Origin of the sequence: Bradyrhizobium sp. (assembly GCF_035935975.1) — a bacterium.
Classification (GTDB): Bacteria; Pseudomonadota; Alphaproteobacteria; order Rhizobiales; family Xanthobacteraceae; genus Bradyrhizobium.
The window spans coordinates 1-56,475 of sequence record NZ_DASYWN010000055.1 but is presented as its reverse complement, the minus strand read 5'-3'; the positions used below and the strand labels follow the sequence as shown (position 1 = coordinate 56,475).

50 protein-coding genes and 1 pseudogene are annotated in these 56,475 nt (G+C 65.1%); 24 read left to right on the top strand and 27 right to left on the bottom strand.

Annotation, left to right across the window (positions count from 1 at the left end):
* Positions 1 to 498 precede the first annotated feature (498 nt).
* The 3 genes from VGR99_RS33945 to VGR99_RS33935 form a co-directional block, all read right to left on the bottom strand.
* Positions 499 to 1,692: a hypothetical protein gene (locus VGR99_RS33945; RefSeq protein WP_326904308.1), complete on the bottom strand. Its 1,194-nt coding sequence runs from the start codon at positions 1,690 to 1,692 to the stop codon at positions 499 to 501.
* A 98-nt stretch (positions 1,693 to 1,790) separates the two neighbouring features.
* A complete protein-coding gene (gene fsrB, locus VGR99_RS33940) occupies positions 1,791 to 3,080 on the bottom strand; it encodes a siderophore utilization protein FsrB (RefSeq protein ID WP_326904307.1) in 1,290 nt (429 codons plus the stop codon).
* Between the two features lie 58 nt (positions 3,081 to 3,138).
* Positions 3,139 to 5,130 (bottom strand): TonB-dependent siderophore receptor, encoded by a 1,992-nt coding sequence (locus VGR99_RS33935; protein ID WP_326904581.1) that lies wholly within the window; start codon positions 5,128 to 5,130, stop codon positions 3,139 to 3,141.
* A gap of 711 nt (positions 5,131 to 5,841) precedes the next feature.
* Here VGR99_RS33935 and VGR99_RS33930 point away from each other — a divergent pair.
* Positions 5,842 to 6,405 (top strand): helix-turn-helix transcriptional regulator, encoded by a 564-nt coding sequence (locus tag VGR99_RS33930; RefSeq protein WP_326904306.1) that lies wholly within the window; start codon positions 5,842 to 5,844, stop codon positions 6,403 to 6,405.
* Between the two features lie 2 nt (positions 6,406 to 6,407).
* Here VGR99_RS33930 and VGR99_RS33925 read toward each other — a convergent pair whose 3' ends face one another.
* Entirely contained in the window at positions 6,408 to 7,367 is a 960-nt protein-coding gene (locus VGR99_RS33925) for a helix-turn-helix domain-containing protein (protein WP_326904305.1), read from the bottom strand.
* Between the two features lie 173 nt (positions 7,368 to 7,540).
* Here VGR99_RS33925 and VGR99_RS33920 point away from each other — a divergent pair, with 173 nt between their 5' ends.
* The 6 genes from VGR99_RS33920 (at position 7,541) to VGR99_RS33895 (ending at position 14,035) form a co-directional block, all read left to right on the top strand.
* Positions 7,541 to 8,761, top strand: a complete 1,221-nt coding sequence (locus VGR99_RS33920) for an amino acid ABC transporter substrate-binding protein (protein ID WP_326904304.1) — start codon at positions 7,541 to 7,543, stop codon at positions 8,759 to 8,761.
* 60 nt (positions 8,762 to 8,821) lie between these two features.
* On the top strand, positions 8,822 to 9,697 hold the full coding sequence (locus VGR99_RS33915) for a branched-chain amino acid ABC transporter permease (protein ID WP_326904303.1): 876 nt from the start codon (positions 8,822 to 8,824) through the stop codon (positions 9,695 to 9,697).
* Positions 9,694 to 11,364, top strand: coding sequence for a branched-chain amino acid ABC transporter ATP-binding protein/permease (locus tag VGR99_RS33910; protein ID WP_326904302.1), 1,671 nt, complete (start codon positions 9,694 to 9,696; stop codon positions 11,362 to 11,364). Before VGR99_RS33915 ends, VGR99_RS33910 begins: the two co-directional genes overlap by 4 nt.
* Positions 11,357 to 12,100: an ABC transporter ATP-binding protein gene (locus VGR99_RS33905; protein WP_326904301.1), complete on the top strand. Its 744-nt coding sequence runs from the start codon at positions 11,357 to 11,359 to the stop codon at positions 12,098 to 12,100. The genes VGR99_RS33910 and VGR99_RS33905 overlap by 8 nt, the downstream gene beginning before the upstream one ends.
* 26 nt (positions 12,101 to 12,126) lie before the next feature.
* On the top strand, positions 12,127 to 13,578 hold the full coding sequence (locus tag VGR99_RS33900; protein ID WP_326904300.1) for an aldehyde dehydrogenase: 1,452 nt from the start codon (positions 12,127 to 12,129) through the stop codon (positions 13,576 to 13,578).
* A 64-nt stretch (positions 13,579 to 13,642) separates the two neighbouring features.
* The gene (locus VGR99_RS33895; protein WP_326904299.1) at positions 13,643 to 14,035 is read left to right on the top strand and encodes a cupin domain-containing protein; all 393 of its coding nucleotides are present in this window, start codon (positions 13,643 to 13,645) and stop codon (positions 14,033 to 14,035) included.
* Here the strand turns inward: VGR99_RS33895 and VGR99_RS33890 are convergent.
* Both VGR99_RS33890 and VGR99_RS33885 read right to left on the bottom strand, forming a co-directional pair.
* Positions 14,032 to 16,023, bottom strand: coding sequence for a primary-amine oxidase (locus VGR99_RS33890; protein WP_326904298.1), 1,992 nt, complete (start codon positions 16,021 to 16,023; stop codon positions 14,032 to 14,034). The genes VGR99_RS33895 and VGR99_RS33890 overlap by 4 nt on opposite strands.
* 15 nt (positions 16,024 to 16,038) lie before the next feature.
* Positions 16,039 to 17,235, bottom strand: a complete 1,197-nt coding sequence (locus tag VGR99_RS33885) for a serine hydrolase (protein WP_326904297.1) — start codon at positions 17,233 to 17,235, stop codon at positions 16,039 to 16,041.
* Between the two features lie 181 nt (positions 17,236 to 17,416).
* On the opposite strand from VGR99_RS33885, the gene VGR99_RS33880 reads away from it, so the two are divergent.
* Both VGR99_RS33880 and VGR99_RS33875 read left to right on the top strand, forming a co-directional pair.
* Positions 17,417 to 18,394, top strand: a complete 978-nt coding sequence (locus tag VGR99_RS33880; RefSeq protein ID WP_326904296.1) for a helix-turn-helix domain-containing protein — start codon at positions 17,417 to 17,419, stop codon at positions 18,392 to 18,394.
* Positions 18,395 to 18,506: 112 nt separating this feature from the next.
* A complete protein-coding gene (locus VGR99_RS33875; protein WP_326904295.1) occupies positions 18,507 to 19,058 on the top strand; it encodes a hypothetical protein in 552 nt (183 codons plus the stop codon).
* 3 nt (positions 19,059 to 19,061) lie between these two features.
* On the opposite strand, the pseudogene VGR99_RS33870 reads toward VGR99_RS33875, so the two are convergent.
* The 5 genes and pseudogenes from VGR99_RS33870 to VGR99_RS33850 all read right to left on the bottom strand — a co-directional run bounded on the left by VGR99_RS33870 (position 19,062) and on the right by VGR99_RS33850 (position 24,294).
* A pseudogene (locus VGR99_RS33870) lies at positions 19,062 to 19,834 on the bottom strand (MetQ/NlpA family ABC transporter substrate-binding protein).
* Between the two features lie 28 nt (positions 19,835 to 19,862).
* Positions 19,863 to 20,528: a methionine ABC transporter permease gene (locus VGR99_RS33865; protein WP_326904294.1), complete on the bottom strand. Its 666-nt coding sequence runs from the start codon at positions 20,526 to 20,528 to the stop codon at positions 19,863 to 19,865.
* Positions 20,518 to 21,657, bottom strand: coding sequence for a methionine ABC transporter ATP-binding protein (locus VGR99_RS33860; RefSeq protein ID WP_326904293.1), 1,140 nt, complete (start codon positions 21,655 to 21,657; stop codon positions 20,518 to 20,520). Before VGR99_RS33860 ends, VGR99_RS33865 begins: the two co-directional genes overlap by 11 nt.
* Before the next feature lie 243 nt (positions 21,658 to 21,900).
* Complete coding sequence (locus VGR99_RS33855) at positions 21,901 to 23,373, bottom strand: DASS family sodium-coupled anion symporter (RefSeq protein ID WP_326904292.1); 1,473 nt, start codon at positions 23,371 to 23,373, stop codon at positions 21,901 to 21,903.
* A gap of 114 nt (positions 23,374 to 23,487) precedes the next feature.
* Positions 23,488 to 24,294: an enoyl-CoA hydratase/isomerase family protein gene (locus VGR99_RS33850; protein WP_326904291.1), complete on the bottom strand. Its 807-nt coding sequence runs from the start codon at positions 24,292 to 24,294 to the stop codon at positions 23,488 to 23,490.
* 208 nt (positions 24,295 to 24,502) lie between these two features.
* Between VGR99_RS33850 and nthA the strand changes: the two genes are divergently transcribed.
* Genes nthA through VGR99_RS33835 form a run of 3 tightly spaced genes read left to right on the top strand, consistent with a single transcriptional unit; the run spans position 24,503 to position 26,162 of the window.
* Positions 24,503 to 25,129, top strand: a complete 627-nt coding sequence (gene nthA, locus VGR99_RS33845; protein ID WP_326904290.1) for a nitrile hydratase subunit alpha — start codon at positions 24,503 to 24,505, stop codon at positions 25,127 to 25,129.
* The gene (nthB, locus tag VGR99_RS33840; RefSeq protein ID WP_326904289.1) at positions 25,126 to 25,785 is read left to right on the top strand and encodes a nitrile hydratase subunit beta; all 660 of its coding nucleotides are present in this window, start codon (positions 25,126 to 25,128) and stop codon (positions 25,783 to 25,785) included. Before nthA ends, nthB begins: the two co-directional genes overlap by 4 nt.
* Positions 25,785 to 26,162 carry a nitrile hydratase accessory protein gene (locus VGR99_RS33835; protein WP_326904288.1) on the top strand — a complete coding sequence of 126 codons (378 nt, stop codon included), beginning with the start codon at positions 25,785 to 25,787 and terminating at the stop codon, positions 26,160 to 26,162. Before nthB ends, VGR99_RS33835 begins: the two co-directional genes overlap by 1 nt.
* Positions 26,163 to 26,267: 105 nt before the next feature.
* On the opposite strand, the gene queC is transcribed toward VGR99_RS33835, so the two are convergent.
* The gene (gene queC, locus VGR99_RS33830) at positions 26,268 to 26,981 is read right to left on the bottom strand and encodes a 7-cyano-7-deazaguanine synthase QueC (RefSeq protein ID WP_326904287.1); all 714 of its coding nucleotides are present in this window, start codon (positions 26,979 to 26,981) and stop codon (positions 26,268 to 26,270) included.
* 126 nt (positions 26,982 to 27,107) lie between these two features.
* Here queC and mazG point away from each other — a divergent pair, with 126 nt between their 5' ends.
* From mazG to VGR99_RS33815, 3 genes are all read left to right on the top strand, one after another.
* On the top strand, positions 27,108 to 27,962 hold the full coding sequence (gene mazG / locus VGR99_RS33825) for a nucleoside triphosphate pyrophosphohydrolase (protein ID WP_326904286.1): 855 nt from the start codon (positions 27,108 to 27,110) through the stop codon (positions 27,960 to 27,962).
* 182 nt (positions 27,963 to 28,144) lie between these two features.
* Entirely contained in the window at positions 28,145 to 29,173 is a 1,029-nt protein-coding gene (locus VGR99_RS33820; RefSeq protein WP_326904285.1) for a DUF2278 family protein, read from the top strand.
* Positions 29,174 to 29,389: 216 nt separating this feature from the next.
* Positions 29,390 to 29,848: a GNAT family N-acetyltransferase gene (locus VGR99_RS33815; RefSeq protein ID WP_326904284.1), complete on the top strand. Its 459-nt coding sequence runs from the start codon at positions 29,390 to 29,392 to the stop codon at positions 29,846 to 29,848.
* Positions 29,849 to 29,956: 108 nt separating this feature from the next.
* On the opposite strand, the gene hflX is transcribed toward VGR99_RS33815, so the two are convergent.
* The 8 genes from hflX to VGR99_RS33775 all read right to left on the bottom strand — a co-directional run bounded on the left by hflX (position 29,957) and on the right by VGR99_RS33775 (position 40,013).
* The gene (hflX, locus tag VGR99_RS33810) at positions 29,957 to 31,354 is read right to left on the bottom strand and encodes a GTPase HflX (protein WP_326904283.1); all 1,398 of its coding nucleotides are present in this window, start codon (positions 31,352 to 31,354) and stop codon (positions 29,957 to 29,959) included.
* A gap of 11 nt (positions 31,355 to 31,365) precedes the next feature.
* Complete coding sequence (hfq, locus tag VGR99_RS33805; protein ID WP_007591126.1) at positions 31,366 to 31,614, bottom strand: RNA chaperone Hfq; 249 nt, start codon at positions 31,612 to 31,614, stop codon at positions 31,366 to 31,368.
* Between the two features lie 246 nt (positions 31,615 to 31,860).
* Positions 31,861 to 33,231, bottom strand: coding sequence for a sigma-54-dependent transcriptional regulator (locus VGR99_RS33800; protein ID WP_194475938.1), 1,371 nt, complete (start codon positions 33,229 to 33,231; stop codon positions 31,861 to 31,863).
* A 17-nt stretch (positions 33,232 to 33,248) separates the two neighbouring features.
* The gene (locus VGR99_RS33795; RefSeq protein ID WP_326904282.1) at positions 33,249 to 35,651 is read right to left on the bottom strand and encodes a PAS domain-containing sensor histidine kinase; all 2,403 of its coding nucleotides are present in this window, start codon (positions 35,649 to 35,651) and stop codon (positions 33,249 to 33,251) included.
* A 274-nt stretch (positions 35,652 to 35,925) separates the two neighbouring features.
* Positions 35,926 to 36,102 carry a hypothetical protein gene (locus VGR99_RS33790; RefSeq protein ID WP_326904281.1) on the bottom strand — a complete coding sequence of 59 codons (177 nt, stop codon included), beginning with the start codon at positions 36,100 to 36,102 and terminating at the stop codon, positions 35,926 to 35,928.
* A 152-nt stretch (positions 36,103 to 36,254) separates the two neighbouring features.
* On the bottom strand, positions 36,255 to 36,605 hold the full coding sequence (locus VGR99_RS33785) for a phasin (RefSeq protein WP_326904280.1): 351 nt from the start codon (positions 36,603 to 36,605) through the stop codon (positions 36,255 to 36,257).
* A 27-nt stretch (positions 36,606 to 36,632) separates the two neighbouring features.
* Positions 36,633 to 37,496 carry an alpha/beta hydrolase gene (locus VGR99_RS33780; protein ID WP_326904279.1) on the bottom strand — a complete coding sequence of 288 codons (864 nt, stop codon included), beginning with the start codon at positions 37,494 to 37,496 and terminating at the stop codon, positions 36,633 to 36,635.
* 9 nt (positions 37,497 to 37,505) lie between these two features.
* Positions 37,506 to 40,013: an alpha/beta hydrolase gene (locus VGR99_RS33775; protein WP_326904278.1), complete on the bottom strand. Its 2,508-nt coding sequence runs from the start codon at positions 40,011 to 40,013 to the stop codon at positions 37,506 to 37,508.
* Positions 40,014 to 40,143: 130 nt separating this feature from the next.
* On the opposite strand from VGR99_RS33775, the gene VGR99_RS33770 reads away from it, so the two are divergent.
* The 6 genes from VGR99_RS33770 (at position 40,144) to VGR99_RS33745 (ending at position 44,634) form a co-directional block, all read left to right on the top strand.
* Positions 40,144 to 41,070, top strand: coding sequence for an alpha/beta hydrolase (locus tag VGR99_RS33770; RefSeq protein ID WP_326904277.1), 927 nt, complete (start codon positions 40,144 to 40,146; stop codon positions 41,068 to 41,070).
* Positions 41,067 to 41,663 (top strand): hypothetical protein, encoded by a 597-nt coding sequence (locus VGR99_RS33765; RefSeq protein ID WP_326904276.1) that lies wholly within the window; start codon positions 41,067 to 41,069, stop codon positions 41,661 to 41,663. The genes VGR99_RS33770 and VGR99_RS33765 overlap by 4 nt, the downstream gene beginning before the upstream one ends.
* Before the next feature lie 91 nt (positions 41,664 to 41,754).
* Positions 41,755 to 42,402: a CoA transferase subunit A gene (locus tag VGR99_RS33760; RefSeq protein ID WP_326904275.1), complete on the top strand. Its 648-nt coding sequence runs from the start codon at positions 41,755 to 41,757 to the stop codon at positions 42,400 to 42,402.
* A 3-nt stretch (positions 42,403 to 42,405) separates the two neighbouring features.
* The gene (locus VGR99_RS33755) at positions 42,406 to 43,056 is read left to right on the top strand and encodes a 3-oxoacid CoA-transferase subunit B (protein ID WP_326904274.1); all 651 of its coding nucleotides are present in this window, start codon (positions 42,406 to 42,408) and stop codon (positions 43,054 to 43,056) included.
* A gap of 12 nt (positions 43,057 to 43,068) precedes the next feature.
* Positions 43,069 to 43,527 (top strand): MaoC family dehydratase, encoded by a 459-nt coding sequence (locus tag VGR99_RS33750; RefSeq protein ID WP_326904273.1) that lies wholly within the window; start codon positions 43,069 to 43,071, stop codon positions 43,525 to 43,527.
* 135 nt (positions 43,528 to 43,662) lie between these two features.
* On the top strand, positions 43,663 to 44,634 hold the full coding sequence (locus VGR99_RS33745) for a glutathione S-transferase family protein (RefSeq protein ID WP_326904272.1): 972 nt from the start codon (positions 43,663 to 43,665) through the stop codon (positions 44,632 to 44,634).
* A 137-nt stretch (positions 44,635 to 44,771) separates the two neighbouring features.
* On the opposite strand, the gene fabI is transcribed toward VGR99_RS33745, so the two are convergent.
* Genes fabI through VGR99_RS33725 form a run of 4 tightly spaced genes read right to left on the bottom strand, consistent with a single transcriptional unit; the run spans position 44,772 to position 49,991 of the window.
* On the bottom strand, positions 44,772 to 45,560 hold the full coding sequence (gene fabI / locus VGR99_RS33740; protein ID WP_326904271.1) for an enoyl-ACP reductase FabI: 789 nt from the start codon (positions 45,558 to 45,560) through the stop codon (positions 44,772 to 44,774).
* Entirely contained in the window at positions 45,557 to 46,771 is a 1,215-nt protein-coding gene (locus VGR99_RS33735) for an acetate/propionate family kinase (protein WP_326904270.1), read from the bottom strand. Before VGR99_RS33735 ends, fabI begins: the two co-directional genes overlap by 4 nt.
* Before the next feature lie 5 nt (positions 46,772 to 46,776).
* Positions 46,777 to 47,739: a phosphate acetyltransferase gene (locus VGR99_RS33730; protein WP_326904269.1), complete on the bottom strand. Its 963-nt coding sequence runs from the start codon at positions 47,737 to 47,739 to the stop codon at positions 46,777 to 46,779.
* A 29-nt stretch (positions 47,740 to 47,768) separates the two neighbouring features.
* On the bottom strand, positions 47,769 to 49,991 hold the full coding sequence (locus VGR99_RS33725) for a DUF3141 domain-containing protein (RefSeq protein ID WP_326904268.1): 2,223 nt from the start codon (positions 49,989 to 49,991) through the stop codon (positions 47,769 to 47,771).
* Positions 49,992 to 50,227: 236 nt separating this feature from the next.
* Between VGR99_RS33725 and VGR99_RS33720 the strand changes: the two genes are divergently transcribed.
* Positions 50,228 to 50,353: a hypothetical protein gene (locus VGR99_RS33720; protein WP_326904267.1), complete on the top strand. Its 126-nt coding sequence runs from the start codon at positions 50,228 to 50,230 to the stop codon at positions 50,351 to 50,353.
* Between the two features lie 168 nt (positions 50,354 to 50,521).
* On the opposite strand, the gene ntrC is transcribed toward VGR99_RS33720, so the two are convergent.
* From ntrC to dusB, 3 genes are read right to left on the bottom strand one after another with little or no spacing between them, the layout of a single operon-like run.
* A complete protein-coding gene (gene ntrC, locus VGR99_RS33715; protein WP_326904266.1) occupies positions 50,522 to 51,964 on the bottom strand; it encodes a nitrogen regulation protein NR(I) in 1,443 nt (480 codons plus the stop codon).
* 9 nt (positions 51,965 to 51,973) lie between these two features.
* The gene (locus tag VGR99_RS33710; RefSeq protein ID WP_326904265.1) at positions 51,974 to 53,149 is read right to left on the bottom strand and encodes a nitrogen regulation protein NR(II); all 1,176 of its coding nucleotides are present in this window, start codon (positions 53,147 to 53,149) and stop codon (positions 51,974 to 51,976) included.
* Positions 53,146 to 54,147: a tRNA dihydrouridine synthase DusB gene (gene dusB, locus VGR99_RS33705; protein WP_326904580.1), complete on the bottom strand. Its 1,002-nt coding sequence runs from the start codon at positions 54,145 to 54,147 to the stop codon at positions 53,146 to 53,148. The genes VGR99_RS33710 and dusB overlap by 4 nt, the downstream gene beginning before the upstream one ends.
* A 279-nt stretch (positions 54,148 to 54,426) precedes the next feature.
* Here dusB and VGR99_RS33700 point away from each other — a divergent pair, with 279 nt between their 5' ends.
* Entirely contained in the window at positions 54,427 to 55,623 is a 1,197-nt protein-coding gene (locus VGR99_RS33700) for a bifunctional 2-C-methyl-D-erythritol 4-phosphate cytidylyltransferase/2-C-methyl-D-erythritol 2,4-cyclodiphosphate synthase (RefSeq protein ID WP_326904264.1), read from the top strand.
* A gap of 3 nt (positions 55,624 to 55,626) precedes the next feature.
* The gene (locus tag VGR99_RS33695; RefSeq protein WP_326904263.1) at positions 55,627 to 56,235 is read left to right on the top strand and encodes a CinA family protein; all 609 of its coding nucleotides are present in this window, start codon (positions 55,627 to 55,629) and stop codon (positions 56,233 to 56,235) included.
* The last annotated feature ends 240 nt before the right edge of the window (positions 56,236 to 56,475 follow it).

The window sequence follows — 56,475 nt, the reverse complement described above, 5'->3', positions numbered from 1 at the left end:
GCCGTGCGAGAAGGTTCACCGCCCCCCTTTTCTGCCGCGCTTCGCGGGCGCCTTGCGCTTTTTTGGGAGCCTTCCTGACAGCCTTTTTGACCCCCTTGGCTTTCTTCGCTGCCTTCGCCTTTTTGGCGCGCCCTACCCGTTCCGGCTTGGCCTGAAGGACGGCGCGGGCTGCCATCTCGGGCAGCTCCGCTGTCTCCGCGACAATCTGATGCTCGGCGTCGGCCGCAGATACTGCCAATGCTCGTGCCGCAACCTCGGTGTCGAGATGCTGATAGATGAACTGGTCGTCGACAGTGAAGTGCGGGATGTCGTGCCCGCCGTGCGGGTCATTATACGTGTCGAACGCACCGGCTGCTGTCGATCCTTCGGTGGTGTGATGAATGATCCTGAACGGTCCGGCGGTGTACTGCCCCGCGCTCCAGGGCAAGGGCATCCATCGTGCAAACGGACATCTGGCCATATGCTCCCCCCTGAGATTTGCTGGATTGCTTGAGGCGATCAGGCGCGCTTCGAGCTCTTCTTGCCGCTCTTCCTGCCACTCTTCCTGGTGCCCTTCCGGGCTGATTTTCCGCTCCGCTTCTTCGGCGCCGCTTTCGTCTTGCGCGACTTTGTCTTGCGCGACTTGGCAGCCGGCTTCTTCTTCGCCGGACCCTTCCTCGCTGACGTTTTGCTTACCGATGTCTTTCTCGCCGATGTCTTGGCCGACCTCCGCTTGGCCGATGCCGCCGCCTTCTTGCGCGACCTGGCATTCTTCGTCGCTTTCGAGGCTCCGGCTTTCCGTGCCCTGGTCCGTCGCGCAGGCGTCGAGGTCCCTTCGTCCGACGCTGCGGCCATCCCCGCTATCGCGGGAGCGGCAAGCTCAACCGGTTCGGCGCGGACTCCGGCAAGGATGGTCCCGAGGGCGGCGTCCCAGGCCGCGAGCTCGAAATGTTGGGGGTCGTCGTGGTCGCCAACACCAAGGTCCAATACGCAGTGGAACACCGGGACCATCCACGCGCCGCGCCTGACACCGGCGATGACATATTGAAGCGCGAGCCTTGCATATTGGGCGGGCGTGAAACCGGGATCGGGCGAGTCGAAATCATGGTCGTCCGGACCCATGCGCGGCTGCACCAGCTCGTGATGCAGGAACAAGCCTTTGAAACGGACACTGGGCTTTTCGAACCTGGTCGCGCGCCAAGGCGTGCCGTAATCCCGGTCCGTCAGCGTCTCGCCAAGACGCGTGATGTAAATGTGCGTCCTGCCGTCAGCAAGACCTGAAAGCTTGTTGCCAGACCAGGCGGCCGTGTTGATGAATGCCGGATTGAAATCCTCTCCGGGGTCCAGTTTGAAGCTGGTGTCATGAATGACGAAATAGCGCGCGAGCGGTGCGGCCGGATTGTCGTCGTTCGCGTGGCAGATGCGATCCATCACCGGGCCGCCGACGGTGCTCTCGGCTATCCCCTGTGTCTGGAGGAACGATCTCACCTGCGCCTTGGTCACCCCCAGAGCGGCGGGATTGGCGAGCAGGCCGGACAGGACCGGCGGCAGATTGGCTTTGGCTTCGTCGACATTGCCGGCCCGCTTGACAGTGCGGAGCAGGCAGCGCGCTTGATCGATCGGCGATCCGACGAATGTCAATTGTGTGGAGTCAAACGGACAGGGTGTGGTCATTGTACTTTCCCCGAAAAGTACGTTCAGCCAAATGATCACCTGCGCAGTCGCGCCCGCCTCCACAACCTTACGGAAAGCCTCGACACGGCACAACTTTTATTTGAACGGGTTGGCGGCCGGGGAGCGGAGGGCCTGCCCTACTCCGCCGGCGTCAGTTGCCGGCTCAGGCGCAAGGCCGCGGTCTCGCGCACGCGGATACGGGCGCGGCGCTTGCGCCACCAGATCACGACGCCGGTGACCGACAGTGCGGCCACGACGAGGCCCATGATCGAGATCAGGATGCGGCCGAACAATCCGACGATGCGGCCCGAATGCAGCGGGAATTGCGCCTGCACGAAGATGTCGGCGGCGGTGCCGACCCAGGGCAGCCGTTCGCCGAGCGGACGGCCGTCCTCGCTGTCGTAATAGAGCTGCGCCGGGCCGACGCCGCCGGCGCCGTGGTCATCGCCCGGATGGAAGTAGGCTGCGGCATAGACGCCGTGGGCCGGACCGTAGCTGAGCGCGCCGACCGGAACGGCCCACCCCCGCGCCTTGCCGTCGATCGCCGCGCGCGCGGCGATCTCGGCAAAGGTCATCTTGGGTTCGATGGGATCGTCGAGATCGCGATAGGGCCGCTGCTCGTAGGGCGTCGGCGTGTAGTTCGACACCATCTTCATCAGCGGCGAGAACACCTCGAAATAGAGGTTCAGCGAGAACGCGGTGAAGGCGATGATGAACAGCACGCCCCAGGTCCACAGGCTGAAGGCGCGGTGGATGTCGAAATTGATCCGGTAGGCGCTGCCCGAGGTCTTTATGGTCCAGGCCGGGGCCCAGCGCGCCCAGAAGCCGCGTTCGAGCTGGCGCGTCACCTGCGGCACCCGAGCGGCCTTCTTGCTCCGGCGCGAGGGCAGCGTCAGATAGAAGCCAACGAAGCAGTCGATGGTCCAGATGATGGCGATGATGCCGAGCACGCGCATGCCCCAGCGGTCGCTGCCCCAGAACTCCGGGATGTGCATGGTGTAGTGCAGCTTGTAGAGGAACGAGACGAAGTTCTCGCGCGTGACCGGCCACACCGCGCCCCAATAGCGGCGGCCGAGCTCGACGCCGGTGTTGGGATCGAGGAAGATCTGGTTGTAGTCGAGCGGATAGCGCTTGCCCGTCGCCGGATCGATCCGCGGCATGACGAAGAACCACAACGAGTGCCCCTCCTCCGGCGTCATGAAGAGGTAGGTTACGCGCGCCCTGGGATCGCGCTGCTCGATCATACTGGCGAGCTCGATTGACGGAATCGCCGGGCCCTTGCTGGTGACGTCGAACAGCTGGCTGTTCAGGACGTCGTCGAGCTCATGGTCCCAGGAGATGATCGCGCCGGTGATGCCGGAGAAGAACAGGAATCCGGCCGTCAGCAGTCCCGCCCAGCGATGCAGCCTGCCGAATATCGCTCTCATCGTTGTCTCTCATCCAGCAGGTCCGGCTTCCCATCGCCGGACGGTCTTTGGTTTGAACTCACCAGTGGTACGTCAGCTTGCCGATCGCCTTGCGTCGCTCCGCATAGAAGCAGCCGGACGCGAGGCCATAGCAGGCCGCGACATAACGCAAATCGGTCAGGTTGGTCACGTTCAGCGAAAGCCGCCAATTGTCACGGCTATAGGCGAGCAGCGCGTCCAGCACGGTCGAGGAACCCACCTTGAACGTGTTGGCATCGTCGCCCCAGGTCGCGCCGACATAACGGATGCCGCCGCCGAATTGAAGGCCGGTGAGTTGACCGCTCTGCAGCGTGTAGTCGCTCCACAGCGAGGCGCGGTTGAGCGGCACCGTGGTTGGCGCCTTGCCGAGATTGACCGGATCGCGCGAGAGCTCCGCATCGACATAGGCGTAGGCGGCGCGCAGATTCCAGCCGTCGGCGAGCGACATGGTGCCTTCGAGCTCGACGCCGCGCGACTTGACCTGACCGATCTGCGAGGCCGCGTAGCTCGGCGGCGGATAGGTGACGACGTTGTCGCGCGTCAGGTCGAAGGCTGCGATCGTGAACAGCGCGTTCCAGCCGAGCGGCTGATATTTGACGCCGACCTCGTACTGCACGCCGGTTTCGGGATTGAGCAGCTCGCCGCTCGGCGTCGCCGCCAGCACCGGCAGGAACGATTCCGAATAGCTGAAGTAAGGCGCGATGCCGTTGTCGAAATTGTACATCACGGCGGCGCGGCCGGTGAAGGCCGAGGCGTCGGTCGAGGCCGAACTGTTGACGAGATCGGCGTTGACCTTGGTCGTCACGAAATCCTGGCGGCCACCGAGCTGGAACGAGAGCCGGCCGAGCTTGATCTGGTCCTGCAGATAGAGCCCGACCTGCGACTGCTTGACACCGGTGTTGTCGGTCATGCCGCCGATGGCCCAGTCATAGCTGTAGACCGGGTTGAACACATTGACCGTCGGCGACGAGGTCGAGACGCTGAAGGCGGTGTCGCGGAAGTCGCTGTTGCGATAATCGATACCGGCCAGCACGGTGTGGCGCAGGAAGCCGGTGGTGAACTTGCCCTGGAGCTGATTGTCCACCGCAAACGAGTTGATGTACGAGTTGCTGTAGCTGCCGACGCGGGCGTAGTCGCCTGCGGCCTCGTTGGTGTAGCCGGCGCCGTAGAACACCTTCTCCTCGTTGTGCTGATAGGCGTAGCGCAGGTTCTGCCGGAACGTCAGAGCGTCGTTGAAATCGTGCGAAAGCTGGTAGCCGGCGGTCGCGATCTCGGTGTTGAAGGCATCGAAGCTCGGCACGCCCGCGAAGAACGAGACCGGGATGGTGCGGCCGTTGTTCGGCCACAGCGTGCCCGAAGCCGGCAGGAACTGGAGGCCCCACCCTGCCCGGTCGCGCTGGTAGTTGGCGAGGAACGTGATGGTCGTGTCCTCGTTCGGCTTGAAGGTGACGGCGGGCGCGATGAAGACGCGGTTGTCCTTGGTGAAGTCGACCTGGGTCTCGCCGTCGCGGACGACGCCGGTCAGGCGCCACAGCACGGTGCCGTCCTTGTTGGCGGGGCCGCCCATGTCGAACTGGCCCTGATAGCGGTTGAAGCTGCCGCCGGAGACCGAGACCTCGCCGAACTGCTGCGCGGTCGGCAGCTTGGTCACGTAGTTCAGCAGGCCGCCGGTGCCGCTGCCGCCATACATCGCCGAGGACGGGCCCTTGAGCACCTCGAGGCGCTCGGCGCCGTAGGGATCGAGCCCGTTGAAATGCACGTAATTGCTCGACGGAATCCGCAAGCCGTCAATGTAGAGGCCCGGCATGGTCATGTCGAAGCCCCGGATCTGAAGGCCGCCGAAGCGAGTATCCGATCCGCCGTTGACGTCGCCGCTGACGCCGGCGGTGTAGCGCAGCGCCTCGCCGATCGAGACCGCGCCCTGGTTCCTGATCTGGTCGGTGGTGATGACGGAGACCGACTGCGGGGTTTCGATCAGCGGCGTATCGGTCTTGGTGGCGGTGCCGCTGCGCGTGGCGACGAAGCCGCGCACAGGTCCGCCGGCGCGTTCACCGGTGGCGCCGTTCGCGGCCGACTGTGTCGGTGCCGCCTGCTGTGCCGGAGCACGACGGTTGGTGCGAGAGGCGCGTGTCGATGTCGACCGTCGCGACGCGGCGACCGCCACCGGGCGGGATCGCTGGGCCGGCGCATCAACGGTGACAGAAGGAATTTGTGTCTGTGCCTGCACGGGACCCAAGGGAACGACGAGAGAGGGAATGGTGAGAGCGAATGTGCTGGCGGCTCCAAGGAAAAGCGCCTGAAGCTGTCGAATGCGCGTGTCGGAACGCGCAGCAAGTTGGAAGTTCGTCACGTCTGTCGAGGCCCCACGCACTGCCGGCTTCGCCGGTACCGTTTTTGATGCCTCGCCCTAACGCAGCCGATTTCGGAGTGCGATAGGAACAGCGTTAGAATGTCTCCAGACCGGTGCACGGCATGTGCGGCGAATGCGCTCACGCGCGCGCAGGCGTGCATGTTTCACCGGATCTGGAATCTTTCTAGATGCGCAGGGCGCGAGTGGCCGAACAGGCCAACAGCGGCGGCGTCGACGGCAGGCGCGGACAACGAATCCTTTACCATGCCCTCGCCGCTTGATTGAGCGTAGGGAACCCGAAAGGTAAAATCTGTTACGGGATATTTCAGTCAGTTGCGGCACGCACCGCAACGTTCTGTCCCAGCGCGTGCTGGGCATCCGGGGGCGACGTCCATGAGCGAATTGCGCGCTGCGACCAGGCAATCCACCGCGAGGACCGGGATCATCGAGTTTGAAGGCGCCAGGGGCACCGTCAGCATCCCCTGCACCATCGCGGACGTATCAGGCACCGGCGCACGGCTGAAGCTCGACTGGTCGCTGGCGTTCCCCAAAGAGGCCACGCTGATCTTTGCCGACGGCCTGCGCAAGGCCTGCCGCGTCGCCTGGCAGAAGCGGAGACTGCTCGGCGTTGCCTTCGCGGACGGCGTTGCGAGCCTCGACGAGCAGGCGCTGATGATGACCGAGGAAGAGCAGGCCCTGCACCGTCAGCACATCGGCGCGCAGGTCAAGGCCGCGCGCGAGGCGCGTGGTTACACCGAGAGCCAGATCGCGAACCTCATCAACGTCTCGCCCGAATTCGTCTCACGCGCCGAGAACGGAGAGCTGAGCATCCCGCTGCACCAGCTCACCCACATCGCCGATCTGTTGTTGGTCGATCTCGACAGCCTCGTTGCAGGTCCTGCGTCGATCGAAGCGCCACCCGTCGACACGCGCGGGAGCGACGTCGAGCTGGCGTAGACTCACGGCCAGTCGGCAAAATTCAGCGTCGGCCTCGATCGTCCCGTCCTGGCGCGCGCCGCCACGCGTCGCCGCCAGACGCCAGGCGCCTCGCCCGTGTGCTTGCGAAAGAAGCGGTTGAAATACGCCGTATCCTTGAAGCCGAGCGCGAACGCGATCTGCTTGACCGCGCCGGTGCCCGCCTCCAGGCGCGCTGCAGCTTCCTTGACGACGCGCTGCTGGATCAATTCGCTCGGCGAGCGCTGCAGTTCGCGGCTGCAGAGCGCGTGCAGGCGATCCGGTGTCATGCCGAGGAGCTTGGCGTAATCGCTGACGCGCAAATGCTGCTGATAGCGTTCCTCGAGCAGCCTGCGGAAGCGGCTCAGGATCTCGGCGCTGCTGCCCTCCTCGTCCCGCTCGCCGTCGCCGGCGAACAGGCGCCAGAAACGCAGCACGCACAGCGTCAGCTCGGCCGACATGATCGAAGCGGCGCCGCTGCGCGCGGGCGAAGCGATCTCGGCCGCGATCGCCGCAATTGAACGCGACATCGTGGTCGCGAGATCCGGTTCGACCGGAAGCGCCATGATGCCGCCCGCGCTCTCGAGGGCGAGATAGGCCGGCTCGGCCGACGGCGGCAGATAGCGATGCCACACGCCCGCGCGCAGTTGCAAAAGCTCGGCTGTTGCGCCTGCCGATATCTCCAGATGGTCGGCCGATCCCGCCGGCAGCCACACCATCGCAGGCCCCGCCAGGGCCATCGTCTTTCCGGCATGGCTGACCTCGGCTCCGGCTCCCCCATGAAGGCAGAGCAGATGAATGAACGGCCGGGAGGATTTCGACGTCAGCATCCAGCGCCGTGCAACGTAGTGCGGCGCGATCAGCTCGGCACCGACGGGCGCAGCCCCGCTCGCGCCGGCCATCGGTGCCGGCGGCGGATCCGCGACCCCTCGACGCAGTTGGCCGGCCTGACCAGAAACGTCCAACCTTTCCCCGGATCTGTCCATTGTGCGAACAAACCCCGAGGTGCTTGCTAGGTCAAGCCCTGGTCGCGGCCGGCTCTGACGGAGCGGCGCCGAAGAAATCAGGGCGATGAGGAAACGACCCGCTCACATCGCTTGCGAACAATCGCTTGAGTGAAACACAAGGGAGGCTCGACATGTATTCGGCGAACCGTCGAACGTTGCTGCGCGTCACCGGCCTTGCGGCTCTGACCGCCGCGCTGGGGACCTTCGCGCCCACGGCCGATGCGCAGGAGAAAATCCGGATCGGCTATGCCATTTCCAAGACCGGCCCCTATGCCGGCGGTGCCGGCATCACCACCCTGCCCAATTACGAGCTGTGGGTGAAGGACGTGAACGCAGCCGGCGGCATCAAGCTCGGCGACAAGAAGCTGCCGATCGAGATCGTCGAATACGACGACCGCAGCAGCTCGGAGGAAGCCGTCAAGGCGATCGAGCGCCTCGCCAACCAGGACAAGGTCGATTTCATTCTTCCGCCCTGGAGCACGGGCCTCAACCTTGCGGTCGGCCCGACGCTGAACCGTCTTGGCTACCCGCACCTTGCGGTCACCTCGGTGACAGACAAGGCGCCGGAGCTCGCCAAGCGCTGGTCGAACGCGACGTTCTGGCTCGGCACCTCCGCGCAGATCTCCGAGGGGCTGGCCGATCTGCTCGGCAAGCTCAAGAGCGAGGGCAAGATCGGCGCGAACGTCGCGATGGTCAGCGTCGCCGATCAGTTCGGCATCGAGCTGTCCGCCGCCGGCCGCGAGGCATTCAAGAAGCACGGCTTCACGCTGACCTATGACAAGACCTATCCGATGGGCGCGCAGGATCTTCAGCCGCTGCTGAAGGACGCGATCGCGTCCAACCCGGATACCTTCGTCGCCTTCAGCTATCCGCCGGATACGATCGCGCTGACCGAGCAGGCGCAGCTCCTGAAGTTCAACCCGAAGGTCTTCTATGTCGGCGTCGGTACCGCCTTCCCGCTCTACAAGGGCAAGTTCGGCGCGGGCAGCGACGGCGTGATGGGGATCGGTGGGTGGAACGCGGACTCGCCGCAGCTCAAGGACTATCTGGCCCGCCACAAGGCGGCCACCGGCAAGGAGCCGGATCGCTGGGCGAGCTCGATCACCTATGCGAGCCTGCAGGTGCTGCAGCAGGCGATCGAGAAGGTTGGCAAGGTGGACCGCGCCGCGGTCGCCGCCGAGATCCGCTCCGGCACGTTCGACACCATCATCGGCAAGATCAAGCTGAAGGACGGGTTGCTCCAGGAAGTCTGGAGCGTCGGCCAGTGGCAGAGCGGCGAGTTCTATGCGTTGGCGCCCGCCTCGCTTCCGGGCGCGCGTGCGCCGGTCGTGCCGAAGCCGCAGTGGCAGTAAGGCTGGCCGGCAGGCCTTGCGTCACGAGGCCTGCCCGCCGTCCGCTCTAGAGGACGTTTGATGCTGCTTGTCGACATCGTCCTGCCGGGCCTCGTGCTCGGCGGCATGTACGCGCTGATCGCGCTCGGGCTGACGCTGCAATATGGCGTGGCGCGGATCATGAACCTGTCCTACGGGGAGTCGCTGGTCGCGGCCGCCTTCGGCGCGTTCTCGCTCTACAGCGGGCTTGGGCTGAGCCCGCTCGTGGCACTCCTGCTGGCGGTCCCGGTCGCGATGGTGCTGAACTGGCTGCTCTATCGTTTCCTGCTGGAACGGCTGATGCGGCGCGGCAAGGACCGGGGCGCGCAGGAGATCGACAGCATCCTCGTCACGTTCGGCGTGCTGTTCGTGATCCAGGGCGCGATGCTGGTCGCCTTCGGCGGCCAGTATTACAGCTATAGCTACCTCTCCATTCCGCTGACGATCATGGGATCGACCCTAGCGGTCAATCGCCTCGTCGCCCTGCTGTTCGCGGCCCTGGTCGGGGGCGCGGTGTATCTTGCGCTCACCCGCACGCGGATCGGTACCGCCGTTCGCGCCATCGCTGTCGATGCCAATGCCGCGCGCCTAGTCGGGATCGATGTGGCCGCGCTGTCAGGATACGCGTTTGCCTTCGGCGGCGGCCTCGTCGCCGTCGGCGGCGTGCTGGTCAGCATGTTCCTCACCTTCAACGCCGCGATGGGCGTGGTCTTCACCATGAAGGCGCTGGTGGTCGTCATCATGGGCGGGGTCGGTAACGTCATGGGCGCGCTGGTCGCAGGCCTGTTGCTCGGTGTCGTCGAAACGGCGGTGGCGCGGCTGGTCGATCCCGGCCTGACACTGGCGGCGACCTATGCGCTGTTTCTCGGCGTGCTGCTGATCAGGCCGACGGGCCTGTTCGGGAGAACCGCGTCGTGACGGGGGCTCTCCGCATCCTGCTGTGGTGTGTCGCCCCCGTCCTGGCGGCGGCCGTCGTCGCCTATCCGCTTTATGTCAATGGCTACTATCTCGCTCTCGGCATCAGCGTTCTTTATTTCACGATCCTCGCGACGGCGTGGGCGATGTTCTCAGGCCCCACCCGCTACGTCTCGCTTGCCACGGTCGCGTTCTTCGGCCTCGGCGCCTACACCGCCGCGGTGCTCGGCGAGGCCATGCCTTGGCCGGTCGTGGTGCTGGCCGCAGCCGGCGTCGGCGCGCTCACGGCGGCCATTACAGGGCTCTCGACGCTCCGGCTGTCAGGCATCTATTTCGTCATCTTCTCCTTTGGCCTGGCCGAGCTGATCCGGCAGCTCGTGATCTGGTACGAGGTCAACATCCACAAATCGGTCGGCCGCTATCTCTTCAGCGCGGTGACGCAGGATGTTCTCTACTGGCAGCTCCTTGGCCTCACGGCGCTTGTCTTCCTGGTGGGCTGGTGGCTTGGACGCTCGCGCTATGGCCTCGCGCTGCGCGCCATCGGCGCTGACGAGACCGCGGCCAGCCATTCCGGCATCGACGCGACGCGGGTCAAGCTCGGCGTGTTCATTCTGAGCGCGACGTTCATGGCAATGACCGGCGCGGTGATGGCGCCGCGCTGGACCTATATCGATCCCGCCATCGCCTTCAATCCGACCATCTCGTTCCAGGTCGTGATCATGGCCCTGCTCGGCGGCGCGGGCTCGCTGCTCGGCCCCGTGCTGGGTGTGATCCCGCTGGTGCTGCTGTTCGAGGTCCTGACCGCGACGCTGCCCAATCATTTCAGCATCGTGCTCGGCGTCATCTTCGTCGTCATCGTCATGGTGCTGCCGAACGGCGTGATCGGGCTGTTCGGGGCCGGACGCTGGCGTGTCCCGGCCGGCGGTCCCGCTGCTACTTCCGCCCGGGCAATGGGTTCCCCGCTGCTCGCAGTCGACGGCGTCAGCAAGTCGTTCAGTGGGCTGCGTGCGGTCGACGGCGTCAGCTTCACGGTCGCGCCGGGCGAGATCATCGGGATCATCGGCCCCAACGGCTCAGGCAAGACGACGCTGCTGAACACGCTGTCCGGCGCGCTGCGACCCTCCTCCGGCACGATCCGCCTTGGCGGTACCGTGCTCAACGGCCTGCGCGCGCACCAGATCGCGCGCCTTGGCCTTGCACGCACTTTCCAGCTGGTACGGGTGATGCCGGACTTGACGGTCGCCGAGAACGTGGCCGCCGCGCGGCTGTTCTCAACGTCAGGCGGTTCGGCCGCATCCGGACGCGAGTTGCTCGATCTGGTCGGGCTTGGCGTCATGCACGAGGCGCCCGCGGGCGATCTGACCTATATCGACCAGAAGCGGCTGGAGCTGGCCCGCGCATTGGCGCTGCAGCCGCGCCTCGTGCTGCTCGACGAATGGCTGGCCGGTCTCAATCCGAGCGAGCTCGAAACCGGCATCGCCCTGATCGCCAAGCTGCGCGACCGCGGCCTCACCATCATCATGGTCGAGCACGTCATGGACGCGATCCGCGCGCTGTGCGGCCATTGCATCGTCATGAACGCCGGCAGCGTGATCGCGCGCGGCGCGCCGGACGAGGTCTTGTCCGATCCCAAGGTCGTCGCCGCCTATCTCGGAGATGACGATGCTTGAGGTCGCCGCCCTCTCCCACTTCTACGGCAAGCACCAGGCGCTGGCCGACGTCGCACTCGGCATCAAACAAGGCGAGATCGTCGCGATCCTCGGCGCCAACGGCGCCGGCAAATCGACCTTGCTCAAGTCCATCGCCGGTCTGGTCAGGCCCGCGCCTGGCGCGCGCATCGCGTTCGAGGGACAGAGTATCGCCGAGCTGCCGGCCCATCTGATCGTGGAGCGTGGCATCGCCCTGGTGCCGGAGGGACGCGGCGTCTTCGGTGATCTCACTGTTGCCGAGAATCTGCAGCTCGGCGCCTATCCCGCCCGGGCGCGCGCGGGCGAAGCGGACCGGCTCGCAAAGATCCTGCAACTGTTCCCGCGTCTCGCCGAGCGCATGACCCAGGCCGTCCGCACCATGAGCGGCGGCGAGCAGCAGATGGTCGCGATCGGCCGCGCGCTGATGTCGAACCCGTTGCTCCTGCTGCTCGACGAGCCCTCGCTCGGCCTGTCGCCCTTGCTCAGCCGCGAGGTCTTCCGCGCACTGACCCAGATCCGCGCCAGCGGCGTCGGTGTGCTTCTGGTCGAGCAGAACGCGCGCGCGAGCCTCGACATTGCCGACCGCGTCTACCTCATCGAGTCCGGCCGCAACGCCGGCAGCGGGCTTGCCGGCACGATGAAGAACGATCCGGAGATCCAGCGCGCCTATCTCGGCAAGGCGCGCGCTGCGTCGCCTGCACCAAACCCACCCTCGTAACCTCCCTGCAATCCCCGGAGAGCTCCATGAATGCAATCGACCTTCTCATCGGCGGCAAGGACCAGTCGGCGAGCAACCAGCGCACCTTCCAGCGCCACAACCCGATCTCCGGCGAGGTCGCAACCATCGTGGCGGCGGCCTCGATCGACGATGCGATGCGCGCCGCCGATGCCGCGGCCGCCGCCTTCCCCGCCTGGTCGCAGCTCGGCCCCTCCGAGCGCCGCAAGCGGCTCAGCGCGGCCGCCGACATCCTCGCGCGCCGGGCGCCGGAGTTCACCGCGCTGATGGTCGCCGAGACCGGCGCCACCGCGGGCTGGGCCGGTTTCAACGTGCATCTGGCCGAAGGCATGCTGCGCGAAGCCGCCGCCATGACCACGCAGATCTCCGGCGAGGTCATTCCGACCGACAAGCCCGACAATCTCGCCATGGCCTTCCGCCAGCCGGTCGGTGTCGTGCTCGGCATTGCGCCGTGGAACGCGCCCGTCATCCTCGGCGTACGCTCGGTCGCGATGCCGCTCGCCTGTGGTAACACGGTCGTGCTGAAGGCCTCGGAGATGAGCCCGGGCGTGCACCGCCTGATCGGCAGCTGCCTGGCGGAAGCCGGCCTTGGCGACGGCGTCGTCAACGTCGTGACCAATGCGCCCGAGGATGCGCAGGCGGTGGTCGAGGCCCTGATCGCCCACCCCGCCATCCGCCGCGTCAATTTCACCGGCTCGACCCGGGTCGGCCGCCTCATTGCACTGGCTTGCGCAAAACATCTGAAGCGCGCGCTGCTGGAGCTCGGCGGCAAGGCGCCGCTCGTCATCCTCGACGATGCCGATCTCGACGCCGCCGTGAATGCGGCCGCCTTCGGCGCCTTCATGAACCAGGGCCAGATCTGCATGTCGACGGAGCGGATCGTCGTCGACGACACGGTCGCCGATGCCTTCATCGAGAAGTTCGCGGCGAAAGCGAAAAGCCTGCCCCATGGCGATCCGCGCAAGGGCAATGTCGTGCTCGGCTCGCTCGTCAGCGCGGCTGCCTGCGACCGCGTTCGCGGCCTGATCGACGATGCCGTCGCCAAGGGCGCCGTGGTCGCCGCGGGCGGACACGGCAGCGGCACCATCATGCCCGCCACGATCGTCGATCACGTCACGCCGGCGATGCGCATCTATGGCGAGGAAAGCTTCGGTCCGGTCGTGACCGTGGTTCGCGTCAGCGGCGTCGACGAGGCCGTGCGCCTCGCCAACGACACCGAATACGGGCTGTCCTCCGCCGTGTTCGGCCGAGACATCGCGCGCGCCCTCGGCGTTGCCAAGCGGATCGAGGCCGGCATTTGCCACGTCAACGCGCCGACCGTGCATGACGAGCCGCAGATGCCGTTCGGCGGCACCAAGGCGTCAGGCTATGGGCGCTTCGGCGGCAAGGCTGCCATCGACGAGTTCACCGAACTGCGCTGGATCACCGTGCAGACCGGACCGCGGCACTATCCGTTCTGATCGGATGGGAAACGCCGGCGCTCTGCGATAGGCTCGATCCCGAGTCAGCTTGGGAGATGATGCCATGGCGGAGCCCGGCTTCGGTCGGTTCATGAAGGACCACAGGGAGTTTTTCAACGCGCTGGCCGAGGATGGTTGGCGGGCCGTCCCCGGCTATGACGGGGTCGAGGAAAAGATCCTGTCCGGCCGCTTCGATCACCCGGCACGAACCGGCGCGGTGACGCGCCTGTCACGCTGGGCCGCCGGCGCATCGGTGGAGCATCCGGTCTCGCACGAATGGTGCGAGGAGGTGTTTCTGGTTTCGGGGACGCTGTCGATCGGCACGCAGTCGCAGGAAACGCGATTGCTGGAGGCCGGCACCTATGCCGTGAGACCGGCCCATGTCGAGCATGGGCCGTTCTTCACCCGCGACGGCTGCCTGATGATCGAGTTTCTCTACTACCCGCCGGCTGCCTAGCTCTTACAGCACGAGCCTCCGCCCGCACCGGTCTGCTCACCCGAGAGCACGCTGCGGCTGTTGCGCTCCGGCGGGATGTCGCCGGCCGCGTTGGCCGAAAAGAAGCCGGTCGGTTTCAGCATGAAGCCGGCATATTCGACCGGCATGATCGGAAAGTCCTCGGGCTTGCAGATATGGGTGTGGCCGAACGAGTGCCACAGCACGATGTCGGCATTCTCGATGTTGCGGTTCTGCGCGGCATAGCGCGGCAGGCCGTCGCCGCCGGCATGGTTGTTCGGATAGTCGCCGCTGGCGTACTTTTCCGCCGCGTCGAATGCGGTCACCCAGACGTGTCTGGTCGCAAAGCCGCCGCGCTTGCGCACGTAGCTGCCTTCCTGTGCCAGCATCAGCGGGCTCGGATTGACCATGAGCTTGTAGGCCGGCGCATTACCGACCGAATTGGTCTCGTTGGGATTGCTGATCTTCCAGAACCGGCCGGTCTCGCCATTGGCGATCGCCGCCGCGTCGCGCTCGCGCGACAGCACGCGCGTCGTGGTGTCGAAGGCGTTGCCGTGCGGATTGTCGTGGCCCCAGGGCCGCGGCACGAACTCATGCTCGGTGACCGTGTTGCCGCCGCCATCGAGATCCATGTGCATGCGCACGTTGAAGAAGTGCTGGTGCGTCGGCCCGCCCAGATTGTCGTCGACCATGCCGCCCCATTTGTACTTTTCGCCTGACGGCACGGCGGCGGTCTGGATGATGCCAGTGAGCTTGGTCTCGAGCTGGATCGTGCCGTCCTGATACAGGTACCAGTAGAAGCCATAGTCGTAATTGCCGACGGTTGCGAAGAACGAGATCACAAGCCGCCGGGACCTGCGAACCTCGAATAGGCCGTTGCGGAATTCGTAGTGTTTCCAGGCAATTCCGTAGTCTTCTTCATGCATGCAGATAGCGTTGTGCATGACGAAGGGCTCGCCCTTGTTGTCGGCGGCCGGCACGTCGAAATAATGGATGTTGCCGAGGCAGTCGCAGCCGAGCTCGAGCGCATTGGCGAGCATGCCGAGCCCGTATTCGCCGGCATCGAAGGCCGACTTCCAGAAATGGTTCTCGGTCGGATCGGCGTAAGGCACCACCATCTCGGTGACGCTGGCGCGATGGATCAGCGAGCGCTTGCGCGTGCCGTCCTGGTAGCTGAGCTGATGCAGCACCAGACCCTCGCGCGGCGTGAAGCCGACGCGAAAGCTCCATTTCTGCCAGTCGACCTTCCAGCCGTCGACCTTGAAGCTCGGACCCTCCGGCTGCTCGATGTGCAGCGGCTTGATGTCGGTGCGCGGGTTTTGGACTTCATGCGCGCCGTAGTTCCGCTTCTTGCGCGGGATCGGCACGATCGGGTCCGCGTCGGTGAGGTCGATGATCTTGCCGTCGATGAGGTCGACGACCGCGACCACGCCTTCGATAGGATGGGCGTAGCCGTTGTCCTGGAGGTGCTCGCGGAAGAAGCTGACCGCACGCACGATGCGCGCGCCGCGCTCATACTCGAAATCGAAGAAGCCCGAGGAGAACGGATCGACCTGGACCAGCTCGATGTCCTTGTCGGTCAGCCCGCGCCGGTACATCGCCGCGCGCCACCTGGGGTCGGCCTTCACCACGGCCTCGCACTTGAAGAACTCCTCCAGCATCACCGGCGGCTGCCCGTAGGGCGCCTCGCGGTTCGGGATGATTTTTCGCCCGACGATCTCACTGCGGGCGAGATCGACGATGTGCTCGACCGCTTCGCCAGTCGTTATGTCCAGGGTCAGCGCGAAGGCGCGGCGCCCTGCTCCGCCCGCGGCCAGCTCCTGCTTGGTCGGCTCTTCCAGCCGCACCGTCGGGAAGCGGCAGTTTTCCGGTGAGGCCGCGGCGGCGCGCACCAGCGTGCAGGCGGCAGTGATCTCTTCAGCGGTCAGCGGATCGAGCGGATATGGCGTTGCGGTCTGCGGCGACGATTTGGCTTTGACGGTATCGAGCATGGGGATGTCCGGAGATCAGCGCGGAGCGAGATGTGTTGCGATGGCGCGGAAGGCCGCGAACCAGCGTTGGTCGATCGGGACGTCCATCGCCTTGGGCTGCGTCGCGAGCTTGACGATGACGGTGTCCGAGTCGAGATCGACATAGAGGTGCTGGCCGTGGATGCCGATCCCGGTCAGCGCATTGCGCGCCGGGTCGATCGTGAACCATTTGCTGCGATAGCGCGCGCCCGGGAAGAACTCGGCGAGGTCGCCGTCAGCCCATGCTTTGGGATCACCGTTCTCGCGGATGTCGTCGATCCACCAGCCCGGCACGACCTGCCGCCCCTCGACCGCGCCGCGATTGCGCATCATCTCGCCGAAGCGCAGCAAATCCCGCGCGGTGACGGAGATACCGCCCGCGATGCGGCCCATGCCGTGGCTGTCGAGCGTGAGCGAGCCATCCTCCTCGGCGCCCAAGGGCTGCCAGAGATATTCGGAGAGGATGCGATGATAGGGCATCCCGCAGGCGCGCTCATAGACCCAGCCAAGCACTTCCGTATTGGTCGAGACGTAGTGAAACACCTTGCCATGCGGCTTGCCAGTGCCGCGCAAGGTCGTGAGATAGGCGCGCTGATGGCCGGGCTCGACGCCATCAGGCGGCACGTCCCAGCCCGAGGAGAATCGATAGCGCGCGACGTCGCCGGCGGGATCCTCGTAGTCCTCCTCGAACTGGATGGCGACGGCCATGTCGAGAAGGTTGCGGACCGTGCAGGTCCCATAGACCGAGGTCTCGAGCTCCCGCACATAGCGCACCACCCTCGCCTCCGGATCGACCAGGCCCCGCGCGGCCAGCACGCCGCCGAGCGTGCCGGCGATCGCTTTGCTGATCGAGCAGATCAGGTGCGGTGTGGTCACGCTCATGCCGTCGCCGTACCATTCGTGGATCAGGGTGCCCTGATGCATCACGAGCAGCGCATCGGCGAAGGTCTCGCGCAAAGTCGCCTCGATCGTGGTCGGCTTGCCGTCAGGCGCGGTGAAGCCGAGCTTCGAAAGCTCACGCGGCGCGCTCTGCATCGGCGTCGGCCGTGCGGAGCGGCGGATCTCCGCGGTCGGGAGCACTTCGCGGGTGTGGGTAAAGCCCCAGCGGATCGCGGGAAAGCTGCGCCAGTTGGCGCGCGTCACCTGGGCCTCGGGCGCGGGCGGGCTGCCGCGCATGACGTCAGTCGGTCGCATCTCGATCCTCCGCGAAGCGCGTTTCGACCCCGGTGTCGGAACGGCTGGGGAGGAAGACTGCACCCGGGCGCTATCGGGCGTTATCGAGATCCGGCAATATTTTGCTGGACAGGAGGCGTGTTCGTGCCAGTCTGGCGTGGTTCTTGCTAGCTGTTCAGCTCACAGATTCTGACGTAACGTCATGGCCTTAAGCGCAACTCTTCCGATTCAGGACTCAGCTGCCAATCTGCTTCAAGCAAGCAGCACGGATGTCGATGAGCACTGCGCCACGCTCGGCCGCTGGCGGCTGAGCTACGACCAGATCAGCGCCGGCGCCTTCCGGGGCAGCTTTACCCAGCTCTCGCTGCCGCGGCTGGAAGTGTTCCGCGAGATCACCAGCCAGCAAGTCCGCCAATACGGCCAGTTGGGCGCCGACAGTTTTGGTATCGGCCTGCCCTGGCACGGCGAGGTCAGCTGCAACGGGACCAGCGCCAGGGGCGCCCGCGTGCTCGCCAGCATCGATGCCGAGATCGACATGTGCACGCCGAAGGCATTCGAGCTGCGCGGCGTGGTCGCCAGCGCGGTGCTGATCGCGGAGCTTGCGGCCCGGCTCGATATCGAGCTGCCGCGCGCCGTCTGGCACCAGTTGCAGGTGATCGAGATGGCGGAGGCGCCGGTCGCGCGACTGCGCGCGCATCTTGCCGCCATCCACGAGACCGTCACGACCGCGCCGGACCAATTCGACGATCCGGCCGCGCGGCAGGCGCTCGAAGACGCCCTCCTCGTCGAGATCATGGACATGCTGCCGACGGCGCGGCCCAGCGATCCCGGCCGCAGCTCGGCCGCCCGCAAGCGCACCGTCGACCGTGCCCGCGAGCTGATGCACGACAGCGGCGAGCGCGCGCTGTCGCTGCTGGAGGTGTGCAAGGCGGTCGGCGCCAGCCCGCGCAAGCTCGGCTATTGCTTCCAGGAAGTCTTGGGCACCAGCCCGATGCACTATTGGCGCGCGATGCGGCTCAACCGCGTGCGGCGCGATTTGAAACGTTCCGGTGCCGCGGCGTCGGTCTACGACGTCGCCGTGCAGCACGGCTTCTGGCACTTCAGCCAGTTCTCGCTCGACTACAAGCGTCACTTCTCCGAGCTGCCCTCGGAGACGCTGCGGCGCGCCAGGGCGGCGTAGGGGGTAGATCCGCACGCTATAGTTACCGCCGATACAGGCATAACGAGTTGATATTTGCGTTCGGGCGTATCTCGTTCTAAGGGCACTGGCGTCACCGGGCCGGAGGCTCCTCATGGGAATGCTGCTTGCGTTTGCCCCCTTTATCGCCTTTGCCGTCATCGACCGGTTGGTCGGATCAATGGAAGGCCTGTTCGCGGGGGCATTGGTTGCCACGGTGCTGCTGTTGCGCGATGTCGTGAGCCAGGGGCGTGTCGTCAAAATCCTCGACCTGGGCACGTTCATCCTGTTCTGCGGGCTCGCTCTCTACGCGTACCTGCTCCAGCCAAACTGGTCGATCATCGCGGTTCGCCTGTTTGTCGATAGCGGACTGCTCGCCATCGTGCTGCTGTCTCTGGCGATCGGGAAGCCCTTCACGCTCCAATACGCGCGCGAGCAGGTTTCGGCCGAATTGTGGGACACAACGGAATTCTACCGAACCAACGTGGTGATCTCGCTGGCATGGGCGCTCGCCTTCGGCGTCATGGTCGCTGCCGAACTGGCGTTACTGTATTTGCCGGACATCCCGCACCGCGCCGGAGTCATCGCCATCATTCTGGCGCTGGTCGGCGCGGTGAAGTTCACGTCATGGTATCCGGAGACCCGCAGAAATGCCGCGCGACCCTGACGCTCACCAGGCCGGAAGGTACGTGCCCTTGAAGCGCGTCTCCAGGAACGCCTTCACCTGGTCCGAGTGATAGGCCTCGATCAGCTGCTTCACCCACGGCTTGTCCTTGTCCTCCTCGCGGACGGCGAGGATGTTGACCCAGGGACCGTCGCGTTCTCCTGCGCAACCGCATCCTTGGCCGGATTGAGGCCGGCCTGGACGGCATAGTTGTTGTTGATCGCGACGAGATCGACGTCCTGCAGCGCGCGGGGGAGCTGGGCGGCATCGAGCTCGACGAAGCGGAGCTTCTTCGGGTTGTCGGTGATGTCGGCGATGGTCGACGAAACGTTGTTCGGGTCCTTCAGCTTGATCACGCCATGGAGCGCCAAAATCATCAGGCCACGCGCGCCGTTGGAGGGATCGTTGGCGATGGCGACGCGGGCGCCTTCGGGCAGGTCCGCGAGCTTCTTGTATTTCTGCGAATAGACGCCCTGCGGCGAGCCGATCGTGTTGGCGACCTTAACGAGCTTCCAGCCGGTCTTGGAGATCTGGTTCTTCAGGTACGGCTCATGCTGGAACGAGTTGGCCTCGAGGTCCTTCAGCGCCAGCGCCTGGTTCGGGATCACATAGTCGGTGAACTCGACCACCTTGATGTCGAGGCCGCGCTCGGCGCCGACCTTCTTCACGACGTCGAGGATCTCGGCATGGGGGCCGGCAGTGACGCCGACGCGGATGGTTTCGGCGTGAGCCGCGGTCGCGAGCAAGGCTGCAGCCGCAAGGGTTGCGAGAAAACGCATTGAACTCTCCAGTGTCAGGACGTTTGAATCAGCGGTGGCGCAGCCGGCGGTTGACCCGGCGCGCCAGATAGTCGCCCGCGCTCTGCACGAGCTGCACCAGCGCGATCAGCACGACGACGACGGCGAGCATCATCTCCGGCATGAAGCGCTGGTAGCCGTAGCGGATGCCGAGATCGCCAAGGCCGCCGCCGCCGACGGCGCCGACCATGGCGGAGTAGCCGAGCAGGCTGACCACCGCGAGCGTCAGAGCCAGCAAGAGGCCCGGCAGCGCCTCCGGGATCAGGACCTTCAGCACGATCTGGATCGGCGACGCCCCGAACGAGGATGCCGTTTCAATGAGGCCGCCGTCGACCTCGCGGATCGCAGCCTCGACGAGGCGCGCAATGAACGGCGTCGATGCGATGGTCAGCGGCACGATCGCCGCGGTCGAACCGATCGAGGTGCCGGCGACCAGCCGGGTGAACGGGATGATGGCGACGACCAGGATGATGAAGGGCGTGGACCGCGTCGCGTTGACGACGATGCCGAGCACGCGATTGATGGTGGGCGCCGCGAACAGCTCGCCCTTCCGGCTGGTGGCGAGGAACACGCCGAGCGGCAGGCCGAAGGCGGTGCCGAGCAGCGCCGCGATGCCGACCATGTACAGGCTTTCGAAGGTGGCCTGGACGATGAGATTGATGAGTTCAGGCGACATAGCCGAGACGCTCCGCCGAGAATTGATATTGAGAGAGCCAGGCGAGCGTGCGCGTCACCGCGTCCTCGCCACCGGGAATACCGAGGGTCAGCGAGCCCACATGCTGGCCGCCGATCTCGTCGATGCGGGCCGACAGCAGCGACACGTCGAGGCTGAGCTCGCGGGCGAGCCGCGCCACCAGCGTGTCGCCGGCCCCTGCCCCGCGTACCTGGACGCGGATCACGGCCTGTCCGCCAGCCGTCGGGTTCGAAACGATCCGGCTGGCCAGCGAGACCGGCAGGCTGTCGCCGATGACCTCGGCGAGGAAGGACTGCGTGATCGGATGCTTCGGGTGCGTGAAGATGTCGGCGACATGGCCGCTCTCGACGACGTGGCCGGCGTCGAGCACCACGACTTCCTTCGCAAGCTGGCGCACCACGGACATTTCATGGGTGATCAGCACGATGGTCACGCCCAGCTCGCGGTTGATGTTGGCGAGCAGATCGAGGATGGCGCGCGTGGTCTGCGGATCGAGCGCCGAGGTCGCCTCGTCCGACAGCAGCACGTCCGGCCGTGTCGCCAGCGCGCGGGCGATGCCGACGCGCTGCTTCTGGCCGCCGGAGAGTTCCGAGGGATAACGGTCGTGCTTGTCGGCGATGCCGACCAGCGCCAGCAGCTCGGCGACGCGGGCCTTGATGTCGGCCTTCGACCAGCCGGCGATCTCGAGCGGCAGCGCGATGTTGTCGGCGGCGGTGCGCGACGACAGCAGATTGAAATGCTGGAAGATCATGCCGATCGAGCGCTGCGCCAGGCGCAGCTCGCGGCCTGCGAGCGCCGAGATGTCGCGGCCATCGACGATGACGCGGCCCGTGCTCGGCTTCTCCAGCCCGTTGATCAGCCGGACCAGGCTCGACTTGCCGGCGCCGGAGCGGCCGATCACGCCGGTGATGGAGCCGCGCGGGATCGCGAAATCGATGTTCACCAGCGCGTTGACGCCGGGCTTGCCGCGATAGGCCGGGTAGGTCTTCGAGATGCCTTCAAACCGGACCATCGCGTCCGCTTCGACTGCGGCGGGTGAAATCGCTTCAAGCGTTTCGAGCGGTTGTCCGATCGCGAGCGATTGGTGGGCGTTCATGGCGGCGGCCTTCATGCACAATAGTTCGCCTGCCCGCATGCCCCTCCTGGGACGTACGGAACCTGGTCGCATTGAGCGACGGGGGTGGAATTGCAGCCGAGCGTTTCGGGGTGAATCGCGCTGCACTGCAGCACGCACCATCGCCTTTTCGGGTCTTTCTTGCAATTTCAGATATTTGCGGGGGATTGGACGAAGTTTTCCCAATCCCGCCCCGGAGAAGAATATTCCTCCGCCGGGGGTATCAGCCTCCGGTCCCGCTTATCGGAGCGTCAGCCAGGGCAGCACGATCAGCAGCAGACCCGAGAAATACAGCAGCCCGAAGATCAGGCCAAAGCCCCAGAACTGGCCCTTCCCGATATAGCCGCTGCCGAAATACATCGGCGCGGGTCCGGTCGCATAGGGCGAGATCACGCCCATCAGGCCGAGCGAATACATGCAGAGCATGGCGAGCGTCGTGACCGGCAGGCCGGGGATGCCGGAGCCGACCGCGAGCACGACGGGCAGCACGGCGGCGGCGTGCGAGGTGATGCTCGAGAAGAAATAGTGGATCCAGAAGAACAGCGCGACCAGCAGGATCATCGCGGTCGACGGCGACAGTCCCGCGAGCGGCTTTGCGTATTCGGTCGCGAACCATTTGATGAAGCCGATCTCGTTGAGGCCCGACGCCAGCGTCAGCAGCGAGGTGAAGTAGAAGAACACCTCCCAGGCGCTCTTCTCGGCGACGATGTCGGCAAACTCGATCACGCCCGTCACCAGCATCAGGGAGATCACGATGAAGACGACGGTGGTGGCGTTGACGAAGTTCGAGCCGAGCACGGGCACGTGGATGTCCGGGCTCGAGCCCGCGATCCACAGGAACATCGCCAGCACGACCAGCGCCAGCATGATCCACTCGTTGCGCGACATCGGGCCCATTTCCGTGAGCTCCTTCGTCGCCCATTCGGTGATCTCGGGGCTGCGCTTCACCTCGGGACGGCACACGACATAGCTGAGCAGCGGCACCACGATCATCAGGAGGATGCCGAGCGGCGCAAAGCCCATGAACCATTGCGCCCAGCTCACCTCGACCCCGACGGTCTTCTTGGCGATCGCCAGCGCCGCCGCATTGGGCGCGAGCGCGGTGAAGAACAGCGAGCTGGTGATCGCGGTCGCCGCGAACGCAGTCCACATCACATAGGTGCCGATCTTGCCGGCAGTCGGTCCCGGCTCGGAGCCGTAGATGCGCGGGATGTTGCTGATGATGGGATAGACGATGCCGCCGCTGCGCGCGGTGTTGGAGGGCGTCGCGGGTGCGAGCAGGAAATCCGACATCGCCACCGCATAGCCGAGCCCAAGCGTGTTGCGGCCGAGCTTCTGCACCAGCACCAGCGCGATGCGCCGGCCGAGCTGGCTCTTGCGATAGCCGATCGAGAACACGAAGGCGCCGACGATAAGCCACACCGTGCTCTCGGCAAAGCCCGCCAGCATCCAGCGCAGCGATTTATTGGGATCGGGATCGATATAGCCGGCAACGCCCGCAACCGTCAGGCCGATGAAGCCGACCGCGCCGACCGGCATCGATTCCAGGATGAGCCCGGTGATGACGGCCGCGAACACGGCAAAATAGTGCCACTGATTGACGTTGAGGCCGGGCGGCACTGGCCACAGATAGATCGCCAGCCACACCACGAGCGGCGCGATCAGCTTCCAGCGAAATCCTTTTGCCTCAGGCGCCTGCGAGCTAGCGGCCATGGGCCCTCCCCTCGATTGTCGTCATAGCGTGCCGCCCGTTGGCCGGGCCGCTTTTGTCCCTATCGCGGCGTATACGGATTGTCCGGGGCCCGATCAATGGCCCGGCGTCAGGTTCTACCGCCCCTTGAAGCGGGGTTTGCGGCGGGTCAGGAACGCCTCGACGCCCTCCTTGTGGTCCTCGGTGAGGCTTGCCAGCGCGAACTGGTCGATGTCCATGTGGCTGGCGAGATCGTCCAGCGCATGCGCGAGCCGGTTGACGGTCAGCTTGGTCATGGCAACCGAGAGCGGCGGCTGCGCGGCGACCTTCCGGGCGAGCTCCATGGCGGTATCGAAGGCATGGCCGGGGTCGGCCACCTGTTCCACCAGGCCCCATTCGTAGGCCTCCTCTGCGCTGATGCGCTGATCGGCCAGGATCACCGCCTGCTTGGTGCGGGCCGGCCCGATCAGGTGCAGCATGCGCGGGATGCTCTGCCAGCTCATGTTCATGCCGAGCCCGATCTCGGGCACGCGCAGATGCGCATCGCGCCCCATGACGCGGAAGTCGAGCGCCACCGCAAGCGCCACGCCGCCGCCGACGCAAAAGCCCTCGATGGCCGCGATCGTGATCTGCTCCATCTCCTGCCAGGCCTGGGTGAGGCGCGGCCCGAGCTTGAGATGCCGGCGCAGCGTGCCGAGATCCATCTCCTTGCGCGAGCGGCCCTCGGCATCCTTGAGGTCGAAGCCGGCGCTGAATGCGCTGGTGCTGCCCGTCAGCACCACCACGGACGTCGTCTCGTCATCCTCAAAGCTGCGCGCCGCCGCCGTGAGCTGACGCAGCGCTTCGGGCGACAGCGCATTGATGCCGTCGTTGCGGTCGAACCGCACGATCGCGATCCGCCCCTCCGGTCCATGACCTTTCTCGATCGTCACAAAGTCAGTCATGGCAACGCCTCCTACTTTCTCGGTCTTGGATCTGGTCCTGCATCGCTCGCCGCATAGGCGCCATTCGCGGCGCGCGCATCCTGCGCCGGGAATGCGACGAGGGCCGCGATTGCCGCGGGATTCCGGTATGTTTGGCCCAGCCCATGGCGCGATGTTAGCAGAGTCTTCGCCTCGACAAGGCCCGGATTCTCGGACTATCTTCGAGGCCATGAGCGAGCATCATCACGACCACGATCACGACCATTCCGAGCTGTCGGAAACCGAGCTGCGCGTGCGCGCGCTCGAGACGATTCTGACCGAGAAAGGCTACGTCGAGCCGGCCGCGCTCGATGCCATCATCCAGGCCTATGAGACCAAGATCGGACCGCACAACGGCGCTCGCGTCGTTGCCAAGGCCTGGACCGATCCGACGTTCAAGAAGGCGCTGCTGGAGGACGGCAGCAAGGCGATCGGCACGCTCGGCCATGTCAGCCGCGTCGGCGACCATCTCGTCGTGGTCGAGAACACGCCCGCGCGCCACAACATGGTCGTGTGCACGCTGTGCTCCTGCTACCCCTGGGAGATGCTGGGCCTGCCGCCGGTCTGGTACAAGGCCTCGCCCTATCGCTCGCGCGCCGTGAAAGACCCGCGCGGCGTGCTCGCCGATTTCGACGTGACGCTGCCCAAGGACATGGAAATCCGTGTCTGGGATTCCACCGCCGAGACGCGCTTCCTGGTGCTGCCGATGCGGCCCGAGGGCACGGAGGGCTGGAGCGAAGAGCAGCTCGCCGAGCTCGTCACGCGCGACTCCATGATCGGCACGGGATTCCCCAAGACGCCGGGAGCGCCCTCATGAACGGCGTGCACGACATGGGCGGCATGGACGGGTTCGGCAAGGTCGAGCCCGAGCTGAACGAGCCGATGTTTCACGAGGAATGGGAGTCCCGCGTGCTCGCCATGGTGCGCGCGATGGGCGCGGCCGGCGCCTTCAACATCGACACCTCGCGCTTCTATCGCGAGACGCTGCCGCCGCACGTCTACCTCTCAAGCTCCTACTACAAGAAGTGGTTCCTCGGCCTCGAGGAGATGCTGATCGAGAAGGGTTACCTCACGCGCGAGGAGGTCGCCGCCGGCCACGCGATGAAGCCCGGCAAGGCGCTCAAGCACGGCAAGTTTGATCTCGCCAATGTCGAGCGTGTGATGGTGCGCGGCAAGTTCGCCCGCCCCGCTCCGGCGCCGGCGAAATTCGACATCGGCGCGCGCGTCCGTGCGAAAAACATTCATCCGACCACCCACACGCGGCTGCCGCGCTACGTGCGCGGCCATGTCGGCGTGGTCGAGCTCAACCACGGCTGCCACGTGTTTCCGGATTCGGCGGCGATGGAGCTCGGCGAGAATCCGCAATGGCTCTACACCGTCGTGTTCGACGGCCGCGATCTCTGGGGCGAGGATGGTGATCCGACGCTGAAGGTCTCGATCGACGCGTTCGAGCCCTATCTGGATCCGGCGTGATGAGCAGCACGCTTGCTGCCGCCGCGACGGCCGCCATTCCCAGCATTCCGCGCGATGACGACGGCCCGGTGTTCCGCGCGCCCTGGGAGGCGCACGCCTTCGCGATGGCGCTGACGCTGCACGACCGCGGCGTGTTCACCTGGCCGGAATGGGCCGCAGCGCTGGCCGACGAGATCAAGCGCGCCCAGGCTGCCGGCGATCCTGACACGGGCGAGACGTATTACCTGCACTGGCTCGCCACGCTGGAAGGCCTCGTCGCGCGCAAGGGCGTGGCGTCGATGGACACGCTGCACCGCTACCGCGATGCGTGGGATCATGCGGCGGACCGCACGCCGCACGGCAAGCCGATCGAGCTGCGGGACGAGGATTTTGGCTAGCCCGCGCTTCACCCGTCATTGCGAGCGCAGCGAAGCAATCCAGAATCTTACTGCGGAGACAGTCTGGATTGCTTCGTCGCTGCGCTCCTCGCAATGACGGCGGAACTACCGCCCCGCCGCATACTCCCGCCACCCCTTCGCCCGCAGGCTGCACGCCGGGCATTCGCCGCAGCCATAACCCCAATCATGCTGCGCGCCGCGTTCGCCGAGATAGCAGGTGTGGGATTGCTCGCGGATCAGGTCGACGAGTCCCTCGCCGCCGAGATCGTGCGCGAGCTTCCACGTTGCGGCCTTGTCGATCCACATCAGCGGCGTATGCAGCTCGAATTGTCGGGCCATGCCGAGCGAGAGCGCGGCCTGCATGGCGCGGATGGTGTCGTCGCGGCAATCGGGATAGCCGGAATAGTCGGTCTCGCACATGCCGCCGACGATGTGGGTGATGCCCCGGCGATAGGCCAATGCTGCGGCAAACGTCAGAAACACCAAATTGCGGCCGGGCACGAAGGTGTTGGGCAGCCCGTCGGCGCCCATCGCGATCGCGACGTCGCGGGTCAGCGCCGTCTCGGAGACCGCGGCCAGCGTCGGGATCGACAGCGTATGGCTCTCGCCGAGCTTTGCGGCCCAATCAGCGCGCAGGCCCTTGATGCCGTCGAACAGCCGGTCGCGGCAGGAAAGCTCAATGGCGTGGCGCTGGCCGTACTCGAATCCCAGCGTCTCGACGCGCGCAAAGCGGCTCAGTGCCCAGGCAAGGCAGGTGGTGGAATCCTGGCCGCCGGAAAACAGCACCAGTGCGGTTTGTGATGAAAATGCGTCGCTCATGGCCCGCGCTTTAGCATTGCAGGCCCCGCGCGCCAATCGGTGGAAATCGTCCTGTTCCGCTGTGCCCGGCTGGGAACGGCGGCCCGCTTTTGGCATAAGGTTCGGGACCCAGGAGACTGCCCCGCAATGACCCCTTCCCGCGACATTTCCCGCCTGATCGAGATCATGGCGGCGCTGCGCACGCCGGTGACCGGCTGTCCCTGGGACCTCGAGCAGAATTTCGCGACCATCGCGCCCTACACGATCGAGGAAGCCTATGAGGTGGTCGATGCCATCGACCGCGGCGATCTCGACGATCTCAGGGAGGAGCTTGGCGATCTCCTGCTGCAGGTCGTGTTCCACGCCCAGATGGCCTCTGAACAGGACGCCTTTGCGTTCGGCGACGTGGTCGAGGCCATCACCCGAAAGATGATCCGGCGCCATCCCCATGTCTTCGCCGACAAGGACGGCAATCTCGCCTCCTCCCACGTCAAGGACGTCTGGGACCGCATCAAGTCCGAGGAAAAAACCGAGCGCGCCGCGCGCCGGCCGCCGGAGGCAACGCCGCCGCACAAATCGCTGCTGTCGGGCGTCAAGGCCGGCCAGCCCGCGCTGACGCGCGCCATGGAGCTGCAGCGCAAGGCCTCCACCGTCGGCTTCGACTGGAACGACCCGCGCGCAGTCTTGCAGAAAATCCGCGAAGAGGCCGATGAGATCGAGGCTGCGCTCGATCGCAACGACAAGCAGGAGATCGCCGAAGAGACAGGCGACCTGATGTTCGCGCTCGTCAACCTCGCCCGCCACGTCGACGCCGATCCGGAAGCCGCATTGCGCGCGACCAACGCGAAGTTCGAACGGCGCTTTGCCTATATCGAGCGGGCGCTGGAGGCGCAGGGCCGCACGCTCGAGCAGGCGTCGCTGGAAGAGATGGACGCGTTGTGGAATGCGGCAAAGGGAGACAAGAATCCCGCATCAGAGTCTCGCCAGACTGTCGATCGCTAGCCGGGTCGATTTCATCGTTCGCACTTGATGCAGATATAGGTCAGCACCTTTTCCTGAATACAGCGCGGCCCGCTCCGAAGGATCGGGTGGATCACCTTTCAAGCCATGGAATTGTCACGACAGACAGTCTAGAGTTGAACAACGGACTCCGCGCAGCCGAACCCCAACGGCAGGTGAGTGCGATGCCACTGAAGAGCTATTCGGTCCTCAAGGGGCGCCCGATCGCAATGCGTTTCGGCACCGGCCAGTCGCCGCACTATCAAGTGCATATCGTGGCCGACAACGCGGATTTTCGCATCGCCGTCAATGTGCAGTCGGCGGACGGAAGCGAAGTGGAGTATCTGGTGCGATCGCACTTCGTCCATCCGATCACCGATCAGCTCGCAGCGCTGCCGGTGGGTTTGCACCCGCAGCCGCCGAAACCGGTCAGCATGGCGCTGGACTTCATTCGCGGCAATCTGATGCAGCCGAAGGAGATGGTCCCGCTGCCGCTGTCCGCGCCGGGACCGGACAACGACCTCAACGAGAAGCTCGACCAATTCGTCCAGCGCGCACTCTCGAACGAGAACGCGATGGTTTATGCGTTCGGCGACACATGGGGACCCGAGACGAAAGCGGACAATTATTTCGGCTTCCGGCCGGGACGCGGCATTCACGACATCCACATGAACCAGGGAAATCCGACCGGAAAATTCTCGGACGACAACGGGCCGTGGCAGGACGGCGGGCTCGTGTTCGAATTCCCGGATCAGAACCTATGGACGGCAGTCTTCCTCAAATTCCAGACGCAGGCCTGGCACACCGACGACAAGACCGGTGATCCCATCGATCTTGGCGGAGGAACGCCGAAACCGCCCCCGGATCCGACGACCCCTCCGACCGGGCAAATGCCTGATGGCCTCGTGTGCATCATTGCTGCCCTCGTCAACGCCGTGAAGACACCCGAGCGGGAAGTCGTTACGCTGCTCAATACCGCCGATCGCGACATCGATCTCACCGGCTGGATGCTGGCCGACAAGCAGAAGAACAAGATGGCCCTGTCAGGGACAATCGCGGCCGGGGGCACACTCGCCGTCGTCGTGCAGAAGCCGATGGAGCTCTCGAACAAGGGCGGCATCATCTCGTTGCTGGACGATCAAGGGATCAAGATCCACGGCGTCGCCTATACCAAGGCGCAGGCGAAGACCCCGGGCCTGACCATTCCGTTCTGATGGACAGAGCTGGTGGCTGACGCCGGGCCCGCGAATGCGGTCAAATTCGAACCGAGCGCCGGGTTGGCCTCACCCGATGCGGCATCCTTCGGGGCACTGCCACGCATCGTGGATGTCGCGCGAGCTTTCCCAGGTCTGATATAGGTGTTTTGGTCGTCGGAGAGTCCAGCAGCGGTTGCTTATGGGTCGAGGACTAGTCTCAAGTTCGAGGGCACGGTGGAAATCAGGCAGGACGATCCGAGGGCGGCACATGTCGCCGACTTGCTGGCGCATCATCTGGAAGAGCTGCGCAGCGTCATGGGCGAGCACGCGCAGGCGCTCGACGCGAGCGGTCTTTCGGCTGCGTCCGTGACGTTCTGGACCGCCTGGCAGGACGGTGTGCTGGCTGGCTTCGGTGCCCTGAAGCAGCTTGATGAGACGCATGGTGAAGTGAAGTCGATGCGCGCCGCGCCGACTGCGCGGCGGACCGGAGCCGGCCGCACGATCCTGAATCACATCATCGCCGAAGGTCGCAAGCGCGGATATGCGCGTCTCAGCCTGGAGACGGGGACTGCGCCGCTGCACGCTCCCGCCGTCACACTCTACCGCAGCGCCGGCTTCGTATCCTGCGAGCCGTTCGCCGACTATCGGGCAAGCCCGCACAACCAGTTCATGAGCCTCGATCTGTCGAGGTGATGGTCTCGGTGCGTAGCCCGGATGGAGCGAAGCGCAATCCGGGGCGCCTCCCGCCGTGACATCCCGGATTTCGCTGCGCTCCATCCGGGGCTACGAAGGCACGCCAAATTACGTGGCGCGATGCGGCACGGCATCGAACCTGTTCACCACGATGTCCCGCTTGGTCTCATCCACCCGCACGGTCATGTCGAAGCGGCCGTCGTGCAGTTCTTTGGCAAGCACCTCGGAATTGCGGTGCAGCCAGGAGATGCCGGCACCGTCCGCGGCGTCGATCGACAGATCGAGCGTGGTGCGCTTCGCGGCGAGCCGTTCCTCGATCGCGGCGAGCAGTGCATCGACGCCCTCGCCCGTGACGGCCGAGACCAGCATTGCCGGATGATCCTCCGGCCTGCGCGCGGCGATGTTCAAAATCTCTTCGCGCTGTTCGGCATCGTAACGGTCGATCTTGTTCCAGACCTCGATGATGCGGCCGCTATCGTCAGGATTGATGCCGAGCTGGCGCAGCACGGCGTCGACATCGCTCTGCTGGGCCTCGGCGTCCTCGTGCGAGATGTCGCGCACATGCAGGATGACGTCGGCTTCCAGCACCTCTTCCAGCGTAGCGCGGAAGGCAGCCACGAGCTGCGTCGGCAGATTGGAGATGAAGCCGACGGTGTCCGACAGCATCGCCTTTCCGCCATGCGGTAGCGTCAGCGCGCGCAAGGTCGGGTCGAGCGTGGCGAACAGCATGTCGGCGGCCTGCACGTCGGCGCGCGTCAGGCGGTTGAACAGTGTCGACTTGCCGGCATTGGTGTAGCCGACCAGCGCGACCACGCGATACGGCACGCGCTGGCGTCCGGCGCGATGCAGGCGCCGCGTGGCCTGCACCTTCTTCAGCTCACTCTCGAGTTTCGAGATGCGCTCCTGGATCAGGCGGCGGTCGGCTTCGATCTGCGTCTCGCCGGGACCGCCCATGAACCCGAAACCGCCGCGCTGGCGCTCCAGATGGGTCCAGGAACGCACGAGGCGCGAGCGCTGATAGTTGAGATGCGCGAGCTCGACCTGGAGCGAGCCCTCCTTGGTCTTGGCGCGGCGGCCGAAGATCTCGAGGATCAGGCCGGTGCGGTCGAGCACCTTGGCATGCAATTCCTTCTCGAGGTTGCGCTGCTGGATCGGGGCCAGCGCGCAGTCCATCACCACGAGCTCGACGTCGAGGCTCTTGGCCAATGCGGCGATCTCTTCGACCTTGCCCTTGCCGATATAGGTGGCGGGGCGGATCTGGCTGATCGGCGCGATGATGGCGTCGGCGATGACGAGGTCGATCGCACGCGCGAGGCCGGCGGCTTCGTCGAGCCGGGCCTCGGCGTCGCGTTGAACATGATTGGGAAGGGCATGGCCCTCCGGTTGCGCGTCGGCACTTCCCGCGCGCGCCCGCAAATAGGGACCGATGACCAGCACCCGCCCCGTCTGCTTAGCCCCTGCCGATCGCGGACGGTCGGCATCCCCGTCGAAATTCCGGGGTTCCAATCAGATCACTCTCAAGCCGGCTGATCCTCGCCGCCTTCGAACAACTGGATCGGAGCGCCCGGCATGATGGTCGAGATCGCATGCTTGTAGACCAGCTGCGAGTGACCGTCGCGCCGAAGCAGCAAACAGAAATTGTCGAACCAGGTCACGATGCCCTGGAGCTTCACTCCGTTGACCAGAAAGATCGTCAGTGGCGTCTTGGTTTTGCGAACGTGATTAAGGAAGGTGTCCTGTAGGTTTTGAGCGCGGTCTGCCGCCATTGTTTTTTTCTCGCTTTGAGTTTCTTTTTATTGCGCCGGTTGTGACCCTGTTTTCAAAATGGGGCCTTCTTCCGGTTGCCGCTCCTCATGAGATCCCCCTCGAAGGAACAGCGGTTCGATTAGAGGACAGGTCGGCTTATTAGGCAAGCCGCTTCACGCGGCAGACGACGTCCGTTTTCTCCGAAAAACTACGGAAATAGATGATTTTCCTCGCTTATCCCTAAGGTCAGGGCACGACGTCGGGCTTTAGCCGACGCCGAGCGCCTTCAGCTTCCGGTGCAGCGCCGAGCGTTCCATGCCAACGAACTCGGCCGTACGAGAAATATTTCCTGAAAAACGGCTGATCTGGGCAATCAAATAGTCGCGCTCGAACACTTCGCGCGCCTCGCGCAGCGGCAGGCCCATGATGTGCTCGCCATTGTTGCTGGTCGGCATCGCCGGGACCATCGAGCCCACGTCCTGCGGCAACATGTCGGCGGTGATGATCACCTCCGGACCGCCTGCGGCGAGAATCATGACTCTCTCAACGTTGTTGCGGAGCTGGCGCACGTTGCCGGGCCAGACATGCGATTGCAGCACGGCCATCGCGTCCTGGCCGATCTGGCGCTTGGGCAGGCCGCTGCCGGCCGAGATCTGCTCCATGAAATAGTCGATCAGCTCCGGAATGTCCTCGCGGCGCTCCGAGAGCGCAGGCACACGGATCGGCACCACCGAGAGGCGGTGATAGAGGTCCTCGCGGAAATGGCCGGCGGCGATCTCCTCTTCGAGGTTGCGCGCGGTCGAGGAGATGATGCGGACGTCGACCTGCACCTTGGCGGTGCCGCCGACGCGCTGGAACGACTGCTCGACCAGCACGCGCAGAATCTTGTTCTGGGTCTCGCGCGGCATGTCCGCGATCTCGTCGATGAACAGCGTGCCGCCATGCGCCTCTTCGAGCGCGCCCGGCTTGCGCGGCTGCTCGCCGTTGGACTGCTCGACGCCGAACAGCTCGTGCTCCATGCGCTCGGGCGTGATCGCGGCTGCGTTGATGACGACGAAGGGACCGTCGGCGCGGCCCGAAGCGGTATGCAGCGTGCGTGCGGTCAGCTCCTTGCCGGCGCCGGCAGGGCCGACGATCAGGATCCGGCTGTTGGCTTTCGCCGCGCGCTCGATGGTCTGGCGCAGCTGGTTCATGCTGGGCGAGCGGCCGACGAGCTGGCTGGCGCTCGGCGCGAGCTGCTTCAGCTCCTTGACCTCGCGCTTGAGGCGAGAGTTCTCCAGCGCGCGGTTGGCGACCAGGATCAGGCGATCGGCCTTGAACGGCTTTTCGATGAAGTCATAGGCACCACGCTTGATCGCGGCGACCGCGGTCTCGATGTTGCCGTGGCCGGAGATCATCACGACCGGCAGGTCGGCATTGTCCTTCTTGACCTGCTCCAGGAGCTGCAAGCCGTCGAGCTTGGAGCCCTGCAGCCAGATGTCGAGGAAGACGAGGTGCGGCCGGCGGTTGGCGATTTCGGCCAAGGCCGAGTCGCTATCGCGCGCGGTGCGGGTGACAAAACCCTCGTCCTCGAGGATGCCCGCAACGAGATCCCGAATATCGGCCTCATCATCGACAATCAGAATTTCACTTGCCATGGGTCGCGCCTGTCTTCTCAGCTGCCTGTTGAGGCTTCGATTTTCGTTGAATCATTGGTCTTTTCAGCCGGCTCTTTGGTTTGGGCCGCCGGTGCTTTTGTTTCTTGCGCCAGGTCCTTGACAACGGCGCTGGCCTGCTCACTCGCCGCGTCCTTGGCTGGCGGTGCCGGCTCGGTTGCCTCGGATTTCTTGGGCTGGCCGGAGATCGCAAAGCGCAGGCGCATCCAGGCGCCGCGCTGGCCGTCGCGGAAGTCGGACGCGTCCTTCAGCTCGATGCGGCCGCCATGGTCTTCCAGCACGCGGCCGACGATGGCAAGGCCGAGGCCCGTACCCTTGGCGCGCGTGGTGACGTAGGGCTCCAGCAGCCGCGAGCGCGCGACCTTGGGCAGGCCGATGCCGTTGTCGATCACGTCGATCAGCACGTCCTCGCCCTCGCGCGAGACCACGACGTCGATGCGGCCCTTGCCCCCGTCCTTGCCGAGCTCTTCCGGCGGCACCTGCTCGATCGCCTCGGTGGCGTTCTTGACGATGTTAGTGACCGCCTGCGAGATCAGCCGCCGGTCGAACTGCGCCCGCAGCGGATCTTCCTTGAACTCGGCCTCGATCTCGATCTCGGGATGGGCGACCTTCATCAGGAACACCGCCTGCCGCACGGTGTCGGCGACGTCCTCGCCCTCCATCACCGGCTTGGGCATCCGCGCAAAGCGCGAGAACTCGTCGACCATGCGGCGGATGTCGTCGACCTGGCGCACGATGGTGTCGGTGCACTGGTCGAAGATCTGCTTGTCCTTGGCCTCGGTGATGTCCTTGCCGAACTTGCGGCGGATGCGCTCGGCCGAGAGCTGGATCGGCGTCAGCGGGTTCTTGATCTCGTGGGCGATGCGGCGCGCGACATCGCCCCAGGCCGAGGTGCGCTGCGCCGAGACCAGCTCGGTGATGTCGTCGAGCGTGATGATGTAGCTGTCGTGCGGCTGGTTCTTCTCGGCGCTGACGCGCACCGAAAGATTGCGCTCGGTGCCGTCGCGCGTGATGGTGATCTGGCCCTGCACCAGGCGCTGGGTCCCTTCCCGCGCCGCCTTCATCATCTCGTCGAGCTCGGGCAGCACGTCGGACAGCGGATGGCCGAGCGTCTCGGCTTCGGAATGCCCGATCAATTTTTCGGCGGAGCGGTTGAGGATGCCGACACTGCCTGACGTATCGACGCCGATGATGCCGGCGCTGGCCGAGGACAGCACGGCCTCGATGAAGCGGCGGCGGCTGTCGATGAGATCGCTGGCGTTGACGAGCTCGTCGCGCTGGCTGCGCAATTCCTGCGTCATCTTGTTGAAGGTCTCGCCGAGCTGAGCGAGATCGCCTTCCGACTGGTGCACCGGCACTTTCACATGGAGATCGCCGGTCGAGACCGTATGCGCCGCGTTCATCAGGCGCCGGATCGGCGCCACCAGCGAGTTGGCGAAGTTCAGCCCGATCAGCACCGAGGCCATCAAAATGGTCAGCGCGATCACCGCGAACATCAGCGCGAAGGCGACCTGGATGCCGAGCCGCCGCGACTCGATCTGGGCATATTCGGCGACGCTGACCTCGGTCTGCTTGAGCTGGTTGACCACATTCGGATCGAGCGGCCGGGCGACGTAGAGGAAGGTGTCGCTGAAGGCGCGCAGGCGGATCACCGCCGCGACGAAGCTCGCGTCGGGCAGCACCGCGATCTCGGGCTCGTTCTCGTTGACGTTGCTGAGGAAGTCCGGCGCCGGCGGCGAATAGGCCAGCCGCATGCCGGTGTCGGCGGATTCCAGGATGTTGGTGTTCTTGTCGATGATCATCGCGCCCGGCAGGTTGCGCGAACTGGCGCTGGCCGTCAGCATCTCGCGGAACGAGCGCCGGTCCTGGTCGTAGAGCGGCCGTGCATGGGCGATGTCGTTGGCCATGCCGAGAATGTCGCCGCGGATCAGCTGCGCGTGGTCCTGCATGTAGGCCCGCGCGATGTTTAGCGAGTTCTGGATCACCTCCTTGGTCGGCCCGGAGAACAGCCGGTCGAGGCCGCGCTCGAGGGTGACGTTGGCGACGACGGAGACCAGCACCGCCGGCAGCACCGCCACGATCGAGAACAGGCTGACGATCTGGACATGGAGGCGTGCCGCCGCCCTGCCCCGCCGGCGCGCCAGGATCAGCTGCCAGAGCTCGCGGACGATGATCCCGACCAGGAGCAGGATCGTGCCGGCATTGATCAGGTAGAACGAGCGGACCACCTCCGGCGTCGGATCGATGCTCGTGAGGCCGGTCAGGACCAAGAAGGTCAGCAGGCCCGACAGCAGCGCCAGCGCGACGGCAAAAGGCGCCAGCCAGCGTCGCGGCGACCAGCGCCGGGGCTCTTCTGCTGAGGCCGTGTCAAAGGATGCGGCCGAGGTGTCTGCGCTGGTCATTCCGGCGATGGTGCTGAAAAATGGGTCCGCCGCGGCGGCAACTGATGTATTCGTACCACATTGTTGCAGAGACGCGACAGTGTCAAATAGTCACGTAATCTCAGTCACTTACGGAATTCAACTTCTTCTTTTAGCCACGATTTACCAAAACGCGCGATGCGGGATTCGATGGTTTTGCCTGGCAGGCGGCTCGATCGACCGACTTGCCCGGAACAATGGCCTTCGCTCCGCCCGCGAGGGCGGTCACCCATCAGCCGATCGGGCCCGATGGCGCTCAGCCGCTGCCGCGGGATGGCGGATCGAGGCGCGATCTCTGCCCGCGCATGCGCTTGATCTCGCGCTTGAGTTCCTCGGCTTTTTCATCCCGCTGCTCGCTCGCCGTTGCCGGCCGCTCCTCGCGGCGCAGCTTGTCGAGCGCCTTCTCCACGGAGAGCTTGTTGGTCTCAGCCATATCGCGCCTCTCTCGCCAGACCGGTTCCGGCGTCGCCGCGTCCGTCAGTACCGGTCATAATAGGGATCGTTCTGCGGACAGATGTAGTTCCCATAGGTGTCGTAGTAGCAGGCCTGTTGTAGTACCCGCTGCCGTAATGGGCGCCGGCCGTGTCAGCTCTTCGGGCTGAACATGCCGCCAGCCGCCTTCATGGCGGACTCGCCCACGGTCCTGGCCTGATCGGTCAGGGCCCGCATCTGGTCCTGGAAAAACTCGCCCTGAAGCTTCAGCGCGTCCTGCACGTCCTTGGCGTGGATCAGCTTGTCGCCGAGATCGAAGGTCGCGCTGACGTTGCGCTGCATGAAGCTGGTGAACTCCTTGGCCTGGCTCGCGATCGGCAAAGGTGATGATCCGAGCCCCTTCTCCAGCAGCTCGAAATAATCTGCATTGGCCTTACGCAGGCGCCCCAGCGCCTCGGCTAGCATCGTGCGGATGTTCTCAGCGGACGGATTGATCTCTGGCATGATATCTCCCCTTTCAGGAGTTGGTGGTTAAGCGGCAAGTCCTCCGAACCAGGCGCCGAAATAGCCGGCGTAGAGTGCAGGAATTTCGAGATTCATGGAGTGCCCGACCTTGGGCACGACCACGAGGCGGCAATCCGGCATCGCGTCCGCCATCGTGCGAAGGTCGGCCGGCGCAATCCAGCCGTCCCATTCGCCCCACAGCACCAGATGCGGGTGGTGTAGCTCCGGCATGCGGCGTTCGAGTTCCCTGCTCTCCCGTTCCCGCGTGAGATTGACCGGCGTTCCGATCCAGATGCCTTCCGAGACGCCAAAGGTCTGCTCGATGATGCGGTCGAACAGCGCCTGGATGTCTCCAAGGCCCTCGCGAAAGCGCGGGATCATGTTCGGCGCCATGCTCTCGGGGATAAACAGCGAGGTGGCGGCGGTGGCCATCACCGAGCGCGTCAGCTCCTTGCTCGCCATCATCGCCCTGAACAGGCCGATCTGGTCGGCATTGAAGGTCATTCCGAGCGGCGTCACCGGATCGAGCGAAAACACGCGTCCGAACCGCTCAGGCTGCATCAACAGCATGCGCGCCGCGATGATGCCGCCGGTCGAATGGGTGGCAAGGTGGCAGTACCTGATATCGAGCGTATCGAGCGCCGCCAGCATGTCCTCCGCATGCTGCGTCATGGAATAGTTGGAATAGTCGGGTGCGGGTTTGGGGCGGTCGCTGTCGCCGCAGCCGCGCCAGTCTATCCCGATCACGCGCAGGTCGGAGGGAAACAGCGGTGCGGCGAGCTCGATCCAGTCCTTGCTGGCGAGATTGCCGTGGATGAAGACGACCGTGACGTCGCCTCGTCCCCACTCCCGCCAGCCGAGCTGGACTTCACCCGCCTGCACCCGCGGCATCAAACCATCCTATTTGTTCAGGCCTGCGGTCGGCGCCGCACCGGGCGGCGTCGGCGCCACCGGCAAGGCCGAGACGACCGCGCCCTTGATCATGCGATCGGTGCCGAGCGGCGACGACGTGTCGACCGTTCCCTTGATCACGAAGTCCACGACATCGTTGGCGTACTCGACCGGATTGTCAGTGTGGATGAAGTGACCGGTCTCGGTATAGATCTTGAGCATCGGCCGGTTGCCGGCATTGGTCATGCGCGTCATGAACGGCGTGATGACGTCGCGGCCGAGGTCGGTGAGCCCGTTGAAGGCGGGCGTCGGGATGAACGGCTCCTTGTCGCCGAAGGCGAGGAAGATCGGCGCCTTGATCTGGGTGACCCGCTCATAGAGGTTCTTCGGATCATCCTGCTGCAGTTCCGCTCCGATCGTGTAGATGTCGAAGATGAAGACGTTGCACCACTGCTCGAGCTCCTTCGGGTTGCCCTTGATGAGACCAACGCGCTGCTCGGTGTGAAAGCGGGCATATTCGCTGTCACTGAAAAAATAGCCGCTCTTGGCCGCCGACACCACTCCGGTGTTGGGATCGCGCTTCTTGAAGTAGAAGAAATCGCGGACGCTCTGTTCGTCGCGCGCCTTCTCCGCCGCGAGAATGCCGGTCTGGTCCCAGATCGACTTCCACTTGTCGAAGTCGCGGCCCTGACCGTCGGCGAACAGCGGTGCCTTCTTGTCCTTGGCGATGGTGATCTCGCGCGGATATTCCTCGAGGCCGGACGGCGCTTCCAGCGCGAGCGCTTGCACCGCATCCGGCCAGGTCAGGGCGTAGCCCACCACGAACTGGCCGCCGAGCGAATGGCCGAGATAATAGGCCTTCTTGACGCCGAGCTGGTTGACCACGAGGTCGTAGATGACTTCACGCATGTCCTGCATCGTGCGCGCCGGGCTCTTGTCGAGATTGCCCGGCCCCGACATGCCGTAATGCGGCAGGTCCGGCACGATCACGCGCAGGCCGCTGCGCAAGGCATGCTGCATGATGTTGCCGTAGTGCCCGCCGAACGCGCCCTTGCCGTGGATGATGACGAGCACCTTCGGATCCCTGTCGGTGCCGTTGTATTCATCCATGTAGCCGATCTGCCAGGCGTTACCGCTCTTGTCCTTGGCGTTGGCGAACTTGACCGGATAGGGATAGGTCACGAAATCCTTCCAGAAGGATTTTTGCGGATCGATCTTCTCGGCAACGCCGGGAACACGAAAATTCTTGTCGACGAATTTGTTGGCGCGATCCAGCGCCGCCACGTCGTCCATGAAGGTGACGAATTTCGGGTCGTTCTTGCGCTGGTTGATGATCGGGAACACGCCGTAATGGGCGACCGGGCTCTCCTGTGCGATCAGGTCGGCGCCGGGCACGCGATCGACGGCCTGCTGGGCCAGCTTGAAGTTCAGCCAGAGATCGTTGGTGATGTGCATCACCAGCGTGCGCGCCCGGATGCGGCCGAGATAGGGATTGATGTTGTGGGTCTCGCCGACCCGGTTGCGCCAGACCAGGTCGACCGCGTCGTAGAGCTTGGCACGGTTGGTGACGTTCAGGCCGGCCTTCTCGTTCGGCGGATCCCAGTAGAAGATTTCAGGCTGCACTGCGCCCCAGTTCTGGGTGGTGCGGAAGGCAAAGTCGTAACCGGTCATACCGAGGATCGACCAGCCGAATGCCACGCCGGGCATCGGATGCTTTTCCTTCGGCAGCTTGTAGTAATCGCCCTTGGTCTCCTGCCAGACCGGATCGCCCTCGATCGCGGCCGTCATCATCTGGAAGGTCCAGTTGCCGACCGGATCCTCGCCGTCCGACTGCGTGGTGCCGCCGATCGGCATCAAGGCGTTGATGTATTCCGGATGCATCACGCCCCAGACATAGGTCTGGGTGCCGCCCATGGAGACGCCGCTCACGAGCGCAACGCGCGCGACCTTCAGCTCGTCGCGCAGCAGACGGTAATTCGCCTGCACCATGTCGTAATAGCTGTATTGGGGAAACTTGATGCCGAGGCCGTCCGACGGCTTGCTCGCGCCCCAGGTCCCGAGCGGATCGACCATGATCACGTAATAGCGATCGGTGTCGATCGGCCGGCCTGGGCCGATGATCGGTACGCCACCCGAGAGCGGTGCCCCCTTGACCCACTGCTCGTACATGTCGGTGGAGTCGCCGGAATAATAGGAATTGATCACGACGGCATTGGTGATCTCGCCAGCGGCATTGCGTCGCGCATTGCCGATCGCGATGTAGCCAGTGCGCAGCTTGCCCGCGCCGAGCGATTCCAGCGTGACGCCGCCCTCGCCGCCAAACTCCCATTTGGAGGGATCGGACAGGTCATACTTGCCGCCCAGCCGGAAATTCGCGATCTCGTAGCTCTTCTTCAAACCGTCATGCTGCATCTGCGATGAGCGTCGCGTGAACGGCTGTGCGACGGCCAGCGCCGTCCCGACGAGCAGCAGGATGAGGCTGACGAAGCAACGCTTCGCGAATTCTCTCCCGACCATGACAAGGCCCTCCCTGGCAAATTTTCATGCGACGCTAGGCAGCGCAACCGGGCAGGCTTTGATCTAACTCAATGGAATGCGCCTGCTCGCGTTAAGGATCGCGCCATCGCAACTGCAGCCGGTTGTCGCAATGCCCTTCCTCAGTCACGGCTCGTACCGCGTCCGCTATGAGCTGGACGGACCGGCGGACGCCCCCGCCTATGTGCTGGTGAACGGCCTGACGCAGTATGCCGAGCTGTGGACGGCCTACCGCGACGCCCTCCTCGCCCGTCAGTTCCGCGTCGCGACCTTCGACCTGCTCGGCCAGGGCGTCTCCGACAAGCCGGCCCTCTTCATCAATCAGGATGATCATGTCGCCGTGCTTCACCGGCTGATCGGCACGCTCGGCGACGGCCCGGTCTTCCTCAGCGGCATCAGCTTCGGCGGCCTGATCGCGCTGCGCTATGCCATCGAGCATGGCGAGCGCCTGTCGGGCCTGGTGCCCATGAGTTGCTTTGCCGAGCTTACGCCGCAACTGCTCCTGATCGGCAACGCCCTGCGCACCGGCCTCATCCTCGGTGGCACCGGCTATCTCCAGGACCTGCTGCTGCCGATGAACCTGTCCGATCAATGGCTGAAGCCGCTGCTGGACAAGCTCGACGGGGTGAAGCGGCAGGGCTGGCTCGTCAACGACGTCTACGCCCTGCAGAACCTGATGGAGTCGTTTCTCGACTTCAAGCCGATCACCGCGCAGCTCTCGTCGATTGCGGTCCCCACGATGATCCTCAATGGCGAGTTCGACTTCCTGACGCCCCGCGCTCTGCATGAAACCTTGCGTGTCGAGATTCCCGACAGCGCGCTGGTGATCATTCCCGAGGCCTATCACGCCTTCACCCTCGAAAAGGGCGCGCTCACCGCGGACCTGCTCGCGCGCTTTGCCGAGGACGTCCTTGCCGGGCGCTGGCAGGGCAACAAGGCGGTGCTGGTCGCGCCCGACGAGCCCGGCGGTGCGATCACGCCGTTTCCGGCCGGCTACGACCATCTGCGCGCCATCCCGGTGCAGAGGCCGCCATCATGAGCGATTTCCTCGGGCCGCTCGATGCCGAAGGGCGCGTGCCGCCGCGCCAGCAGACCCGCGTCGCAGCCTTCCTGATCTCGGCGCATGCTGCGCTGGCGCGCCAGTACGGAATGGCCCTGCCGCTACGGATCGAAGCCGCCTGGCAGACCGAGTTGAACGCACAGTTTTATCGCGAGTCCGAGATCGTCTCGCTGCTCCAGCGCGCGACCGCCTGGGTCCCGGACGTCGCCCTGGGCTACATGGCGGCTTCCTGGGAGACGAGCTGGCTTCCCGTAACGAATGCTGCGTTGGCCGGCCATACCCTCGCGCCGGCGGTGAATCTTGCGACATTCGCCCATGCCGTTCACGCCGCCATTCGCCCTGCGGCCCTTCTGCCGGTCGAGGCCAGCGCCACCGATCCTTTCGTCATGGCATTGCGCCGCATCGAGTTCGAGAGCGGCCGGCTGCTCCAGGCGCAAATCCTGTTCCTGAAAGGGCCAGACCTTGTGCCCTACCGCGAGGCCGTCAGCGCTGCGCTCGAGATGCGGCACAACGAGGTGCGCAGGCTCTGGCATGAGATGCTGGCGAGTATCGGCATCGTTATCAGCGAATGATGCGGAGCCTTGACGCAGATCAAGGGTGGACATCTGCCGTCCGCGAACATTCGCCGACCAACGCCCGCTCCCGCCGACCGGAGTTCCATCGATGAAGGCTGTTTCCGTCGAAGAAGCTGTTGCGATGATCCCGGCCGGCGCAAGCGTCATGGTCGGAGGCTTCATGGGCGTCGGCACGCCCGAACGTCTGCTCGACGAAGTCGTCCGGCAGCACAAGAGTGGCCTGACCCTGATCTGCAATGATGCGGCAACGCCAGGCAAAGGCGTCGGCAAGCTGTTCGATGCGGCGCTGGTCTCCCGCCTGACCGCGACTCATATCGGTCTCAATCCGAAGGCGCAGCAGCAGATGCTGGCGAACCAGATCGCGGTCGATCTCATTCCCCAGGGCACCTTCGTCGAGCGCATACGCGCGGGAGGATGCGGCCTCGGCGGCGTCCTGACGCCGACCGGCGTCGGCACGCTGGTTGCGGAAGGCAAGCAGCAGATCGAGGTCGACGGCAAGCCGTTCCTGCTCGAGACCGCGCTGCGTGCGCAATTCGCCCTGGTCCACGCCTTTCTCGCCGACTATCTCGGCAATCTCGCCTACGCGCTGACATCGCGCAATTTCAATCCGGTCATGGCGATGGCCGCCGACACCGTCATCGTCACCGCCGAGAACATCGTCCCGGTCGGGGTCATCGCGCCCGACCACGTCGTGACGCCGGCGCCGCTGGTCGACTATCTCATTACGAACGGGTGACACATGGACCCGCAGATCATCATCGCCCGGCGCGTCGCCAAGGAGCTGAAAAGCGGCAATCTCGTCAATCTCGGCATCGGGATTCCGACGCTGGTCGCCAACTACGTGCCGTCCGAGCTGAAAGTCTTCTTTCAGTCGGAGAACGGATTGATCGGGACGGGGCCGATCCCCGAGCAGGGCTTGGCGCACCCGACGCTCACCGACGCCGGCGGCCGCCCGATCAGTGCGCTTCCGGGGGCAGCCACCTTCGACAGCGCGATGTCGTTCGGGCTGATCCGCGGCGGACATGTCGATGTCACTGTCCTCGGCGGCCTCCAGGTCGATGCGCATGGCCTGCTCGCCAACTGGATGATCCCCGGCAAGATGGTGCCCGGCATGGGCGGCGCGATGGATCTCGTCAGCGGCGCCAAGCGCGTCATCGTCGCCATGCAGCACGCGGCCAAGGGCAAATCCAAGATCGTCGCCAAATGCACGCTGCCGCTGACTTCGGCACGGCCGGTGAATCTGGTCGTGACCGACATGGCCGTGATCGGCTTTCCCGACGGCGAGGCAACATTGCTGGAAACCGCGCCCGGCATCTCCGTCGGGGAAGTCCTGGCGGTGACCGAGGCCGAACTGGCGATCCCGGACTCCGTGCCGGAAATGAAACTCTGACGAGGACGCTTCATGCGGATCTTTGGCAATTTCAACGAGATCAAATCGGCCGTCGGCACCGAGATCGGTGTCAGCGATTGGGTCGAGGTGTCACAGGACCGCATCAACCAGTTCGCGGAAGCGACCTGCGACGAGCAATGGATCCATGTCGATCAGGAACGCGCGGCCAAGGAGATGCCCGGCGGCAAGACCATCGCCCATGGCCTGCTCTCGCTGGCGCTCGCCCCGCTCTTCATCCGCTCCGTGATCGGCCTGAAGGGCCTGCGCAACACGCTGAACTACGGCGCCGATCGTATCCGGTATCTCGCACCGGTGCCGGCAGGCTCGAAGCTGCGTGGACGCGTCAGCGTTGCCGAAGCCGAGGACGTGCCGCCGGACGGCCTGCGCGTCAACTATCACCTCGTGATCGAGATCGAGGGCGGCAAGAAGCCCGCCTGCGTCGCCGAGCTGATCGCCCTGCACTATCGCTGAAAAGCGCGGCTGCATCTGGGCGGAGCTAACGATCATCAGCACCGCCGGTGGCGAATATTCCCTTGACGCAAGGATGCCCAGGGAGTTGAACGCGAGCGGAACGTAACGCGATGTGGTCAGCCCTGGAGAGCCTCGTTGGGATTGCTTGTCGATGGCATCTGGGCAGACCAGTGGTACGATACCAGGGGCATGGGCGGACACTTCGTGCGCCAAGCCTCCGCTTTCAGAAACTGGGTCACGGCAGACGGAGCCCCGGGCCCGACTGGAGCGGAAGGTTGCAAGGCGGAGCCGGGGCGATACCATCTCTATGTTTCGTTCGCCTGTCCCTGGGCGCATCGGACGCTGATCTTCCGCAAGCTCAAGCGCCTCGAACACATGATCAGCGTCTCGGTCGTACACTGGCTGATGGCCGAAAACGGCTGGACCTTTGCCGACGGGCCCGGGGTTGTACCAGACCCCATCCACGGTGCGCGCTTCCTCCACGAGCTCTATACACGGGCGCAGCCCAACTATACGGGCCGCGTCACCGTCCCAGTGCTCTGGGACAAGTCGACAGACACGATCGTGAACAACGAGTCGTCCGAGATCATCCGCATGTTCAACTCGGCCTTCGACGAATGCGGCGCCGCGCCCGGCGATTACTATCCGCAGGATCTTAGGCCAGAGATCGAGGCCTGGAACGCGCGCATCTACGACACAGTCAACAACGGCGTCTACAGAGCGGGCTTCGCGACGAGCCAGGACGCCTACGAAGCAGCCTTCAACGAGTTGTTCGCGACATTGGACGTGCTCGAAGCACATCTAGGCAGCCATCGATATTTGGCGGGGCAGCGCCTTACCGAGGCGGACTGGCGCCTGTTCACGACACTGCTGCGGTTCGATCCGGTCTATGTGGGCCACTTCAAGTGCAACCTGCGACGTATCGCCGATTATCCGAACCTTTCCGGCTACCTGCGCGATCTCTATCAGGTGCCTGGTGTCGCCGACACAGTTAACATGCAGCACATCAAGGGGCACTATTACCAGAGTCACCGCACGATCAATCCAACAGGCATCATCGCTGCGGGGCCGGCGATCAATCTCGCCCTTGCACACGGGCGCGGCTAGTTTGCTCGCAACAGAGGAGACAGATAGGACAGGTGCGGCTCCCTCGTGTCGTTTAGCTGCGCTGCAAGGTTTGGTCGCCATCAGCGTATAGCGGACTCGGGCAAGTCGTCAGCCCGGCCGATTTTCGGGTTCACGGCCTAGTCGATGATGTGATAGCCGCCATCGATATACAGTACGCCGCCCGTGATCAGCTTGGCGCCGTCAAGCGCCAGGAACGCCGTGGCGTTGCCGACATCGTCGATGCTGACGAGGCGGCGTGACGGCGCCTTGGATTGCGCCTTGTCCATGAGCTCGTCGAACTCCGGAATGCCCGAGGCGGCGCGGGTCGCCAGCGGACCCGGCGAGATCGCGTGGACGCGGATGCCCTTCGGGCCGAGTTCCGCCGCGATGTATCGAACCGAGGCTTCGAGCGCGGCCTTCGCCACGCCCATCACGTTGTAATTCTCCACCACCATCTGGCTGCCGTAATAGGTCATGGTGAACAGCGTGCCGCCATTCTTCATCAGGGGCTCGGCGAGATGGGCCATCCGCATGAAGGACCAGCACGAGACGTCCATGGTCTTGAGGAAGCCGTCGCGGCCGACGTCGACGACACGGCCATGCAGGGCCTCTTTGGGCGAGAACGCAATGGAATGAAGCAGGAAATCGAGCTGCCCCCATTCCGCCGCGATGCGCTCGAACACCGCTTCGGTCTGCCCCTCGACCATGACGTCCATCGGCATGAAGATCGGCGCCTCCAGCGCCTGCGCCAACGGCTCGACATGCTTCTTGGCGCGGTCGTTGAGATAGGTGACGGCGAGATCGGCGCCGAGCGCGCGGAACGCCCGCGCACATCCCCAGGCGATCGACTGATCGTTGGCGATGCCGACGATCAGGCCCTTCTTGCCCTTGAGAGCGACCTTGCTGTCCGGAAATGCGGGGATCATGACACCCTCTCAGATATTGCGTTGTTCGATGGGCTGTTCATCAGCAGCGACAGCGTGTGCTGCGCGATCATCAGTTCCTCGTCGGTCGGGACGACATAGACGGGGACGCGGCTGTCGGCGTGCGAGATCAGCCGCGCATGGCGGGCGTTCTCGCCCGCATCGATCGCGGCACCGAGCCATTCGAGCTTGGCGGCGACGCGCGCACGGATCGAGGCCGAGTTCTCGCCGATACCGGCCGTGAACACGAAGGCATCCAGCCCCTGCAGGGCCGCAGCCAGCATGCCGGTATTGAGGGCGATGCGATAGACGAAATAGTCGATCGCGAGCCTTGCCTGCGGGTCGTCGCTTGCCTCGAGCTCGCGCATGTCGTTGCTGACGCCGGAGAGGCCTTTCAATCCGCAGTCGCGGTAGAGGAAGTCCTGCACTTTCGCAGGCTGCATCCCCTTCTCGGAGATCAGGTAAAGCACGACGCCGGGATCGATCTGCCCGGGGCGCGTTCCCATCGGCAAGCCGTCCAGCGCCGTGAAACCCATCGTGCTCTCGACGCTGCGGCCGTCCTTGATCGCGCACATCGAAGCGCCGCTGCCGAGATGGGCGACGATCACGCGCTGCCTGGCGATCTCGGGCGCTACACTTGGCAGCGTCCGGGCGATGTATTCGTAGGACAGTCCGTGGAATCCGTAGCGCCGCACGCCCTCGGCATGAAGCTGATGCGGAATGGCATAATGGTCGGCGACGGCATCGTGGCTGCGGTGGAAAGCCGTGTCGAAGCACGCCACCTGCGGCAGCTTGGGGAAGTTCGCCAGCAGCGAGCGGATCGGCGCGAGATTGTGCGGCTGGTGCAGCGGCGCCAGCGAGACAAAACGTTCGAGGCGCGACACGACGCCATGGTCGATCAGCACCGGCCGCGAATAGTCCGGGCCGCCATGCACGACCCGGTGACCAACCGCCATCGGCGTCACGCGCAGCTCGTCCCGCAGCCAGTCTCCCGCAACAGCCATCGCCGCCGGAACGTCCGGCACCGCATCGATCGGATAGGCGCGATCGGCCAGGGAGTCGCCGCCTGTCCCGCTGGCGCGCAGGCGCGGCCGGCTGCCGATGCCGTCCATCTGGCCCTTGATCTGCCGGCGCAACGTGCCCTCGCCCTCGATCGAATAGACCTGGAACTTGACGCTGGAGGAGCCGGCATTGACGACGAGGATCGTGTCCATGGCGGTCACGCGGCGACTGTCGGCGCCTTCTGGCGCCTTGCGTGAGCGTAGAGCGCCGCGACCGCGCAGGATGCCATCCGTGCACGCGGCGAGTCCGCGCGCGAGGTCAGCACCACAGGCACCCGCGCGCCGAGCACGATGCCGGCGCCGTCGGCCTTGGCGAAATAAGCGAGGTTCTTCGCCAGCATGTTGCCGGATTCGAGGTCCGGGACCATCAGGATCTGGGCGCGGCCGGCGACCTCGGACACGATGCCCTTGATCCGTGCCGCCTCGGGATCGATGGCGTTGTCGAAGGCCAGCGGCCCGTCCAGCACGCCGCCGGTGATCTGGCCGCGGTCGGCCATCTTGCACAAGGCGGCCGCCTCGATCGTGGACGGGATCTTCGAGGTGACCGTTTCAACCGCTGACAGGATCGCGACGCGGGGCGTCTTGCCGAAGCCGCCCTGGTTGTAGAGATCGATCGCGTTCTGGATGATGTCGCGCTTGGCGTCGAGATCGGGGAAGATGTTGATCGCGGCATCGGTCACGAAAATGGTCTCGGCATAGGCCGGCACGTCCATGATGAAGACATGGCTGATGCGGCGGTCGGTGCGCAGGCCGCCGATCTTCGCCGTCACGGCGCGCATCAATTCATCCGTGTGCAGGCTGCCCTTCATCAGCAGCTCGCCCCTGGCGGCATGAATGAGTTCGACGCCCTTGGCGGCGGCATCGTCGCTGTGCGCCGCATCGACGATCTCGAAGCCGGAGACGTCGAGGTCGAATTTCGCGGCGGTGTCCCTGATCCTGCCCGCCGGCCCGACCAGGATCGGCCGGATGATGCCTGCGCTCGCACTGTCGATGGCGCCACGCAACGAGGTCTCGTCGCAGGGGTGCACGACCACCGTGGGCGTCGGCGGCGCCGCCCGGGCCGCCGCAATCAGGCGGTCATATTTGCTGCCGGATTGCGCTTGCGTCGCCTCAGTCGACATGATGTCACTCCTGCTTCCGCCAATCCGCGCTACGACGCCCGCGCCTGCGGGTCGAAAGGGGCCACGTTCGAAGGTGCCTCCCCCTCCCCGTCGAGGCCGAACAACTGGGCGATGCGCCGCAGACGGTTGGCGCGCTCGCCGGTGATGTCCTCGCTCGCCGACAGAACCTCGCGCATCGCCGCGAACGCCGCGCGCTTCTGGTTGAGGTCATCAGGCAGCATGTTGGGAATCGCCGCGAGCGCTGCGTCCCGATCCAGCAGCAGCATGAAGAATTGCTCGCGCACCAGCTTCTTGAACTCGGACAGTGTCATCCGGGCGCCGGCATGGTCGCGCCGCACCTGCCGCAGCGCCTCGATGCTGCGCTCGTCGACCATGCCGCGTGCGGAGCCGATATAGAGCAGTGCACGGAGCGATGCTTCACGAAGCCCGCCGTCGCCGATATGCGATTTCAGTTCCGCGATCCGCTTCTCGAGCATCGCGAGATGTTCGTCCGACATCTCCCGCCGCCGCGACGGCACCGAATTCGGATCGATGCCGACCGCAGCCTGGAGCGCCGGCGAGCCGTAGACGTTGAGGAAGATGGTCTCGCTCAGCGCCTCCTGGGCGTCCCGCCAACTGTCGAGCGCATGCACGATCTGCTTCGACATCTGCTCCTGGAAGACCAGGAACGGATTGTCCTTCGACGCCGGCTTGCGATTGTCCTCGACGCGATCGGCGGCTGATTTGATTCCGGCCATCCAGGGATTCTGGCTGCTGAACAGCTCATATTGCATCCGCAGCGGATGCATGTTGCGCGCCCAGTTCGCCACCTGCGGCGTCACCATCTTCTTGACCCAGGGCTGCATGAATTTTTGATAGGCCGCGAGATTGAGCTCCGAGACGCGCTTGGCGGCAGCAAATCGCCGCTCGTCCTCGGGCGAATTGCCGCCCATGGCGCGGATGTCGTCGAGCGTTCGCGCCTCGCAGCGCATCACCCATTGCCCCGCGGCAAGATCGGCGTTGAGTGTCTCGTTGCCGCGCGCCTCGAACGTCGCTTCATAAAGCCCGGGCGGCAGCACGTCGATCAGATCGATGTTGCTGGAGAACTCGGCATGCTCCTTCTTGGCGACGCCGCCGGAGACGAAGATGCCGAGATGACCGATGCTCTCGTGAACGGTGTAGACGATGGTCTGGCCATAGGCCCTGATCTCGTCGACATCGGCATAACAGTCGAGGATCCAGTCGAGTGCCTGCTGCGGCGGGGTGACGTTGTCGCCCTTGGAGCAGAACACCACGATCGGCGAGCGGATATTGCGCAGATCGACCTTCTGTCCGTCCGACATCTCGATCCGGCCGGCGGCGAGATTGTTGCCGATGAACAGTTCGTCGACGATGAACTGGATCTCTTCGGCGTTGAGATTGACGTGACCGCCCCACCAGCGCTCGAAATCGAGATAGCGCTCGGCCTCGGTGTCGACCTTGGAATAGACGTTGTACTGCTTGGTCCAGAGCGTGTTCGACGGGTTCTGGTTCTCGAAGTTCTGCACCAGCCAGGCGCCGTCGAACTTGCCGGCGCCGAGATCGCTCGTGAGCGCCGTGAGCCAGCTTCCGCCCAAGAGGCCGCCCGAATAGCGCATCGGATATTGGCCGTGCACGCCCGCCCAATAGGCCAGCGGCGCGCCGGCGATGATCAGCGGTCCGAACAATTCCGGCCGCAGCGACGCCAGGATCATGACGGCCCAGCCGGCCTGGCAATTGCCGATCACGCAGGGCTTGCCGTCGGCGTCGGGATGACGGCTGATGACGGTTTCAAGAAATTTCGCTTCCGCGCGCGCAATGCGTTCGATCGTCTGCCCCGGCACGGGCTCGGGCAGGAACCCGATGAAATAGCAGGGATGTCCCGCCTTCATGGCGACACCGATCTCGCTGTCGGCCTTGAAGCCGCCGATGCCGGGTCCATGGCCTGCGCGCGGATCGACCACGACGAAGGGCCGCCGGCTCATTTCGATCTCGACATCCTTGGGCGGGATGATGCGCACCAGCGCGTAATTCACGGGCTCGTCGAGCTGGCGGCCGTCCGTGATCAATTCGGCAGCATATTGCAGCACGTGCGGCGCCGTCTGCGCGACATGCTCGCGATACTGATCGCCCCGCTGGCGCATGATGTCCAGGAACAGCACACTGCGCTGTCCCGCATCGACCATATATTCCACGGCCGAGGCGACCAGCCCCGACATGGGCCCCTCAGGCAGCTTCAGATTTTCCATCGCCATCTTCGACCTCGTCGTCGCGCCCGAGGTCATTCAAGGAGGCCGGCGGCCGTCTACGTTGACATAGGTCAACGGTCGGCAACACGTTCGCCGCCGGCGTGCATGGCGCACCATCGCGCGATCTTCAGGAACCGCGAGCCGGAACCTTGTGCGGAAAAAAGCCGGCCGACAGGATCAAGCGCTGCGGAACGGATTCTGCCCTATCCCGCTTAACGGGGATGGACAGAATATTTCTTGCAATGATGGTCTCATCCGTTCTGCTGCTGATCGTGGCGGCCGACCTGCTGGTCAACGGCATTGGTCTGCAGGAGCCGGCGACGAATGTCGCCAGCATGATTCCGGCATCAACCCGCCTGGTCCGATAAGCGTGACGCCGCACCCGCGGCCGAACAACAAAATCAAAAAAATATGGCGGAACAAATCGGTCCGATTCGGACTTTTGCTCATCGCGCCGGCCATCAAGGCTCGCGCGATCCGGACAGGCTCAGCTCCGCTTTGGTAGGGGGAGCTGAGCCACCGTCCGTTTGGGAAAACTAGCCCCCGCTCCGATAGACCTGGATATCGAGGTCCCGGATTTTCTTGCGCAGCGTATTGCGGTTGAGGCCGAGCAGATCGGCGGCGCGGATCTGGTTGCCGCGGGTGGCGGCGAGCGCAGCCGTGAGCAGCGGTACCTCGATCTCCTTGAGGATGCGGTGATAGAGGCCCGGCGGCGGCACGCCGTTCGGGAAGCCCTGGAAGTGCGACGACAGATACGCCTCCACCGCGCCACCGAGATTGTCGACGCCCTGCTGGACCGCGGCGCCCGGGCTGACCGTGGGCGGCGCAAGCTCGCCGTCGATGACGGAGGCCGTGATCACGTCCTGCGGATAGAGCGCGGCGAGGCGCCGGGCCAGGTTCTCGAGCTCGCGCACGTTGCCGGGCCAGCGGTGCTGCTTCATCCGCTCCAGCGCCAGCGCATCGAGCTTCTTGGGTGGCAGGCCGTCCTTTTCAGCCAGCGAGAAGAAGTGGCGGACGAGATCGGGCAGATCCTCGATGCGTTCGCGCAAGGGCGGCAGCCGCAGCGGAACCACGTTGAGGCGGAAGAACAGGTCCTCGCGGAACAGGCCCTGCTGGATCAGCACGCGCAGATCCTTGTTGGAGGCCGCGACGATGCGTACGTCGGTCTTGATCGGGGTGCGGCCGCCGACGGTGGTGTATTCGCCCTGCTGCAGGACGCGCAGCAATCGGGTCTGCGCCTCCATCGGCATGTCGCCGATTTCGTCCAGGAACAGCGTGCCGCCCTCGGCCTGCTCGAACCGGCCGGAGGCGCGGGTATTGGCACCGGTGAAGGCGCCGCGCTCGTGGCCGAACAATTCGGACTCGATCAGGTCGCGCGGGATCGCCGCCATGTTGACCGCGACGAACGGGCCGTTGCGGCGCTTGCCGTAATCGTGCAGCGCGCGCGCCACCAGCTCCTTGCCGGTACCGGATTCGCCCGTGATCATCACCGTGAGGTCGGTCTGCATCAGGCGTGCGAGCACGCGGTAGATTTCCTGCATCGCCGGCGAGCGGCCGACCAGCGGGATCGCCTCCATCTCGGCGTCCTCGTCCGGCGTCGAGACCCGCTCCTTGGGCTCGGCCAGCGCGCGGCCGACGATGGCGATCAGTTCCTTCAGGTCGAAGGGCTTCGGCAGATATTCGTACGCGCCCCGTTCGGACGCGCGGATCGCCGTCATGAAGGTGTTTTGCGCGCTCATGACGATGACCGGCAAGTTCGGCCGCATCTTCTTGATCCGCGGCAACAGGTCGAAGGCGTTCTCGTCGGGCATCACCACGTCGGTGATGACGAGATCGCCCTCCCCCTGGCTGACCCAGCGCCACAGCGTTGCGGCGTTGCCGGTGAGCCTCACCTCATAGCCGGCGCGGGACAGTGCCTGATTGAGAACGGTGCGGATGGCGGTATCGTCATCAGCAACGAGAATGCTACCTGCGGGCATCGTTAATCCTCATTTTGCCCCCTGTGACGCAGACGACGACTTCCCGGCAGAGCCGTCGCGACTGCTGTGATCGGCATGTTTCACCGATGTGGAATACATCGGCATCAGCACGCGGAAGGTGGTCTTGCGCGGCTGAGACTCGCATTCGATGATGCCCCCGTGATCGCCGACGATCTTGGCGACCAGCGCCAAACCGAGACCCGAGCCGGTCTGCTTGGTGGTCACGAAGGGATCGAACAGGTTGGGCAGCAGATCGTCCGGCACGCCTGGTCCATTGTCTCGCACGCAGAATTCGAGCGGCAGAGATACCCGGGATTTTTGACCGGGGACTGACAGGCGCACGCCGGGGCGGAACGCGGTGGTGAGCTGGATCTCGGCGTCGGGCACGTCGATCAGCGCTTCGGCGGCATTCTTCACGAGGTTGAGGAACACCTGGATGAGCTGGTCCTGGTTCGCCAGCACCGGCGGCAGCGAGGGATCGTAATCCTCGATGAAGCGGATGTTGCGGGCAAAGCCGGACTGCGCCAGCCGCTTCACGTGGTCGAGCACGGAATGGATGTTGACGGGGCCGCGCACCACGGGGCGCTCGTCGCCGAACACCTCCATGCGGTCGACCAGCGTCACGATGCGGTCGGCTTCGTCGCAGATCAGCCGCGTCAGCATGCGGTCCTCGGACGAAGCCTGCTGCTCCAGAAGCTGCGCCGCCCCACGGATGCCGGAGAGCGGGTTCTTGATCTCGTGCGCCAGCATGGCTGCTAGCGCTATCACCGAGCGCGCAGCGCTGCGATGGGTGAGCTGGCGGTCCATCTTGTCGGCGATGGAGCGCTCCTGAAGCATCACCACGATGTGGCCGGGCCGCTCGGTGAGCGGCGCGACGTGCAGGTCGACCTGGCGGTCACCGCCCATGCGCGGCGTGCCGAGATCGACCTTGTACTCGTTGACCGGCGAGTTCGACGAACGCACCTGGTCGATCAGCGCCAGCAACGGGCTGCCGAACGGCACCAGCTCCTTCAGCGACTGGCGCTTCAGGAACTGCGTCGAGATATCGAAGAAGGCTTCGGTCGCGATGTTGGCGGCGACGATCTTGCCGTCCGGCCCGATCATGAGCACGGGATTGGGAAGCGCGTCCAGGATGGCGTCGCTGTCGGACGGAAGCGGCCGACGATGTTCAGCAGCTGAGCTCATGCAGCAGCGCTCCATGCGAAGTCGTCGAAGGCATCTTGCAGTGACTGGTGGACGGCGGTGGGATCCTCCGAGGTGAGGATCTTCTGGCGCCACCCCTTCAGCTTCTCGACCGACGCGCCGCTCGCCCCGGCGGCGACGTCGAGCGCCCAGCCGAGATGCTTGCGGGCGTGCTTGAGGCCGACGCGCAGGCCGTAGAGCGCGCAGACGCCCTCATAAAGAGTGCGGACGTAATGCAGCTGCGTTTCCAGCGACGGCGTGGCTTCAGCGGCCCCGCCCTTGAGGCGGCGGCCGATCTCGCCGGGCAGCCAGGGCTGGCCGTTGGCGCCGCGGCCGATCATCACGGCATCCGCGCCGGAGGCCTGAAGCGCCGCGAGCGCCTTCTCGTAAGTGGTGATGTCGCCATTGACGACGAGCGGAAGCGAGATGGCTTGGCGCACCGCGCGGATCGCATCCCAATCGGCCTCGCCCTTGTAGAACTGGCAGCGGGTGCGGCCATGCACGGTGACGAGCTGGATGCCGGCAGCTTCCGCGCGGCGCGCAAGCTCCGGCGCATTGCGGCTGCGGTCGTCCCAGCCGAGCCGCATCTTCAGCGTCACGGGGACCTTCACCGCGGCGATCGTCGCCTCGATCAGGCTGACGGCGTGGTCGAGGTCGCGCATCAGCGCCGAGCCGGACTGGCCGCCGGTGACGTGGCGGGCCGGGCAGCCCATGTTGATATCGATGATGTCGGCGCCTTCGGCTTCGGCGATCCGGGCGCCTTCGGCCATCCAATGAGTCTCGCAGCCGGCGAGCTGGACCACATGCGGACCGATTCCGGTCGCTTCGCAGCGCAACCGCGACATCCGGTGGCCGTTGGCGAGCTCGTCGCTCGCCGTCATCTCGGACACGACGAGGCCGGCCCCCAGCTCGGCGGCGAGCTTGCGGACGGGCGAGTCGGTCACCCCCGACATCGGTGCCAGGAAAACCGGGGTGGCGACGTCAATATCGCCTATTTTCAACGGCTTAGTGCCTGATACTGCCGAGCCGGTCACAGGGGTCTCGTTAAGTTGGCAGGGCTTCATCGCGCTGCCATGGCCTATCTTGCGCACAATTCTTGTGCAGTCAAGCGTCATGCCTACAGTTTAGACAATTCTGCAAATCTTTCAAGTGCAGTGCAGCAAATTGCTGTTTCCCACAATCCGGGGAAACCCCCTTTTTTTGCGGTGCTGCCGTGCTAGAGGCATGCCGGTCATCACCCACTCCCCGACTCTTCATCACCAACTGAGTATTTGAGTCCTATGGCGAAATCACAGCGCACCGCAGTCGTTCTCGTCGCGGCCGGACGCGGCCTGCGCGCAGGCGCCGGCGGGCCGAAGCAATATCGGACGATCGGCGGCGTGCCTGTGATCCATCGCGCCATGGAAGCCTTCAGCCAGCATCCCGATGTGTTCGCCGTGCAGCCGGTGGTGAACCCCGACGACAGCGCCATGTTCACGGCAGCGGTCGCAGGGCTGAAGCACGAGGCGCCGACCCATGGCGGTGCCACCCGTCAGGCCTCGGTGCTTGCCGGACTCGAAGCGCTCGCAAAACATAAGCCCGACATCGTGCTGATCCACGACGCCGCCCGGCCCTTCGTCTCGGCCGGCGTGATCTCGCGCGCGATCGAGGCGGCATGCCGCACGGGTGCTGCGATCCCCGTCGTCCCCGTCACCGACACCATCAAGGTCACGAGCGAGAGCGGCGATGTCGAGGACACGCCGGACCGCGCGCGTTTGCGAATCGCGCAGACGCCGCAATCCTTTCGTTTCGATGTCATCCTCGAAGCGCATCGTCGCGCGGCAAAGGACGGGCGCTCTGATTTCACCGATGATGCCGCGATTGCCGAATGGGCGGGATTGACGGTTGCAACCTTTGAAGGCGATGTTGCCAATATGAAGCTCACCACCCCCGAGGATTTCGTGCGCGAGGAAGCGCGCCTGGCCAGCCTGCTCGGCGACATCCGCACCGGCACGGGCTACGACGTCCACGCCTTCGGCGAAGGCGACCACCTCATGCTCTGCGGTGTGCGCGTTCCCCACACGAAAGGCTTCCTGGCGCACTCCGACGGCGACGTCGGCCTGCATGCGCTGGTCGACGCCATCCTCGGCGCGCTCGCCGACGGCGACATCGGCTCGCACTTCCCGCCGAGCGACGCCAAGTGGAAGGGCGCCTCCTCCGACCAGTTCCTGAAATACGCCATCGAGCGCGTCACGGCGCGCGGCGGCCGTGTCGCCAATCTCGAAGTCACCATGATCTGCGAGCGGCCGAAGATCGGTCCCCTGCGCGACACCATGCGCGCGCGCATCGCCGAGATCTCCGGCGTCGACATCTCCCGCGTCGCCGTGAAGGCGACGACCAGCGAGCGGCTCGGCTTCACCGGCCGCGAGGAAGGCATCGCGGCCACCGCGAGCGCCACCATCCGCCTGCCATTTAACGAAAAGACCTGGAGCATCTAGGTCATGGCCGGCAGCGACGCACGCGCCCTCTCCCGCTCGCTGCTCGATCTCTGCCGGATGCGCAAGCTGACGATCGCGACCGCCGAGTCCTGCACCGGCGGCCTCGTCGCCGGCGCGCTCACCGACATCCCCGGCTCGTCTGATGTCATCGACCGCGGCTTCGTCACCTATTCCAACGACGCCAAGCGCGCGATGCTGGGGGTCGAGGCGAGCACGCTCACCAATTTCGGCGCGGTCAGCAAGGAGACCGCAACCGCGATGGCGGTCGGCGCGCTGGAGCGTGCCGACGTCGATCTCGCCGTCGCCATCACCGGCATTGCCGGCCCCGGCGGCGCGACGCCCGGCAAGCCGGTCGGCCTCGTCCATTTCGCCGCCGCCGCGCGCGACGGCCGCATCATCCATCGCGAGCATCGTTTCGGCGCGATCGGCCGCACCGCCGTGCGCCAGCGCTCGGTGGTCGAGGCGCTGCGCATGCTGATGGACCTCGCCCGCGGCCCGCAGGTTGCAGCCAAGCCGCAACGCGCCGCCGCCAGCCGCCTGCGCCCGCGCGTGACACGCTCGCCGCGCCGGCATGCGGCGAAGCGCAGGACTCCGCGGTCGCCGCGGGGCTGAAATCCCGTAGCCCGGATGGAGCGAAGCGCAATCCGGGGTTCGTCACCGCCGAGACAGGGGCCCGGATTACGCTTCGCTCCATCCGGGCTACAAGCCTCTGCGTTGCCCGTCGAGGCCGAGCAAGAACTCGGCATTTCGGGGAGTTGATGTACGATTCTGTTCATGACGAATCGCACATTCAAGTCCGGCGAGAGCCGAGAGCAACTCAGTCTGCTTCCAGCGCGGGTTGAGGACTATGTC

Bases quoted from the DNA above. Each gene is read 5' to 3' on its own strand.
- VGR99_RS33770 (WP_326904277.1), top strand. From the start codon at position 40,144: ATGCCCTTCCTCAGTCACGGCTCGTACCGCGTCCGCTATGAGCTGGAC.
- VGR99_RS33900 (WP_326904300.1), top strand. From the start codon at position 12,127: ATGAATGCAATCGACCTTCTCATCGGCGGCAAGGACCAGTCGGCGAGC.
- VGR99_RS33905 (WP_326904301.1), top strand. From the start codon at position 11,357: ATGCTTGAGGTCGCCGCCCTCTCCCACTTCTACGGCAAGCACCAGGCG.
- VGR99_RS33915 (WP_326904303.1), top strand. From the start codon at position 8,822: ATGCTGCTTGTCGACATCGTCCTGCCGGGCCTCGTGCTCGGCGGCATG.
- VGR99_RS33875 (WP_326904295.1), top strand. From the start codon at position 18,507: ATGGGAATGCTGCTTGCGTTTGCCCCCTTTATCGCCTTTGCCGTCATC.
- VGR99_RS33850 (WP_326904291.1), bottom strand. From the start codon at position 24,294: ATGACTGACTTTGTGACGATCGAGAAAGGTCATGGACCGGAGGGGCGG.
- VGR99_RS33890 (WP_326904298.1), bottom strand. From the start codon at position 16,023: ATGCTCGATACCGTCAAAGCCAAATCGTCGCCGCAGACCGCAACGCCA.
- VGR99_RS33795 (WP_326904282.1), bottom strand. From the start codon at position 35,651: ATGACCAGCGCAGACACCTCGGCCGCATCCTTTGACACGGCCTCAGCA.
- nthB (WP_326904289.1), top strand. From the start codon at position 25,126: ATGAACGGCGTGCACGACATGGGCGGCATGGACGGGTTCGGCAAGGTC.
- VGR99_RS33920 (WP_326904304.1), top strand. From the start codon at position 7,541: ATGTATTCGGCGAACCGTCGAACGTTGCTGCGCGTCACCGGCCTTGCG.
- ntrC (WP_326904266.1), bottom strand. From the start codon at position 51,964: ATGCCCGCAGGTAGCATTCTCGTTGCTGATGACGATACCGCCATCCGC.
- VGR99_RS33895 (WP_326904299.1), top strand. From the start codon at position 13,643: ATGGCGGAGCCCGGCTTCGGTCGGTTCATGAAGGACCACAGGGAGTTT.
- VGR99_RS33765 (WP_326904276.1), top strand. From the start codon at position 41,067: ATGAGCGATTTCCTCGGGCCGCTCGATGCCGAAGGGCGCGTGCCGCCG.
- VGR99_RS33710 (WP_326904265.1), bottom strand. From the start codon at position 53,149: ATGAGCTCAGCTGCTGAACATCGTCGGCCGCTTCCGTCCGACAGCGAC.
- VGR99_RS33880 (WP_326904296.1), top strand. From the start codon at position 17,417: ATGGCCTTAAGCGCAACTCTTCCGATTCAGGACTCAGCTGCCAATCTG.
- VGR99_RS33820 (WP_326904285.1), top strand. From the start codon at position 28,145: ATGCCACTGAAGAGCTATTCGGTCCTCAAGGGGCGCCCGATCGCAATG.
- VGR99_RS33790 (WP_326904281.1), bottom strand. From the start codon at position 36,102: ATGGCTGAGACCAACAAGCTCTCCGTGGAGAAGGCGCTCGACAAGCTG.
- mazG (WP_326904286.1), top strand. From the start codon at position 27,108: ATGACCCCTTCCCGCGACATTTCCCGCCTGATCGAGATCATGGCGGCG.
- VGR99_RS33775 (WP_326904278.1), bottom strand. From the start codon at position 40,013: ATGGTCGGGAGAGAATTCGCGAAGCGTTGCTTCGTCAGCCTCATCCTG.
- VGR99_RS33930 (WP_326904306.1), top strand. From the start codon at position 5,842: ATGAGCGAATTGCGCGCTGCGACCAGGCAATCCACCGCGAGGACCGGG.
- VGR99_RS33750 (WP_326904273.1), top strand. From the start codon at position 43,069: ATGCGGATCTTTGGCAATTTCAACGAGATCAAATCGGCCGTCGGCACC.
- VGR99_RS33835 (WP_326904288.1), top strand. From the start codon at position 25,785: ATGAGCAGCACGCTTGCTGCCGCCGCGACGGCCGCCATTCCCAGCATT.
- VGR99_RS33865 (WP_326904294.1), bottom strand. From the start codon at position 20,528: ATGTCGCCTGAACTCATCAATCTCATCGTCCAGGCCACCTTCGAAAGC.
- VGR99_RS33785 (WP_326904280.1), bottom strand. From the start codon at position 36,605: ATGCCAGAGATCAATCCGTCCGCTGAGAACATCCGCACGATGCTAGCC.
- nthA (WP_326904290.1), top strand. From the start codon at position 24,503: ATGAGCGAGCATCATCACGACCACGATCACGACCATTCCGAGCTGTCG.
- fsrB (WP_326904307.1), bottom strand. From the start codon at position 3,080: ATGAGAGCGATATTCGGCAGGCTGCATCGCTGGGCGGGACTGCTGACG.
- VGR99_RS33730 (WP_326904269.1), bottom strand. From the start codon at position 47,739: ATGTCGACTGAGGCGACGCAAGCGCAATCCGGCAGCAAATATGACCGC.
- VGR99_RS33700 (WP_326904264.1), top strand. From the start codon at position 54,427: ATGGCGAAATCACAGCGCACCGCAGTCGTTCTCGTCGCGGCCGGACGC.
- VGR99_RS33755 (WP_326904274.1), top strand. From the start codon at position 42,406: ATGGACCCGCAGATCATCATCGCCCGGCGCGTCGCCAAGGAGCTGAAA.
- VGR99_RS33885 (WP_326904297.1), bottom strand. From the start codon at position 17,235: ATGCGACCGACTGACGTCATGCGCGGCAGCCCGCCCGCGCCCGAGGCC.
- VGR99_RS33760 (WP_326904275.1), top strand. From the start codon at position 41,755: ATGAAGGCTGTTTCCGTCGAAGAAGCTGTTGCGATGATCCCGGCCGGC.
- VGR99_RS33735 (WP_326904270.1), bottom strand. From the start codon at position 46,771: ATGGACACGATCCTCGTCGTCAATGCCGGCTCCTCCAGCGTCAAGTTC.
- VGR99_RS33855 (WP_326904292.1), bottom strand. From the start codon at position 23,373: ATGGCCGCTAGCTCGCAGGCGCCTGAGGCAAAAGGATTTCGCTGGAAG.
- queC (WP_326904287.1), bottom strand. From the start codon at position 26,981: ATGAGCGACGCATTTTCATCACAAACCGCACTGGTGCTGTTTTCCGGC.
- VGR99_RS33695 (WP_326904263.1), top strand. From the start codon at position 55,627: ATGGCCGGCAGCGACGCACGCGCCCTCTCCCGCTCGCTGCTCGATCTC.
- VGR99_RS33725 (WP_326904268.1), bottom strand. From the start codon at position 49,991: ATGGCGATGGAAAATCTGAAGCTGCCTGAGGGGCCCATGTCGGGGCTG.
- hfq (WP_007591126.1), bottom strand. From the start codon at position 31,614: ATGGCGGCAGACCGCGCTCAAAACCTACAGGACACCTTCCTTAATCAC.
- VGR99_RS33780 (WP_326904279.1), bottom strand. From the start codon at position 37,496: ATGCCGCGGGTGCAGGCGGGTGAAGTCCAGCTCGGCTGGCGGGAGTGG.
- fabI (WP_326904271.1), bottom strand. From the start codon at position 45,560: ATGATCCCCGCATTTCCGGACAGCAAGGTCGCTCTCAAGGGCAAGAAG.
- VGR99_RS33860 (WP_326904293.1), bottom strand. From the start codon at position 21,657: ATGAAGGCCGCCGCCATGAACGCCCACCAATCGCTCGCGATCGGACAA.
- VGR99_RS33720 (WP_326904267.1), top strand. From the start codon at position 50,228: ATGATGGTCTCATCCGTTCTGCTGCTGATCGTGGCGGCCGACCTGCTG.
- VGR99_RS33800 (WP_194475938.1), bottom strand. From the start codon at position 33,231: ATGGCAAGTGAAATTCTGATTGTCGATGATGAGGCCGATATTCGGGAT.